Here is a 57,671-nt window from a genome sequence, read left to right on the forward strand (position 1 = left end):
TCGGAATTAATTTAATTTCTCCCATCTGAATACGTTGCCATTCAAGGCCAATTCTGGTTATTCCGGGATCGAATCCGCCTACTATGAGTACCTTTCCTCCAATTCTTGTGAAGGAAACGGCCTCTTTTAAAGTCATTTCCATTGCCGAGCCGCCTGCACATTCAAAGGTTATATCGGCGCCTCTATTATCGGTAAATTCCAATAATTTGCTGTAAGCGTTTTCTTTTTTAGTATTTACCACAACATCGGCACCCAGTTCTTTAGCCAATTCGAGTGAAGAATCTACAATATCGAATATAATAGCATCAGCTCCTGATGCTTTAGCCAGCTGTAATTGTCCCAGTCCAATAGATCCTGAACCAATTATGGCTACTTTATCATTGAGTTTTATGCCGCTTAATTGAATGGCGTGCAGCCCTACAGAAAAAGTATCAAGCAGCGCAGCTTCTTCATACGAAACGTGGTCAGGCAGTTTGTAAAACTTTTTGGCTGGTCCGCTCACATATTGCGCAAATGCTTGCGAAATAGTTTCCATGCGGACTTTATACAAATCAGGACAAAGGTTATATTGCTGGATATTACACCATTCGCAGGTATCATCTCCCAAGACGGTTTCAACAACTACACGGTCTCCTGGTTGGAGATCTTTAACTTCTGGACCTACGCTGACAATTTCTCCGGCAAGTTCATGCCCCATAATTTTACATTCCAGATGCGGATCTTCTTTTTTCCAATGCCGAAGATCGGTGCCACAAATTCCCGCTACTCGCACGCGAGCTATAACCCAGTCTGGTTTTTGCAGTTCTGGAAGCTGCACTTCAGAAAGTGAAAAATCTCCTTTAGGCGTTTTTAAGGCCGCTTTCATTTTATCATCCATAGTTAGTAAAAAATTAGTTAAACGATATTTTATTTTAAAGCTTTTGCAAGCGATTCGGCCATAGCCTGTGCATCTTTGCTTAAGTTTTCCTTGTAATATTGCAGCAGTTCTTCTTTTGTGTTTCCAGAATCTTTTTCGTGTCCTTCCCAAATAGCGCCCAGAGAAGCATAAGGAGGCAGGGTGACACCAACAGTTGAGAAAAAGTTAAAAACATTGCCAGCAATGTGTTCTACGCCATCTGAAGCTCCCGTCGCAAGTACTCCTCCCAGTTTACCCTTGAGTGGTGAATCTTCTCCTGAAGTAATAATATCGAATACTTCATCTAAACGTTCAATACAGCGCTGAAGCTCAGAAGAATGATTATTCCACCAAATAGGTGTGGCAAATAAAATAATATCTGACAGCAATAATTTTTGATAAATATTCGGCCAGTCGTCTTCTACATCTAAATGGGTGAAACTTCCTGGCAGAATATTGTGGTCTACAAGTTTTACGGTTTCAAATTGGATTTGCTGTCTGGTTAAGAATTCTCCAAAAAATTCTACCAGCACTTGAGTGTTAGAAGGACCTTCGCTCTTTAATGTGGCCAATAATATAATTGCTTTCATATAATGTTAATTTAAATAAGATTATTGGATGGAGTTGTTTTAAAAGATTCGTTTTAAGGAGGTTGGAAAGGGTCATCACAAATTTGCAGTACCGATTTAGCTTTATTTTACAGGATTAACTCTTTGATTTACAGAGTTTGCATTTATTGCATTTTTTAACATTCATGATATTTAATGAGCAAATCATCTTGTTGTCTCATTTTCAAATTAGTACCCATGCCTAAATTTTTTAATTGCATCTAATAGTATTTGTAAAGCAGTTGTTTTATAATGTAAGAAATGATATTTGGATGTTGTAATGATTTTCAAAGTGTATGTTGTTTTTTGTGTTGCTAAAGATGTAGATTCTATAAAAGTTAATGAGATATTTATAAATATGAGAGAGAGTTAAAAATCATATTTGTTAATCAAAATTTAGAAATAATGGATAAAGATGATATTGACATTACAGATTGGAACCGTATTTTATTTGGCGAATCGCCTCCCGAAATCTTAATCGAGGTTATCCTGAGAAGTATTATTTTATATGCGGCTTTGCTTTTAGTAGTCCGTTTATTGGGTAAACGAACAAATTCCATTCTGACCATAACAGAAAGAGCTGTTTTTATTACTCTTGGGGCAATTGTAGCAATGCCAATGCATGGACCCTCACATGGCATAGCCATTGGTGTAATTGTACTGCTTACTGTTCTTTTTTTACAGAGAACTTTAACGCGCAGTTTTTTTATCAGCCGAAAATGGGAAGATATCATGCAGGGACGTCTTACCATTTTGGTCAAGAATGGAATTATAGCAGTAAAGGAACTCGAAAAACATTATTTTTCAAGACAGCAGTTGTTTGAGCTGTTGCGCGAAAAGGAAATAAGGCACTTAGGACAAGTCAAAAGGGCGTACATAGAAGCCAGTGGCACTTTAAGTATTTATAAACAGAAAGAAGTTCAGCTGGGATTATCCATACTGCCTGTTAAAGATATAGAAAGTATAATCATTGAAGATGAAAATCACAGCGCCTGTGCTTGGTGTGGTAACGTAACACTTACTGATGAGTTTGCCCGTTGCGCTGTCTGCGGTCATGACCATTGGGTAAAACCTTCTAAAGAATTTGTGAAAGATGAGTAAAGATATTGAGCTAACAGACTGGTACCGCATTTTTTTAGGGGAAGTGCCTCCCGAATTTATTTTTGAAGTAATCGGAAGAATGCTTTTTGTTTATATAATTATGGTTGCTTCGCTACGGCTTTTAGGCAGAAGAATGGAGTCTATGCTCAGCCGTGGTGAAATGGTGACCTTGGTAACACTCGGAGCCTCTGTCGGAGTGGCTATTCATACACCCGAAAGGGGAATACTGCCTTCATTAGCTGTAATAATCGCTATTATCTTGCTGCAAGTGATTCAGGCCCGTGTGACCTCAAGAAATTCAAGGGCAGAGAAATTTATTTTAGATCAAATAGCCGATCTGATAAAAGATGGACGTCTTCTTCTGGATGAAATGAAGAAAAGCCGTATTACACGAGAGCGTCTCTTTGCAGCATTACGGCAAAAAGGGATTGTCAATCTGGGTACTGTGCAGCGGTTGTATTTTGAATCCAAAGGTGTTTTCTCTGTGATTACTTATATTGAGAAAGAAAATAAAATTGGGTTATGCGTTCTGCCCGAAGGCGATACTGATTTTAGGGCAGAATTACTTTATGACGAAAATTATAAAGCCTGCCGAACCTGTGGCACTACAGTTAGTAAAAAAGAACATCATGTAAACTGTACTTACTGCAATACAAATGAATGGGAAACTGCAGTAACACAATAACCGCTCCTCGTGCCCAAAGTTTTAATCATAGCAATCTTATTGATGTTTTGTCCCGTAAATGCTCAATTATCGAGGCAAAATTAGGGACAGTTGTAGTTTAATTCATATTAAATTAATCCGTTGGGTGAAGTAGAATAAAAATAAAATATTTCATTCAAGAAATTAAAATCATTTGATCTGCTAAAATCCTTTTGCTTATAAATTTTTCACGCAGATTCAAACAGATTAAAGGGAGAATAAGGCTGATTTATACAGATTTATGTTTAAGCTTGATTTAATAGAAATGAAAAACGAATTTTAACCAACGGCTTAAATTAATGTAAGTTTTTTACGATTTTATATAAATAAAAAGCAAATGCAAACTGCAATTTTGATTCTGAATTTAATTTTAAATGTTTACTTATGTTAAATCCTGTGACACCTTGGACAGCCACCGTACAGGCTGATATAGTAAATGCAGAGCATTTATATGAAATGACTCTGCTTAATTATCAATTAGATTTTTTTAATGCCGGAGATTCTATCTGGCTCACAGTCCAGTGGCCAAACGCCGGAAAAATAGGCTTTAGACTTGCTTTTGGCATGAACAGTCAATTTGATAAAACAGATATTATCAAAGAGGATGACCAAATCGTAATAAAAGCTTCTACGCGTTTGGCTCGATACACGATCACAGTTTCTTTTCCTGAAACTGATTTTCCTTTACTTCGTTATACAACGGAGTTCACAGCTTTGTTTCCACTATTAATTCCTTTTTGGCCACGTGATATTGTTCCTTTGACTACAGACGGACAAATTGAAAATACTTCAGGTATTATTCACACGCATCAAATAGGAACCCGCAGTGGACATCTGTATTTCAGTATGACCAAACCTAAAGATGGTTCGGTATTTTACTTCCAGAACCTCAGTGCTATGTCTGCTTACTGTGACGCATCCGAAACATCATTGGCAGAAACCGTGGGTGGTAGTTGGCCCGAAATTGGTTTTCAATTTCCAGTCAACCCAGAAAAAGCGATTCCGGCAGACAAAGCTTTTACTATTTCAGATGCTTTTGTAATCCTTGAAGAAAGCACTATAAAGAATGATTTAGATTTGACTTCACAGTTTTTAAATCATTTGGCACTTTTGTACCCGCATATTTCAAAACCCGAAGCATCTTATCAGGATTGGCCTGCCATTACAGAAAGAGTACTAGAACAACTTTACCTCAATAAAGGGTGCTGGACCATGGCAAATGAAGCCCCGTATTTAAATGCCTATGTACAGGATTATAAAACACCTGCCGAAATTATGGTACAGCTGGCTGTTAAGCTTCCACTGCATGAATATTTGGCGTGGTCAGAAACGAGTCATCCGCTTTTTGATGATCTTGACAAAGGACTTGATCAGTTTTATGATGAACGAATCAAAACTATAGTAAGATGGCATCCGGCACTTGTGGATCAGCTGGACAAATCCGAGGAACAGAAAGAAGAAATGGTCATGGACTCCTGGTATCTTCATCATCCGTTATTGAATTTGGCCCGTCTGGCCCAGAGAGGAGACAAAATTGCCCAGAAACTTTTCGAAGATTCGGTAGATTATGCCATTAAAGTGGCGCATCATTTTGATTACAATTGGCCTGTTTTTTATAGAATGACAACATTAGAAGTGCTCAAAGCCGAAACGGCTCCAGGAAAAGGAGGGGAGAAAGACGTTCCAGGTTCTTATGCCCATGTCATGCAGATGGCTTATAAATTAATGGGTGAAAAACGATTTCTTACCGAAGCCCGCCGTGCTTTGAAAAGTCTGGAAGGACTGGGCTTTGATATTTTCTATCAGGCTAACAACACCGCCTTTACGGCTGGAGCCTTAGCAGAATTATACAGAGAAACGGGAGATGAGAAATACCTTAAGCTCAGCTATAGCTGTCTGGCAGGTGTCTTTAAAAATGTGCAGCTCTGGGAGTGCGGTTACGGTTACGGAAAAAACTTCCCAAGCTTTTTTTCGGTTTTTCCGTTAAATGATGCGCCTTATACGGCCGCTTATGAAGAATTTGAAGTATATGCCGCGCTGCATCATTATATGGAAGTAACAGATGGGCTCGATATATTGCCATCTTTAAAAGTGCTTATTCCTGAATTTATTAAATACGCTACAGGCAGACTAGCATTTTATTTTCCGCCGCTGCTCCCTGGCGATATGATAGCTGAAGAAATTAAAACCGGCCAGGTGCAGAAGGAACTCTGGGTGCCTTTAGAAGACATACATGACGGCTGGGAAAAATCTGGCGAAGTCGGGCAGGAGGTTTACGGGTCGGGAATGGCTTTTGGGATAATTCCGCGCCAGTATTTTAAAATTAAAGAACTCAATGCTTTGGGATTTGTTGATTATCCAGCTGTGAATTTCCGTTTTGGAAAGAACAAAATTACTTTCCGTTTAACAGGTGATGTAAGATTTAAAGCAATGATGCGAATTTTGGGAATTTCAAAAGCTGCAGTATCAAAATTGAAAATCGAAGTAAAAGAAGCCACTAAATACCAGCCGATAAAAGCTGTAAACGGCAATGAATTTGGATTTCCAGGAAATGCCAGTATTCGTATAAGCTGGTAAAATGACTACAATCTATATTGATCTTAAAGCTTATGTTCTTTTAAAGAGCAAAAACTAAATTACTTAAATTAAATAAAAGCAACTTATGAAAAACTTATCAGATTACTTTGGGCGTAATATAAATCGTAAACGCATCGTTATAACTGGCGGTACTACAGGAATCGGAAAAGACACTGCCGAACTTTTGGCTTCTCTGGGAGGAAATGTTTTTATTTTCGGAAGAGACAAGGACGATTTTGATCAGGCTATTGCTGACATCAAACAGCAGGCAGAGGGCGATGTATGCGGTATTACAGCCGATATTACACGCAGGGAAGATATCGAACTGATCTGGCAGGAAATAGACCAGACATTAGGCGGTATTGATATTCTTATAAACAATGCGGCGCTTCCTGCGGGAGGAATTAATGATGAAGAATATGAAAATATAAAATACATCATTGACACCAATGTAATAGGTTACATCTCTTTTGCTAAAGAAGCTGTCATCCGAATGAAAGCCCATGGACATGGACATATCGTTAATATAGGTTCTATGAGCGCAGAAGTAAAGGAAGAAACAGGAACTGTATATGTTGCTACTAAATCTGCTATTAGAGGTTTTAGCGCAGCTCTTCGAAAAGAGGTCAATTCAGAAGGTATAAAGGTGTCTCATATCGAACCTGGCAGTGTTATTAGTGATATGCAGCCAGCACCTAAAGAAGAACAGTGGGATAAAATGAAAAAGATGGAAATGCTCAAAGCAGAGGATATTGCCATGAGTGTTTTGTTTTGTCTTTCTCAGCCCCTACGCTGTGATGTAGTAACCATACAGGTAAGACCTCATTTACAGATTATTTAGAGTTGTTTACTTATCGGATTGTTATTTACACTATTTAAAAAATAGAAGTATGAAAAGAAGTAGATTAATACCGAAAGTCCGAAAAGGTGCCAAAGTTTACGGCATCTTTGAGAAATTATGGATGATGCAGTTGCGGGAGCTTTTAAGTTCTGAACGTCAGAGTATGCAGACGCTCCCCAAGATTGTACAAAAGGTGTCGTCTCCAAATCTAAAAGATGTCCTGAAAGGCTATATTGAAATCACACGTCAGCAAATCATTCGTCTTGAGCAGATTTTTGCCCTCAGAGATACTCCTGCAAGGGGCAGAAAGGGAATAGCTTCATCGGGACTTTTAAAGGAAGTTCTCAGCGTGTCGGCCAATACCATTTCGGGCCCCGTGTGGGATGCTGGTACAATTGCTGCCGTTCAAAAAATTATTCATTACCAAATCGCAGCCTATCATACCTTAATGTCTTGGAGTCGCACTCTCAGTGAAGAGCGAATTGCTGAGATGCTCGCTGTAGCATCATGCGAAGAAAAAGAAGCCGATCGTTTACTTACGGAAGCTGCTCACACCACTATTAATTTTGATGCAGCTATTGATGAAAACAAAAAAATAGCAACAGAACATTACAATCCCAAATTATAAAGCATGCTTGTTGTAGAGTCTAAAATTTGTTCATTCTATTCGATAAATTTTTAATGGTCCGAGGAAATAAAATTGGGTTGTCTCAAAAAGTTGGGACAACCCAATTTATTTATAATGCGTATTGTCTTTTTTTGGTAAATTGTGATAATGCAAGTGTTATTTAAAAAATGGAATTATTTTTTAGGAACCTTATATGGATCGGGTGTTCCAGGTTTAATGAGCGGATATTTGGAAGTACTTTTTTCAAATTCTCCAACTATTTTCATCATAGATCCAACCACCCATGCATTTGGAGTTAAACTTGAAGGATATTCTTCTTTAGGGTCCGTATATAAATCAAAAATCTGAGGTACACCGAGTTTGACTGGAGTACTCCACCAATCTCTTTCAGACTGATAAAAAGCCATCTTGAAATTTTTCCATTTAATGGCTTCTAATCGATCAGCTAAAAAAATTGGGAATCCTTCACGATTTGATGTTGTTTTGCCAAGGAAAAAATCAGACTGGTCCAGGCCATCAATTGGACGATCTGTAGGTTTATCAACGCCTGCAATCTTCGCAAATGTTACAAATGTGTCGACTTCGTGTACGATTTCGTTGCTTACCCGACCTGCTGGAATCTTTCCTGGCCATCGAATAATAAAAGGTGTTCGAAGTGAACCTTCCATATGGGTAAAGTAATAGCCGCTCCATGGCCCAGAGAATCCTTGTGAAGGAGCGGTAGGATCGGGACCGTTGTCGCTTGTAAATACAAAGATGGTGTTCTCACGAATTCCAAGTCTATCAACAGTGTCAGTTATTTCACCTACATGGCTGTCCATTTCGGCAAGTGCGTCGGGAAAGTCCCCATTTCCCGTTTTACCGCTAAAGTCTGGATTCGGTAGAGCTGGAAAATGAACTAAGGTAAAAGGTATATAAGCGTAGAATGGTTTCCCAGCCTGTACACTTCGCTGCATAAAATCGATAGTATACTTAGTAATTTCTGCATCAATCGTACGACGTTTGTCCAAATCATAGACCGCAATATCTCTACTATTTTCACCTTTGCGTCCTTGCATAACCTGCATAAAAGGTATTCCTAACGCTTTTGCACCGGGCTGGGAGGGAAACATCGACTCATCTGTTGTTCTGGGAATTCCGTACCACTCATCAAAACCCTGCTTGTTTGGAAGCCGGGATTGATCGCTTCCTAGATGCCATTTGCCAAAATGTGCTGTTGCATAACCGGCATCAGAAAGTAATTCGGCAATTGTTACTTCCCATTGTGTAAGGCCATCAGGTAAACCTGGTAATGGCACAGAGTGGGTTCCTGAACGAATGGCATATCGGCCGGTAAAATAGCCGAACGGCTGGGTGTACATTGCGCTTCAACATTGAAATTTGTTAAACGAGTGCCTTCTGCGGCCAGCTTATCTATTCTCGGTGTAGCAGCTCCTCTTATTTCTCCACCGCCGTAACATCCCACCTCACCATAACCAAGATTATCCATCAGTATAAAAACAATGTTTGGTTTTGCTGAAGATGAGGATGGGTTTTGTTGTGCTGTGAGATTTATTGCTACAAAAAAAGATGATATCAAAGAAATGATAATTTTTTTTAATTTGATTGCTAACATATAAAGTGCTTTTTGGTAATGTCAAAAATAAATTGTGGGCTATTGATTAACCGGGCTTTTTGGCGCAAAGAATTTTACGCACGGGGCTAATGTGATAAAGAAAGAATTTCCCTCTGTACGATTAATTGCTCCGAGTTCAGACAGCCAGCGAACGCCTATACTAGATTTTATGGAGGGTATAAAGATATTGGCCTCAGCACCTAGTGCATAAATTTTATCCTTGTTTTTCAATTCAAATGTGCTGCTATTGATTTGGGGAACAGTCATTTTGTCTTGTCCTGTTTTAAACTGTATATAGTATACCATCCCTGCATTAATAATCATCGGAAGCGGATTATCGTTTACTTTTTTTTCCCAGGTTTTTCCAAGACCGCCTTCAATGCTAAGTAGACTTCCAGGCTTTATTTCGTTATTTCCGGTATTCTTTTTTTTACTGTTCAAGGCATAGGAAAGTAAAGCCGAAATATTCCATTCTTTTTTGGTATCAAAATAATAGGTGCTCCCGGCAGAGAATTCATTGGTAAAAATACCCATTCCAGCATTTTCATTGCCTCCCAATTCATATTTGCCAGTAGGAAGATAAACGGCATAACCAACAGTAAAATCTGCTTTTTTAGAATGCCATCCTAACTGAACAGGCTGTACATATATATCGGTAAAAGCAAGTGAAGATTTAGTAGAAATAACATCACCTTCAATTCTGCTGGAAGCAAAAGCTAATAAAATGGAACCTCCATAATTACCGCCGAGTATTTTTAAATTAGTTACAAAATTCCCCCCAAAACCCAGTAGAAACATATTAATATCAGGAATATTGAGTTTTTCCCCTTCACCGTTGAAAAGCTTTGAAGTCTTATAATTATATAAGGCTAAGGCAGGCATGAAAGACGGAGGAGGCTGAGTACCTGACTGTAGCCCAACATCACCCAAAAGATGAGTGCCTTTTAGCTGTCCATATGTCGAATCGCCAGAGAAAATAAGTATAGAAACCCAAAAGATAGAGATTATCATCGATTTAAAAAAGTAAACATTTTTTATGGTTTGCGCTACAGGATGACCGTTGCTAAATTCAAATTCCTTATTAGGATCATTGGCAAGACTAGATTTCTTGTACGAATTGTTTTCTGTTTTCTTTCGCAAGTAGCAAACAAAAATGTGATGCTTCGAAAGAGCCCAAAGGTAGATTTTCGCTTTCATGATTTTTAGGATTTTGATTTTAATGGGTTATTCTCTATAAAATTAATATTGTATAAGAATAGTTTTATAGAATTGAAAAGAGAATTGGTTGCAAGTTATAATTTGCAACATGTTTTTAAGGTGAGTAATAGTCAATCACTATTATTGATTGGGAAGTGTGGTTATGAAGTAAATTAAAAATCATGATTAGTAAGCAACATAATAAGAAGTCATTAACTAAAGCAAAATTCCAAATAATGGTAATGGCATTAAATTTATTTTAAATTATAGTTGCCTTAAGCAACTATAATCATATATTTGCAGTAAATAATAAAAAACTTATGGAAAATATTGTGTCAGAAGTTAGAGCATTCAATCGATTTTATACCACTGAGCTGGATATTCTAGACAAAAGCTACCTTAACAGCAGTTACTCACTTAGTGAGGTCAGGATATTATATGAAATCAATGTGCGCCAGAATGTAACTGCTCAGCAACTAAGTGAGACTGTAAGATTAGACAAAGGCTACCTAAGTAGGATTCTTAAAGGTTTTTTAAAAGAGGAGCTTATTGTGAAGGTTGCCTCTTCAATGGACAAACGCAGTTCAGATATAAAACTTACCGCTTCAGGTCGTAAACTACTAAATGAGTTAAATAAAAATGCAGATTTACAAATCTCGGAAAAACTGCAAAAGCTTTCTGAGATTGAAAAAATAAGGCTGGTAGATTGCATGAAGGAAATAGAGGGTATACTGCAATGCGGGTCAGTCAGTGAATTATCTCCTTCAGATATTGTTTACCGATCTGATCTAAGACCTGGTGATATAGGGTACATCATATATCTCCATAGCAAAATATATGGCCAGGAATCTGTCTTTTCAAATGAATTTGAAGCGTATGTTGTAAAAACATTCCATAATTTTCTTGCCGAATATTCATCAGAAAAAGACCGTCTCTGGTTTGCTGAATATAAAGGGGAGATTATTGGCTGCATCGCCATTATCCATAGTGCTGGTAATGATGCGCAGCTACGATGGTTTTTGTCAGATCCTGCATTTCGGGGACTTGGAATAGGAAAAAAATTACTTTTAGATGCCTTGGAATTTTGCCGTGAAAAAAAATATAAAAGCGTATTTCTGCTGACAACTAATCTTCAGCAGCAGGCGGTTAAAATGTACAAAAATGCCGGATTCAAATTAACGGAGTCAAATCAGGTAGAGCAGTGGGGTGCAAGCTTTATGGAAGAACGATATGATTTAAAGCTGTGAATTGTTTTGCGAGGCAATGGGTGCAATCTGCATAGCTGTTTGCAATAGTTTGCTTTGTAAAATTCATACTTATTTGATTAGTATGCTTCAGGTGGGGATTCGGGAATATGTGATTTTCCAACTATACATTGGAAAGATGTATAAGCAATATGTTCGTGACACTATTCCCAAATACTGGAAAAAACAGGATTTCCCTGAGTATGAATTTATTATTGAAGAAATGACAAAATTTAATTTAACTCATTAATTGTCGCTCGATTGAGATTAAAATTGACTTAGTTTTTGGTTTTGTACTTGGAAAATTTGTAAATAACGGAAAAATCTCGCATCTTTAATTGCAAAACTCGTTTAGCGCCAGAACGTTAGCAGTACATAATCAACACCATTTTAAATTTAATCATTAAAAAACCATGAAAATTCTTAGCTATTTGATTTTGTTAATTTTCACCGTAAATATAACCATCGCTCAAAATCCGGTATCCTATCCAAAGGACACTGCTATTTCAAAACCGGAATTAAACTTTGAAGTGTTATGGCATACTTTCGAGGACAACTATGCCTTCTTTAAGTTAAGGAATATTGACTGGCATGCCACCTATCAAAAATATAGACCGCTGATAAAGGCCAATACTTCTGATGATTCCTTATATACGGTTTTTTCTCAGATGCTGGCTCCTTTTCATGACAATCATATCAATGTTATCGTTCCGGGAATAAAGCAATTCAAATCCGTAAAACCTTCTCAGTTCGTAAAAGAGTTCCCAACGGATAGTTTACGTAATGAGTTTTGGCAAATGGTAAATTCTTCCTTATCGCAAAAGCATTTTACGGCGTTGCAATACGCAGGTCCTGAATTTAATCATATACCTCTGTTTGCTTATTCGACTTCAAAAAATATTGGATACCTGCGTTTCAACAGATGCTTCGTTGATCAAGATTCCGACAATGTGCCTGATGCAGTAGTTGCAGGTAAACTATTGGATACACTGTTTGCAAGTTTTAAAGATGTGAAATCAATTATCGTAGATGTGAGAGATAATATTGGGGGCAATGATGAATTTGCTTATGAAGTTGCTGGCAGATTTACCACTAGTAAATTAATTGGGATGCATAAAAAAACAAGAATAAGAAAGGGAGGATACGAAGATTTCGGGCAACTTGAAACATGGTACATTGAACCTAAAGGTGTTTTTCAATTTATAAAACCTGTAGTAGTCTTAACCAATGACAAAACAGTAAGCGCCGGAGATTTATTTGCTTCGATAATGAGAGAACTGCCCAATGTAAAAATTGTTGGATCAAACACACGCGGCATTTACTCAAATATGTATGGTTTTACACTTCCGAATGGTTGGCTTATTTCGCTCTCTAATGAGCGGTACTACGACAACAAAATGATTTGTTATGAAGGAATCGGCGCACCTGTTGACATTCATGTTCTAAATACCCAAAATGATTTGCTAAAAGTGAATGACCCTGTATTAGACAGGGCTATCAAAGAACTATTAAAGACCGAGGATTAAATTCACCTTCGCATTTTTTGCAGAAAAGGCATCAAGTGTGGCAACACACAAACAAATAACATTAATTATTCTTAAGCATTTTAAAAACATACTCTTTGTAACTAGCTCCAATCGGAACTTCGATTTGCCCAATTTCGACGTCATAAGCTGTAAATGCAGTAATGTTTTTTAGATTGATGATAAATGAGCGGTGTATGCGCAGGAAATTTTTATCCTGTAGTTCCATTTCAATATCGCTGATTTTATATTTAGCATTCAGTTTTACGCCTTCTTTTTGATGTACTACGATATAATCTTTTACACTTTCGATGTACAAAATAGAGGCGACGCTTATCTTGTTGAATTTTGGTCCGTTTTTGATGTATATAAAGTCTTCCTGAGTTGGTGTAATGATTTTATTATTGACAGGACTGTTGATTCGTAAATAACGATCTGTGGCTTTAAAAAAGCGGTCAAAAGTTATGGGTTTTAAAAGATAATCGACAATCTCAAGCTCATAACTTTCTAGTGCATATTCGCGGTAAGCGGTAGTAAAAATAACAGACGGCGGATTTCGTAAGGTCTTTAAAAAATCAATTCCAGTAATCTGAGGCATCTTAATATCCAAAAACATAAGGTCAACGGCAGTAGTTCTTAAAACCTCAGCCGCTTTTAGCGCATTCGGGCATATGCCAACAACTTCTAGATAATCTAATTTACTAATATGGTTTTGCAGTAAACTGATTGCCAGTGGTTCGTCGTCGACTAATAAACACTTTATTTTCATCTTTAAACTAAATTATATTTTGATGTAAGATTTATTTTTAATACTGCAGTAAAATCATCATCTGTTTTGGTGACATTAAATGTATAATTTTCGGGATAAATTTTATCAAGCTGCTGGATAATATTATTCAGTCCAATTTTACTACTTGAAGCTTCAAGTTCTGTTTTACAGATTGTATTTCGAACCGTAAAATCAAAGTTATTGTTTGTTAATTTTAGGTCAATTTCGATTTTTGGCGCACTTCCAATATCTTCACCAGCTCCATGTTTAAAGGCATTTTCTACCAAAGAAAGTAAAATCAAAGGTGCTATCATTCCATTTTGATCCATTTCATGATTGAAAACTACGCTCAAGCGATCGTCATAACGCAGTTTTTCCAGCGAAATATAATTTTCTAACAATGTTATTTCTTGTGTAAGAGGCACATACATACTGCTGCAACGGTACAAAATACAATCTAAGATTTCGGATAAAACTGCAATGGACTGCGATGTTATAGGCGAATTTGCAACAGAAAGCGAATAAATATTATTAAGTGTATTGAACAGAAAGTGCGGATTTAATTGCGCTTTCAGAATTTTTAATTCCGTTTCGGCTTTTTGCTTTTCTAATAATAAAGATCTTTTTTGAATGATATATTGGTCTTTTATCAGCTTTATAAAAATGAAAAATATGGATAAAGAAAGTATATGCAGCGAATAGGAGACAAACAAAGTAGGCAAATCTGTAAGAATCTCTTGTATAGATTCCTGAGGTATAGGTGGGCGAGTGATAGGTTCGATACCATAAATCATCGTTATTCTTGCAACGACAGAAATAGTATAGGCTCCTAAAAAAAATTCTGCCCAAGCCCAATTGTGTCTTTGTGGTGTCATTAAACGAGGCAGGATTCTATAGGATAAAAAATAAGCCCCAATCATCGAAAAGCTTTCGTAGTATACTGTGTACAATACATCAATATACAGTCCTTCTGATTCTGAGGAAGTATTTTTACTAAAAAACATAATAAAAATAAACACCCAAAAAAGAACATGAGTAGTTATTCTGTGGGCTGTAGCGAAGTTTATAATTTTCTCGAATGGTGTCATGCAGTCAAAATTACGATTTATTTGCAAAGTGAAATTGTTTGTCGACGAACAGGCAAATAAAAGATACAGACAAATTAAAATTGCATACAAACACAACTTAAAGCCGTTTTTTGATTATTTATCGCTCATAATTGCCCGTATATCATGCATGAGAATTTTGATTGGATTTATTAAAGAGTTTTGCTTCAAATTCTAAAATCAATCAAAATGAAACCATTCAAATTACTAATTGCATTATTATTCGGATTCGCTGCTTTTGCACAATCGCCAGAATTTAAAATCAAAGGAAAAGTTGTAGACGCTAAAACAAAACAGCCTTTGCCATATGTCACAATTACTTTGTTGTCATCTTCTCAAAAAGTAAGAGAAACCACTTCTGACGAAAACGGAAACTACATTTTAAAAAGGGTATCTGGAACTTATCAATTAAAAGCAGAATTCCTGTCTTTTAAGACCTTTATTTCGGATAGTTTTGAAATGAATCAGGATTTGGTTCAAAATATTTCTCTGGATGAAGAAGTTCAACAATTAGAAGAAGTAAATGTTGTAGCAGAAAAATCGGCTGTAGAACTTAAATTGGATAAAAAAGTATTCAATGTTGGGAAAGATATTTTGTCTCCAGGCGGTTCTGCCAACGATATTTTAAACAATGTTCCTTCTGTAAATGTAGATGTTGCGGGTGTTGTAAGTCTTAGAGGAAATAATAGTGTTACGGTTTTAATTAACGGGAAACCATCGATTTTAGCGGCCAATAATGGTTTATCTCAGATTTCTGCGGCCAATATTGAAAAAGTAGAAGTAATCACCAATCCGTCTGCAGCTTATGAAGCGCAGGGCGGTGGCGGTATCATTAATATCATTTTGAAAAAGAACAGTTTAAAAGGTTTTAATGGTTCGCTTCAGGCTGGAATCGGAAATCCTGAAAATTACAATATGAATGCCAATGTGAGCTACAAAACAGAAAAAATAAACCTTTTTTCGAATCTGGGTTATCGCGAGCTGAATATTTATGGCTACGACAAGTTATTTCAAAGAAACAGCAATAATGGCGTTACGAGTATTTTAAATCAGTACAATCATAATAGAGGAAATTATAGTACGATAAGTGTTTATATTGGAGGAGATTATTACATCAATGATAAAAATACTTTGACTGGGAGTTACTATCGTTCTAAAAATACCAATAGAGAAAATACCAAATATAATTATAACTATTCTGATGTCAACAATGCAGCTGATAGTATTATCTCAAGATCTCAAAAATATGTAGAGCCGCAGATTTATAATGTTTTAGAGCTGAATTATGCTAAGACATTTGACAAAAAAGACAAAAAATGGACTTCAAGTCTGCAATATGTTTTTTGGAATGATAATGAAAATCAATACATCGACCAGCAAAGAACATTTCCTGATCAATCTCCTGTTTCTAATTTGTATACCAATGACATTGAAAGCAGTAACGATATTTTTATTAAGTCAGATTTTGTGAATCCGATTAGTGAAAACTCTAAAATCGAAATGGGAATCAGAAGTGATATGAGAGCCATAAGCAGTGATTATTATACTATTTTGGATGATATGCTTCAGAAGCAATTCACCAATAAATTGAAATACGGAGAAAACTTATACAGCGCTTATTTCCAATTTGGAAGCAAAATAAAAAGATTTGATTATTTATTGGGCTTGCGTTCTGAATTGTCAGACATCAAAATTTCTGATCGAAAAAATACTTTCAACAACAGTAAAAATTACATCAACTTGTTTCCGACCGTACATTTGGTATACAACTTAACATCAAAAACAGATTTGCAATTAAGCTATAGCAAAAGAATAAACCGACCTAGATTTTGGCAGTTGAATCCGTTTTCTGGGCTTTCGGATTTAAGAAATTTAACTGTTGGAAATCCAGACCTTAATCCGATGTACACCGATTCATTTGAGTTTACCGTTTTAGCAAAACCAGGAAAGTTTAGTATCAATCCGTCAGTTTATTACAAGCATACAACCAATTTTTTTGAATATATAGTAGAACGCACCGATGAAAATTATTTTATAAATACTCCTGTAAATCTGGGAACAGAAAATCGTTATGGTGCCGAAGTCTCTACAACTTGTAACCCAGCAAAATGGCTTCGTTTGTCTTTAGATTTTAATTATTATCACTTTAAGCAAGACGGAGAATATAAAGATGTAAGTTACAATGCCGAAGATCAGACTTGGCTGTCGAGTTTTCGTTCTGTAGTTAAATTTCCTAAGATTATTTCAGGTGATTTTAGTTTCAGATATCGCGGAAAAAATCAAGGAGTGCAGACGCTTACCGAACCACAATATAGTGCGAATATAGGTTTGAGCAAAGATTTTTTTCAAGAAAAGATGTCTGTGACTTTAAATGTAAACAACCTTTTTGATTCTCAAATCAGAAAAAGCGAAACTCAAACTTCGTCATATTATTTGGACTCAGAATTTAAATCACAAGGGAGATATGTAAACGTAACTGTAATTTATCGTTTTAATCGTAACAAAACTGATGCTGACAGATTGCCAAGTTCAATGTAATCCAAAACCTGGATTAACAATTCATAAATTTTATAAAATTCAAAGTAAAATAACGATGAAAATTCACATTTTTAAGTCTTGCCTATTTTGTTCTGCATTGTATAAATAAAAAAATGGCGTCAATTGTCTTCAATTGGCGCCATTTGGCGTTGTGACCCACAAAGGACAGATTACAAGCATTTTATGGGGATTTAAAGAGATTGGCTTAGGGCATTGATTCCGAAGATACGGCAGGGCCAATCATCATGTAAAGCCATGGTTTGTAATTAATTTTTATATTTGATTATTAAATTGATTAAAAATGGGTGAAAAAAACAAACCATACGCCTTGATAACGGGCGCCAGCAAAGGCATTGGAAAATCTATTGCTTATGAATTTGCCAAACATGGTTATCCATTATTGCTTGTTGCAAGAAGCGAGGCCGAATTAAAAGCGCTATCTAAAGATCTTCAAGTAAAATTCGATATCAATGCCGCTGTTTTACCGCTTGATCTTTCTGTAAAAGACGCATCATTAAAAGTAGCCGATTGGATAAAACTCAATAATTATCCCGTTGGCATTTTAGTCAACAATGCCGGTTATGGAGTGTGGGGCGATTTCAGCAACTCTGCTCTAATCGATCAGTTGGGTATGATGCAGCTCAACATGAACGTAGTGGTAGAACTTTCACACCTGCTAGTGCCTATACTGTTACAGGAAAAGCAAGCATACATATTAAATATATGCAGTACAGCAGCCTATCAGGCAGTGCCTACATTAGCGGTTTATTCGGCTACAAAGGCTTTTGTTTTGTCATTTACCCGTGCGCTGCGTTTCGAATTGGCCCAAACTTCAATTTCAGTAACCTGTTTTAGTCCGGGCCCGGTCGATACTGGTTTTGCTTCGAGAGCTGGTTTGGATGCTCTGAGCAAAATGGCTCAAAAGTTTAATATGCAGCCGGATGAAGTCGCAAAAATAGCAGTTAAAGCTATGTTCAAAAAAAAATCAGAAGCTATTCCAGGCTTTGCCAATATCATTTCAGTGTATGCCAATCGCTTACTGCCAAAGGCTTTCATCGAAAAAACAGCAGCCGGGATTTATAAAGTTTAATTTTTTTTTCAAAAAAATAAGAAAATAGTCCTCGTAAATAAAAAAAAATAATATCTTTGCTTTAAATCTCTACCAATTCGATAGAATATGTATAATAAAAGAAACATGTTTAATTTTCCTAAAGGGCAAATGCACGCAATGCGAATGTGCTGTTGCTGCTGTTGCAGCTGTTGCTAAACTTTTAGGTAAAAATTCAAACTTATTTTTCATTTATTAAATATATAATATCATGGTATCTTCATATAAAACATTTACCCTGGCTGATCAATTGACTGATGAGCAGATCAGCTTTTTTAACCAATACGGTTTTATCCACTTCAAAAAATTTATAAACCCGGAAACGGTCGCAGCAATCATTGATGCTTCGAAAGAAGTCGAGCAGCAATGGATTGAAAAGGCTCTTCAGAAAGTAAATGGTGTTCCTATTAAATACGGAAAAGATTTAGATGGATCTCCCATAGTGCAGCGTTTTGCATTTATCAACCAGCACCATCAGGTCTTAAGCGGCCTATTGCTTGATCCTAGATTGGATGGCTTATTGCCATTGGCAGGCGATGGCGCACGATTGGGCACCGAAGAAAAAGACGGAATGGTTTTCAATCATTATATCAACGGGCCAGAAAGCAAGTTTGCTAAAATGGGCTGGCATACAGACGGTTTGAGAGATGTTTTTTATGGCACAAAACTAAATCCGATGCTGAATTTGGGTATTCACTTAAGCACTTTAAAACCGGAGAATGGCGGTCTTAAAATCATTCCCGGCACACACAAGCAAAGTCTTTACCAAATGCTTTTCCGTAAAAAATACTTTTTAGACCATAAGGCAGATCCAGAGGAAGTATCCATCAATCCGGAAGCTGGAGATTTAACCATTCATGACGGCCGTTTATGGCATAGAGTTGCAGAATCGGCTGTACGTGGCGAAGAAAGCAGAAGAAGGGTTATTTATGTTCCGATCATAGCAGGGAAATATGCTCCAAAAAATGAGAACAGCCCAACGGTTTTTTATCAGCGTTTTGCAGGAATTGTTAAATAACATGCTGATCGTTATTGCATTTAGTTATCTGGTCAGATCAGGTAAGCTAAAAAGAACTTCCGTTTTTTTAAAAAAAACGCAAAGAAAGATAAGGTTAAAAATTATAAAATTGGAATTCGGTATACTATAAGGCTTATTTATGTTGGTTATTATGGAAACAGAAAAACAAGTTGAAGGAAATAATGCCATCGTACAAAGAGCATTTTCAGACCGTAAACGAACTAATATTTTAAAAGAAGCAGAACAGTCAGCGATTGTATTTTTACTTCCAAATGTGCCTGGATTCGTTTCGCCAAACCTGCTCACGCTAATAGGAACACTTGGCTCGGGATTCGTTTTCCTGGCTTTTGTTTTAGGCGCTTATGCGGCCGATTGGTATCTCTTATTGGCGATTATAGGGTTGGCCGTAAATTGGTTTGGCGATTCTTTGGACGGAAGACTGGCTTATTATAGAAATATTCCCCGTCGCTGGTATGGTTTTGCTCTCGATATTATTGCCGACTGGATTGGTATTGTATTGATAGGTTTTGGCTACTATATTTATGCTGAAAATAGCACACAGATTATAGCTTTTGCTTTTGTTGCATTGTATGGCTGGTCGATCATTATCAGCCAGCTTCGTTATAAAATTACGAATGAATACAGTATAGATTCCGGTTTTGTAGGTCCTACAGAACTCCGATTCATAATTGCTTTCATTTTAATTGTAGAAGTTTTATTCCGTGGATCAATTGCCTATCTGGCTGGCTTAATCACTCTTGTTTTGCTCATAATTAATATTATAGACAGCGTAAAGCTTTTAAAGCTGGGCGATTTAAAAGATAAAAACCAAAACTGATGTTTACGAAAAAAGCCATTTTGACCTTTCTAAAGGCCCAAGTTGCGGCATTTTTAGGTGGCATTACGGATTATGGCTTAATGATTTTATTGACAGAGGCATTTAAACTGCATTTTGCCTTTTCCATTTTAATCTCTGGGACCGTTGGCGCTATTATTAATTTCAGTATCAATAGATTTTGGGTATTTAAGAATAAATCCGGCTACAGCAGTCACATCAATAGCCAGCTTTTAAAATTTGGACTGGTGGTATTGGGAAGCATTTCCTTAAAATCATTTGGTACGCTTATTTTGCAGAATGCTTTTCAGATTGATTATAGAATTGGAAGAGTCATCACGGATCTTTTTGTTTCGTATGGCTTTAATTATCCACTGATCAAATATTGGGTTTTTAGGATAAACGGAAAACAGCCTGTACTCGAATCAGATTAATATATTGAATTTCGTTATGAACAAATTATTATTTGGATATTATAAAAAGTCACTGATCGTTATAACGATTTTAGCAGGCATAATTTCTGTGGATGTGTCGGCACAGAGCGATAATCCGTCGCCATTGCAATTCCCTACGCCCAAAAATATAGATGATATGGTGTTTTACATACAGCGCGACCCAAATACAAATACTGCAGTTTATGCCATAAACTATCAGGAAAATGGAGAAATAAACAAAAGCAATCCTATAAAAGCTTATTGGATTCGGTATGCTGAGAAAGGAGAAAAAAAAGATTTTACTTATATGCAACGCAAATTTGCTTACGGATTAGAAAGTAAAACAGTAAATAATGATGAATTTGAGCTTCAGTTTGTCTCGTATAAAAAGCTGCCTTTAACCTTGAAAAAGATGGATTTTGATCAAAAATACCATGCTTTTGTAAATGTAAATCAGAAAAAAATACAAATAGAAAAAATATTTGTGCGCATCGAAGGAGGTTCTTTTTGGTTGCCCAACGTAAAGTATGCCGAAGTAACTGGAATTGACGCTTCTTCAAATAAAAGAATTACGGAAAGATTGCTGTTAAAATAATACGCCTCTGCAGCTTGGCTAATCTTTCTTTAAATATTTAGGCTTTGAATTGCCGCTCTGATTTTACGCATCTCAAGATTTAATGTTGCTGGAAACTAGAAATTTTTTTATAAAGAATAGATTCATTGATAACCGACAGACAAGTATTGACGATGCAGAAAACAATACAATTGCGCTCGATAGGATTATTTATTTGGCAGACAATTGTTCTGGCATCTGGCATTTCCATGCTGTATCTGCTGTTCTTATTGTTTAAGTTTTTGCGAAAAGGTGCTAGGTAGTCAAGCGGATATAAGCGGTAAAAACTAGCTTTTATTATATTCAGACGTTGTTTAGACAGGGACGGCGTTCTAATGAATTTTATCTTAATTCATTTTACTAAAAGATAAATTTTATCATTAGTCCCGCTACAGCTGCTATTGCAATGATGACCGGCTCCTGAATTTTCTTGATATACAGTAAAAGAAGAATTGCGCAAAAAGCAATCAAAGCAGTCGGAAAATCTATGATGCTTCTTTTCGCAATTACGATTACCGATCCCACCAGAGCGCCAACAACGGCTGCCGTGATGCCTTCCACAAAGGCCTTTACGCTTTTGTTATGGACTATTCTTTTAAAGAATGGAGCAAGCGCAATGGTGAACAGATAGCAGGGAAGGAAGGTTGCCGTTGCTGCGGCAATAGCACCCGCAATGCCATCTACAAGGTATCCTATAAAACCTACTGTTATCACAACAGGGCCGGGTGTAATCATTGCAACAGCCACCGAATCCAGAAACTGCTGCTCGGTCAGCCATTTGTTTTCAACCACTACTCCCGAGTGCAGAAAGGGAACGATGGCCAGTCCGCTTCCAAATACAAAGGCACCAGCTTTGGCGAAGAAAATAAAAATCTTTAAAAGTGTTCCGCTTTCAAAATCCCATATTCCGGACAAGAATACAATGGAGATGTTGGCTGTTTTTGAAATTTTAGCCAAAGGGCGTGCTTTGATCAGCATATAGATCAGACCGGCAGCAATGAATACCAGAATCTGCTCGCGTTCGGTTATATAGGTAACTGCTAATAAAATGATAAAGAACAGCCAGAGTAGCCATTTTTCCTTCAAGGATTCCAGACTGAATTTTCCAATTGATTTAACGGTAAGCCTGTATGCGCTCAGGGTGATTATTCCGATAACGCCTGCACCTACGCCATAAAAAACCGACTGGATCCAAAGCAGTCCGCCGTAGAGCTGGTAGACAATGCCAAGTGTCAGCACCATCAGAAAAGAAGGCAGCACAAAAGCGAATCCGGCCAGAGTGGCACCAAGAAAGCTGTAGTGAACATAGCCGATATATATGCCCAGCTGCGCAGCCAGAGGACCGGGAGCCAGCTGCGCAAGTGCCAAGCCTTCTCTGTACTCTTCTTCGGAAATCCATTTCCTGTCTTCCACCAGATCTCTATGCATATAGCCGACTAGGGCAACGGGGCCTCCAAAGCCTAATGTGCCTAGTTTTAAAAAGTATTGTGTGATTTCTTTTAATGAGTATTTTGGTTTTTGGTTCATGATCTCAGTATTTAAAAAACGATTCAGGCTTGGAATCAGACAGTAAATGAAGAAGGGTGGTCATTGCCAAAGCGGACGGGCAAGGGCGGTGAAAAAAATAACTGCAGTTTGCACTTTTAAGCACAGTCTTGCTCAGAACGGGGGTAAAACCATATCTTCCCGAAGACTCTAAAGCGGCTCTTCCGGCAAAGATGTATCCTTTTCCCAAGGCTGCCAGAATTCCGGGATGAAACAGCAGATTGGTTACCTTTCTGCTTCCCTGATCGTCTTTAATATTGGGCACAACCTCAAAAGAAAATCCGATTTTTTTACTTTTCCATAAGTTTATTCCCACTGGAAACCCTACTGCATAATAATCCCTGAAATTGACCATTGTTTCGTCCCTATTTATGGTCACGATAGGATGCAGGATCCCGACGTAGGCCGTTATCTTATGGAAGCTGTTTTGTGAAAATGAGGCGGCTGATAATGGCACCATGAAAATGAGATGCAATTTTTTTGACGACATTGGCTTTTGCTTTTAGGTTATAAAAACAAAATTAGCTGTACTGGAGCAGACGCAATAGAACGTATTTTACATTTTGTATATTGCTTACTTTTTTTGGATTTTTTTTCGGTTGGCAGATGGATTTTTGCCTGTGTGGGCCTTGAAAATTCTGGTGAAATGGCTCTGTTCGGAAAATCCGGTCCTGCAGGCGATTTCAGTAAGGGTGTATTCTGTATTCTCAATGAAGCTGATTGCTTTTTAAATCCGCTGCTTTCTGACATATTCGCCAAAATTAAGATCCTCGAAGTATTTGGAGAATTCCTGCGAAATATAGGAAGGACTCAGGTCCAGTTCAGCAGAAATTTTTTTCAGGTCGAAAGTAAACTGCACCTCGATCTGGTCTTGGATTATGTTTTTCAATTCCTTGCCCCAAGCGGATGTTTTAGCCTTTTTGCCGTCTTTTAAAACTTGCTGAATACTTCACTTACAGAACTACAGTACAGCGTGAATTTAGGTTTGAGCAAAGATTTTCTTCAAGAAAAAATGTCTGTGACTTTAAATGTAAACAACCTTTTTGATTCTCAAATCAGAAAAAGCGAAACTCAAACTTCGTCATATTAATTAATTACCAATCAATCCTGAACTATTTTGACAATAGAAGCACAAATGCTTCTGCAGAATCTTTTAATGCAAAAATAAAGGCATTTAGAAGTCAATTCAGGGGAGTAAGAAATATAGACTTCTTCTTGTTCAGATTATCAAATCTTTTTGCGTAATCCCCAACTTTTGCACCTGATCCAATTCAATCGTTTATCGATTTACAAAGACTTATATTTCTATATAGACTTTTGCAGATTCTACTTAATTTTTTCCAACTCCACAACATTTTGTATTGATCCATTTTGTATTGATCCCCTGATCCTCCATAAAGAGTATTAAAACTGTATGAAAAGCATAAAAAAAACGCTAAAACCTAAGTTTTAACGTTTTTTTGGTAGTGACGGGGACAGGACAAATTACAACATCATTTTTGGATGATTTGAAGCAATTGGCTTTCTATATGTAGTGTCTGTCTTCCATTGGCTATGTAAATTTGGTTTAGATGTCCTGTTGGGGATTGATGCAAAAATTATAAAAATAAATTGTCTTATGGCAGTAAACTAATATACAATTCTACAATATTTTATGATTTACCAATCATTGCAGTCAGAAGAAGTGTCCTTGTGTACTTTTTGACAATGCTTCAAACTATTATTCGTGAATTATCATCTCTTGTTCTCAATTAGTCCCCTCGCATAGTCAGAAAATGAATTTGTGCAAGAGCCACTTGCACAAATTACTTCGAATCATCTCATTAGGTTTCTTATGAAAGCATTATTTTAAAGAAAGAAAATTAAAAAAGAATAATTCAAAGTTATCGTAATTTAGTAGGAGTAGTAAAAAAAATGGCGCCAATTGTCTTCAATTGGCGCCATCTGGCTTTGTGAACTCACTGAACAATTTACAAACCATTTTATGAATGATTTAAAGAAAGGGGCTTGTTTTCAAGTGAATTAAATATCAATTTAAGTTTCTATACTCCTTAGGAGTCTTTCCTGTCTTACTTTTAAATAGTTTGCTAAAATACTGAGGGTATTCAAAACCAAGAGAATAGGCAATTTCTGCAACAGAAGAATCTGTATTCATTAAAATGCTTTTGGCTTCTTCCATGAGAAAATAATGAATATGATCTTGGGCATTCATTCCAGTTTCTTTTTTTAGCAAATCCGTTAAGTAATTTGGAGACAAGTGAAGTGCATATGCAAGATCTTTTACTGTTGGAAGACCGTTCTTTTTTAGATCACTTTTAGCAAAATATTCTTTAACAAGGTTTTCCACTTTAGCGACAATATCCCGATTCGAATTTTTTCTGGTAATAAACTGTCGGCCATAGTAACGCGTACAGTAATTTAAAAGCAATTCGATATTGGATACAATTAAAGTTTGGCTATGATTGTCAATGTTTTCCTGAAGTTCGTTTTGAATCTTTACAACACAGTCATGCAATATTTGTTTTTCTTTTTCGGAAAGGTGTAAGGCTTCGGATGTTTCGTAAGAGAAAAACGTGTATTCTTTCATTTTTAATCCCAAGGAAGTATTGCGGATAAGATCTGGATGAAAAAAAAGTCCCCAGCCCATCATGTCGTCTCTTTTTTCAATTTCATTATCCATCGTCATTGTCTGTTTAGGCGCAATGCATATTAGGCTTCCTTCCTGAAAATCATATGTCTGCTTGCCGTATCGGAGTCCGTTTGCACAATAATTTTTAAACATTATCGAATAAAAATCACAGCAGATGCGTGTGCCTTCTTCGACATATTCGTCTACTTTGCTAAAATCGATAACAGCGACCAGCGGATGATTGATATTGCCCTGCTGCACAAACTTATTTATGTCGGAAATGCTTTTTAGATTGATTATCGGTTTCATATTCTCTTGATCAAAAACAAATTATTAATTTACTTTAACTCTTTAGTTTTAAATTTTTGCATTGCTTAATTCTATTGCTATCATTTCGTAATATGCATTGGCTCTCTCCTGCGAAAAATAATCAACCATTAATCCGGCTAAGGCAAAAAGGGCAAGTCCAAGGCCTAATCCGTGAAGAGCTGGACTTTTAGAGAACCAAAAGAGCAGCAGCGTACTAGGAAAAAAAACAGCGGCCACAATCTTTGATATCAAATATTCGATCTGAAAATCCTCAACGCGTTTTTTTTCGGCTTTTACAAAAGCATGATGGTCTTTTTCAAAATCCTGTTTATAGGATGTTAATCGGTTATTGTTTGATACAATCATCGAGAGTCCAATTGCAGCATAAATTATTCCCACCACAATTAAAGGAATAACTAATGCTTTGGCATTTAAGGTAGAACCGAATTTTCCAAATAAAATGCCACCAATGATCGTGATAATGCCAAAGTTAGTGATAAAATAGGCTTCAAATAATTCGCCTGTTATCCAATTTAGGGTATGATTGTAAAAATTCATGATTTGTATCTATGCCAGGTTACTGTTTTTCCTAATAATGATATTCCTAAATAACCTCTTAAGTGAAGTTTTCCGTCTTCCATCCATGCCTTGCAGGTATAGGTGTCACCGCTTGGTGGATCATAAATTTTTCCATTAGTGTACTCTTTACCGTTCCATTCCAAGCCTGTTAAGCTGATAATGCCAAGAATGTTTCTAGTCCTTAATCTTGCATCTGGGTTTTTGCTGTCTTTTTTAGAAGTTATGCCATCTTTTTCAACCACAAGATTTCCCCATAAAAGTTTGGCCGAATAACTAGTTCCATCTTTAAAAAATTCCATTCGCACATCCTTTTTATCAGATTCCCACACGCCGACTATCGATTTCTCATTAACTTGAGCCTGTATTTTAGAGGCCATCAGCAATAAAATCAAAAACAAAATTTTAGCTGTCTTCATCGTTTTTATTTTTATGCATAGGTTTTACATTTGGCTCATTACAATTTTATCAAACAGCTTATCTCCCAGATATGTCCTCATCCAGACCATTGGTTTTGCAAATTTTCCAACCCTGTAACGTGTTTTTGGATTATTGCTGTTTACAATTTTAAGGACAGTATCAGAAATAATGGATGGATTGGAAGAGCCATTTCCTTCTGCCGACTTTTTGGTTCCTTCAACGATTTTTTCCATCAGGTTTTTATAAGCGCTTTTTGGGGAGATTTTTGAGAAGTTGTCCAGCAAAATAGAACCAAATTCAGTTGCAATAAAGCCAGGTTCCAAAACCACAACCTTGATGTTGAATGCTTTCAGTTCTAATCGCAGACAGTCACTTAGCCCTTCAACTGCGTGTTTGGAAGCGTGATACCATGCTCCCATAGGAAAGTACATTTTTCCTCCCATTGAAGAGGTATTGATGATTGTCCCTGAATTTGCTTTACGCATATGCGGCACCACTTTTTGGGTTACTGCCGCAATTCCAAAAACATTTACTTCGAATTGTCTTCTGGCTTCATCCAAGGAAACATCTTCAACTGATCCATACAAACCGAAACCGGCGTTATTCCATAAGACATCAATTTTTCCCTCTTTTTGAATAATTGCATTCACAGCAGTTTCTATTTCAGATTCATTTGTAACATCCATTTGAATTGGATATCCTCCCAATGCTTTTAAATCCTGCATCTGGTTAATCCGTCTTGCGGCTGTGTAAACTGTATGGCCTTGTCTGATAAGTGCTTTCGCAGTTTCTTTACCCATACCTGAACTCGCGCCTGTAATTAAGATTATTTTTTTCATTTCTTATTCCGTTTAAAATTATAAGGCAAAATTAGAATGATAATAGAAGTTAGAATTAATACAATCCATGATAGTTGTAAACTTTTCTAATATAAAAGCTTAAGAATATTCAACATTTGCATTTTGTATTTCTATACTTTGATTTTGGCCTGCAAAATTGTTTTGGGAGGGCTGCTGGTAAAAGATATAGAATTGATGGAATTGAGATAAGGGCGCTATAATTAATTTGGGAATTGCTAGTATTAACAAAATTGAGATAAGCTAAAAAGAGAAAAAAATCCTGCTATAACGGGATTTCGAACCATCGTTCAGCTTCGATTAAATCTCTAATAGCGCCACTTTAAGCCTGTTTATTCCAAACAGGCCAAGAATTTCCTGTGAAAAAATCGAACCGCAAATATTGGGCTGTAAAGGCTTGAAAAATCTACACGTTTGTGTAAAAAAAAGAAGCAAATATTTGCTTAGTTGTCTCCTTAAGTGATCAACGGGACAAATTACAACATCATTTTTGGATGATTTAAAGAAATTGGCTTTCTATATGTAGTGTCTGTCTTTCATGGGCTTTGTAAATTTGATTTAAATGTCCTGTTGGGGATTGACGCAAAAATTATAAAAATTAAATAGGTTTATGGCAGTAAACTAATATACAATTCTACAAATATTATGGGGGATTTAAAAAGATTATTATATTTTAATGTACAGTTGTCTTTCTTTGGCTCTATGAATTGATTTCTGGGGTTTCATATTAATGAGTTTTAGGAGCTTTTCCCGCTATACGTTCTAATCTTTTGTGCCCAACCCCGGCACAAAAGGATTTCCACTGCTATCGGGGCTGAAAAGTTAAAAAGACAATTTTTAATTGTAAAATCGGTCCCGTTTTTATCTAACATTAAAAAGCAAATTGAAAAAAAAATCAGAGTGTTAGAGAGTCAGTTTCTGTCTATTTCTGGTGTTTGAATCCTGTTAAGTTATCAAAGGATAAAGATGGATTTAAAAACAGAAGATTGTGAGGGCAGATTTAGCTTTTTACATTAAAATCATTGGTACATCCTCAAGATTTAATTAAGCTAGCGTAAACGCTTTTGTCTAAAATCGGAGCAACGATTATTAATTTGATATTTTATTCGTAAACAGAGTTATGAAATGTTAAATTATTTAATTTTTTGTTTTGTAAAGCTCAATAAAGGCTGATATTTCTTTCTTTTTTTTTATAATATTTTAAAGAAAAATATTATAAATGCGGAAAGCCGTAAAGATTTAAAAGAGATAATGTTTAAGTTTGTTCTTACATTTTTTCTAAATAATAAAATCTAGAATTTATTTTTTATATGGATTTTGAAAAAAATCACAACTGCGATAGTCCCATTTAGGATACAATTTACAATAGTAAAGACTTGCAGCAATTTGAGTACATATAATCAAATAAAATTATAATTATGAAAAAAGGAAAGAGATTTGCACCAACTTAAGATTTTTTGACAATTGTGCAAACACCAGTAAAAGAAGCTGATTTATCACTGAGGTCCAAGCACTCCCTCTAGAATTATCAGGAAATGCTTTTTTTACATTAATTATTTTTTAACACTATATAATTATGAAAAAAATTAAGCAAAATAAAAAAACTTTAAAACTTGATAAAAAGTTGATTACAAATTTAAGCGCGGATCAAATGGAAATGATTAAGGGTGGTAAACAGCAGGATCAGCCACAGATAACTGTCACGGTTGATTTAACTGATACGGGAGGCAGCCTTTTATGCACAGTTAGTATGTAGACAGAGTAAATCTGCTTATGTGATTTTTTTAGGAACTCAGCGATTTATTCAAAGAGTTCCTTAATTAAAGAAATATTTTAAAAAAAATTTATGAAAAGTGTCTCTCTTATAGGAAACAATATTGACGGCCCTTCAAGTATCAAATTTTCAGGTAATTTTAAACTTGAGAGTGAAAACATTAATGTAGGTCTGGTTGAAGAAGAGGATCTTTCTTTAGCGGAATCTTCTGATCCAGATAATAGGGTTCTAATTAAGAAAAGAGGAATTTCATGTAATTATAGAGATAAATCATTAATACTTAAGTATAACGAGCAGATTAACACACTCAGAGAAAAAGGAGAGACTGCTTTTTCATATATCGGCTCTGAATTTGTAGGGGAGGTTATAGCTGTTGGTAAAAATGTTAAAACGCTTAAGATTGGAGATCGCGTTGTAGCAAATGCAGCATATCCATCTTATACCAAGGGGTATATTGGCGGGCTGCCAACGAACCATGCATCAAGAAAAATTGATGACTTTAGCGAAAATAAGCTTATTAAAATTCCTGATGCCTTAACAGATGATATTGCTTCGGCTTTTGTGATAGCGGCGTTCACCACGTACTCTATGATTCGAAAAGTAGTTATCCCAAATATAAAAGTTTTAGTTACAGCGGCTAAATCAAATACATCTTTGGCTATCATTAATGCTTTAAGAAATTTTCCTGTAGAAGTATATGCGATGACATCAAATTTTAGGAATAATGAAATACTTTATGATTATGGCGTAAAAAGAGTTTTTGTAGTAGATCATGATGCTGATAGTTATCTTGAGGGTGATGAAATTTCTGACTTTGTCAGTAAGAATGGACTTTTTGATGCAGTTATTGATCCTTTGTTCGATATTCACCTTGGCAGAGTTATGAAATTAATTAATTATGACGGCAAGTATGTCACTTGTGGTTTTTATAATCAGTTTCCAGAATTTTTGGATAGTAATTTTTTTACGAGGGATTCTTTAGAGGATATAATGAAATTAGCTATGGTTAGAAATATCTCTATTATTGGGAACTGTTTAGGAATCAAAGAAGATTTTGACTTAGCTCTCGAACATTTCCTTGCAGGTAAATTTTCAATCCTAATTGACAAAGTTTTTTTTGAAGGCGAAGAAAAGGAGTTTTTTGATTTGAGTTATAATTTTAATGATAGATTGGGCAAAGTTGTCTATTTATATGATAAAAGACCGTAAGATTTTATCTTGAAACCAGTAATAAAAAAAAAATATTTTCTATCTCAAACTCATGAAAAAGAATAAGTATCATTTACTTGATAAATTTGTTTTGAGGACACCTCTTCTAAGGTATAATTCAGTTTTTTTTGCAGCATTAAAAGAAGAAGATTTAGTGTCGCTTCTTGAGGATGAAATAATTAAGGAATCGATTTATTTTGCTTCCAGTGATCTGTTAAATGAAGCAAATAAACAAATTGAATTGAACCGAAAACTAAGTAAAGAAAGCCTGTTTGCTATTTTAAAATATTTTTCACGCATGAGTACAAGATGTACTCCATTTGGACTATTTGCTGGAACATCTGTTGGAAATTTTGGGAGTGAAGAAAGTACCCCAAAGCTTGGAAAACTTAAAAATTATAAAAAGCATGTCCAATTGGATATGAATGTAATTTTTTCCATTTTCCAGCTAATCAATCAGAATAAAAAGATCAGAAAATATTTTACCTATTATACAAATACCACTATTAATTCAGGCGCATATCAAGATGGATTAACTTATATAGAATATATATACAGAAAGGGCAGGAGAAACCATATGCTGAATTCGGTAACAAATAGTTTTTTTCTGGATCTAATTTTTACAAAAAATGAGGGAGGTTTGAAATTTAATGAATTGGTGAAGTTGCTTGTATCGCAAGATATAGAAAAGAAGGAAGCTTGCAAATACATTAATGATCTTATTGATTCACAACTCCTAGTGAGTGAATTGGAGCCTTATACAACTGGAAACGAACCGCTCAAATTTATATTGGAGAAGATCAATGGCATCATCGAATTAAAAGATCTGTATCAAAGTTTAAGCGAAATAAACAGCATATTAGAGGATTTAAACAGTACATTTTCAGATAAATTTTGTAATGTTAAACATTATCTAAGAGTACAAGAGATTTTGAACGGCCTGCATATAGCATTTGATAAAAAAAATCTATTTCAAGCTAACCTTAATACAATTTTAGAGCAAAGAGCGCTGTGTTCTAAAGCTCAGAAGGAAGTTTTTAAAGGAATAGAAGTATTGAACAGATTAACAGTAAAACAGTCAAATGCAAACTTACAAACTTTCAAAAAGGAATTCTATGACCGGTATCAGGATCAAGAAGTGGTCTTGTCTGAAGTTTTGGACATAGATAAAGGTATTGGCTACTGTAATACTTCGACAAAGACTGATTCTCCTCTGCTGGAAGGTCTTTATTTTCCTGTGATATCCCAGAAAAGGCCGGTTAAATCACAATACGTGCATGATTTTTTTTTGAATAAATTATCTGAGGCGTCTTATTGTAATTATAAAGTAATTAATTTATCGGATAAGGACTTGGAGAATTTCGAATTGAACTGGGAAGATCTTCCGCCAACCATGTCTTCTTTAGTAGAGATTTATGCAAAAGATGATTCTCAAAACATATATGCTATCACAAATTGCGGAGGAAGTTCCGCAGCCAATTTATTGGCCCGATTTTGCAACTCAAATAATGAAATATCAAATTTTGTATCAGATGAGATTATTAAAGCTGAAAACAAATTAATTGATGGAAATTTTATACTTGCGGAAATTAGCCATTTACCCGAATCTCGAGTTGGCAATATTTTACTGCGGCCGCAATTAAGAAAATACGAAATCCCATATCTGGCCAAATCAAATCTGCCGGTTGAAAACCAGATATTTATAAAAGATATTTGGGTTTCCCTTAGAAACGATACTATTTATTTATATTCAAAAAAACTAAAGAAGTATATTATTCCAATATTGACATCTGCACATAATTATAATAATCCTTCTATGGTTTCAGCTTACCGATTTTTATGTGATATTCAAAATCAAAGCGGAAGAACTTCCATGGGGTTTTCTTGGGGGCCAGTTTCTGAAAATTTTATTTTTCTGCCGCGTGTGCAGTATAAAAATATTATTATATCGAAAGCATTTTGGAACTTCAAAAAATGCCATATAGCGCATCTTTATAATTTGGAGAATGAAACGTTGATATCTGAAATTCATAAATGGAGAGCCAGGTACCATATTAATGAAGAAGTAATCATCAAAGAGTTGGATAATAAATTGTACATAAATTTTAATAATATATTATATATTGAATTGTTTCTTAAGGTATTAAAAAACAGAGATAGTTTTATAATCGAAGAGTTTTTATATAATGAATTCAAGTCTATAGTTAAATCAGATACAGGCATGCATACCAATGAATTTATATTCTCACTTTTTAAAATCGACTAATGGAAATTCAGAGAAAGTTTTTTTTAGGGGACCAATGGATTTATTATAAAATTTATCTGGGTGAATTTACGTCTGATTTTATTCTAGTAGATTTAATTAAAGGGTTGGCTGAGAAACTGCTGGAATCTGGAATTGTTGATAAGTTTTTTTTTATTCGTTATAATGAGAACGGATACCATTTAAGAGTGAGATTTCATCTGACCGACAAAGAAAAAATTATTCATTTGATCATGCTTTTTAACGATACTTTTAAAGAAAGTATGGAAAAAAACTTCGTTTCAAAGATTCAGGTTGATACATATGATCGCGAACTTGAACGTTATTTTGATGAATGCATTATTTTTTCAGAAAACATATTTTACCGTGACAGCATTGCTATTTTAGATTTTCTAGCTCTTATGCAAAAGCAGAATTTTGAAGAGAATTACAGGTGGCTTTATGGAATCTATATGATTGATTGTTTAATAAAAGATTTTGGATTCAACATTAATGAAAAGCTTAAAATCGTTGAGTCACTTAATGAATCATTCAGTAGAGAGTTTCATTTAGATAAGAGGCTAAAAGATCAGTTAGATGCTAGATTCCGAGCGGAAAGAGAAAAAATTGAAAGAATATTACGTGGTGAAAATAAAGATTTTCAATCTCACATGAGATTGAAATCACTTCATATTTCGCCGGATATTTTGAATTTAAAATTAAGACTTGGCAGGGATGAATTAATTAAAATCCTTGTCAGTTATATTCATATGTCCTGCAACAGATTATTTAGGAGCAGTCAGCGAAAACACGAATTTGTTTTATATCATTTTTTATGGAAACATTACAGATCTGAAGTTGGAAGAACAAAGCATCAAATCAATCTCTGAAATCAAAATGAAAGCCGTCTTAGATTTTATAAAAGATAGAATTGTATGATTTAATGATTATTAAAAGGACGTGGGAAAAATCTTTATATTACGCTGACATAATTTAATTTTTAATTTAAGAAAAATACTATATTTGATTTTTACAACTAATACAAGAATTTTATAACCCAAATCGTAAATGAAAAAAAAAATATTAATGCTGCTGAGCTTTATAACTTTTGCAGCCAGTGCTCAGCAGATCAACGGAAGCTGGGCAGGAACCCTTAAAGTGCAGTCTGCTTCACTGAGGCTGGTATTTCATATCTCAAAGACAGAAACAGGATATACTGCAGTTATGGACAGCCCCGACCAGGGAGCTTACGGGCTGCCTGCTGGAAATGTTACATTTACTAATCCCTCGCTTTTAATTGAAGCCCCTGCGATGGGAATTAGCTACAAGGGAGAACTTAAAAATGATCATATCACAGGAGAGTTCAAGCAGGGAGGTCAGAAATTTAACGTAGATCTGTACCGTACTCAGGCGCAGAAGCCTGAGGAAAGAAAAAGACCGCAGGAGCCTTCAGAGCCCTATCCTTATTATACGGAAGAAGTTGTTTTTAAAAATGTAAAAGAAGGCATCGAGCTGTCGGGTACGCTCTCTCTTCCAAAAAAAGAAGGTATGTTTCCTGTTGCAATTCTTATAAGCGGAAGCGGGCCTCAGAACAGAGATGAAGAACTTATGGGACACAAACCTTTTCTGGTGCTTTCTGACTATCTGGTTAGAAGAGGGATAGGCGTACTTCGTTATGATGACCGCGGAACTGCTAAATCAGGCGGAGTATTCAAAACAGCGGTTACTGCTGATTTTGCACAAGATGCCTTGTCAGCAGTTGAGTATCTGAAAACCAGAAAAGAAGTCAATAAAAACAAGATAGGGCTTATAGGACACAGCGAAGGAGGTCTTATTGCGCCGATAGTGGCAAACAAATCAAAAAAAACAGCATTTATTGTACTAATGGCTGGTCCTGCAATATCTGGAGATCAGCTCCTTTTGACCCAGCAGGTGTATATAGGGAAGGCTTTAGGAAAAAGTGAGGCGGAGATTCAGAAATCAAAGTCAGAGAATGAAAAGGCTTTTGAGATTGTAAAAAAATATAGTGATCCTGCAGAATTAAAAGCTAATATGATCCGATACATAACCGAAATTTCCCAAAATGATCCTGCTAAACCTGAAGGAATTTCCCAGAAGGATTATGTTGAAGGTCAGGTTGCAAGAATTCTGAACCCTTGGATGACCAGTTTTATAAGATATAATCCTGAGCCTGCACTAGAGAAGGTAAACTGCCCCGTGCTGGCTTTAAACGGAGAAAAGGATCTGCAGGTTGTGCCAAAAGAGAATCTTGCTGCCATCAATAAAGCGCTGAGTAAAGGAGGAAATAAAAATAGTACTGTTAAGGAGCTGCCAGGTTTAAACCATATGTTTCAGGAATGCTCAACAGGACTGCCGAGCGAATATTCTCAGATTGAACAGACAATTTCTCCTTTAGCTCTTAGAACAGTCTCTGAATGGATTATTCTGAAAGTTAATTAAGAAAAATACTAATTAAATTGTTTTTTTTATAAGTTTTTATTTATTTTTTTATTTTTTTTATTTGAATATTATTATATATTCGCAGGATAATTCCTATTACAAATAATAACCTAAAAACATTATTAAAATGAAAAAAATCAGAAAATTTTCCAGCAGTCCGCTGGCTATTATCCTAGTGGCACTGAATTTATTATTTGCCAGCTGTTCCAGTGACACGGTTTCATCTGTGAACGACCAGACATCAGCCAAGCTCAGCGGTGAAGAGCTTTTTAAGTCCTTAATATTTGCTGACGGAGAATTATCAGAGGCTGTTCCGGCACTGAAAAGTGCATTTGACATGAATGATCTTACTGCAGAGCAGAAAGCAAATTACAAGAAAGCGGAGCAGGAAGCTATTGCCTACCTTAAAGGAAAAGATGCCGCATATTTTGAAAAATTCCAGAAGGAGATTTATTCAAAGGATCCTGAAATTATTCTTGCAAGCATAAAAAAGGTCGCTGGGGATATAAAACCGCTTATTGATAGTAAATTAGCTGTTTATAACCTGTCAGTTGAAAAAATCAGTAAAGAGTATTACCAGAAAAATGCAAAAAATGCCCCATTATCTGCAAAGGTACAGGTAGAGGCTTGCGGTGTATGGGCTCTGGCTATAGGTGTAGTAGTGGTTGCAGTGGCTGTTTTCTATGTAGCGGCAATCTCTGAGGTTACTTTTGGACTTTCGGAGCCACTGCCTCCAATTACAGAGGAAACTATTGCCTTGCAGGTAGCTGAAGGAATTGATGGACTTGAGAGACCTATCGGACTGGAATGAAAAGAAGCTTTTTAAAAATAGCCTATTTCTATTTTCTGGCGGCAGTATGCTTCTGCATAATCTTATATCTTACGGTTTTGAGTGTAAAGCCCAATCCGATAACACTGCGTTACGATCTGCCGTTTAAAAATACGTTAAATGCCCTTGCCCCTCAAGGCTGGGCATTTTTCACCAAAGACGTTAAAAAGGATTATTTTAATCTTTATTCACAGAACAGAGAGGAGTTTCAGCTAAAAGCTTCTGGTACTGAACAGTTATTTGGGTTTAAGCGTGACAACAGAATCATCAATCATAAAATTGGAAGTGTACTCAATAATGTGAATGCCAAATACTGGTATTCTTTCAAGGGCGACCCCCGCAAAGTGCCTCAGGACTCCCTTACCAAACTCTCTATAAAGATAAGTCCTCCCATGGTTTACGGAGTGTTTTTAGTTGAGAAAGGCAAGCCTCTTCCATATGAGTGGCACATTTCAAAGTTGAATGTCCGCCAGACCATGGATTATGTATTGCTTGAAATAAAAAAATAAACGCATGATTTTAAAACAACTCAGCGCAGCTGAATCATTTGTAAATAAAAACTGGTGGTCAAACTGGATAGGACTTAGCAGGACCATTATGGCATTATCACTGATGCTGACACTGCTGTCCAACAGCAGGTATACGCTTTTTTTTACGGGCTATCAGAATGAGACTTTCCATAAGTTCACCCATTATGAATTTAATTTTTTTTCTTTCTTCAGTGATTTTCAGACCGGAATTGCCTTCGCCGTAGCGGGTCTCCTGCTGGTGGCTTCGGGAATTTATCCGCGTTTCACATGTGTGCTGCATTGGTTTATTGCCTATAGCTTCAGCATTACATCAACCTGCATGGATGGAGGGGATCAGGTATCTGCAATATTGACCCTGCTTTTAATACCGATCTGCGTGCTGGATAAAAGGAAATGGCACTGGTCAGAGGATAGCTCTAAGCATTCTTTTTTTGCCAAAGCAACGGCTGCAGCCGCCTTTTATCTTATGTCTTTTCAGATATTTGTGATCTACTTTTTCGCTTCGGTTGGAAAATTCAAAATAGAAGAGTGGAAAAATGGAACTGCCCTTTATTATTGGTTTACCCAGCCATTGTTTGGGGTAACTGATTTTTTCAAGCCTTTTATTGAAGTCCTTCTCAGCAGTCCGGTAATTATAACGCTGCTTAACTGGTCGGTACTCGTCATTGAATTATTGATTGCTTTTAGTATCTTTACAATGGATGCCGGAAGAAAGAAAAAGATGGTTTTCATAGGTATTCTTTTTCACTTTTTCATCGCACTTTTTATGGGCATAATCAGCTTTTCATTTGTAATGTGTTCTGCCTTATTATTATTAATTTCTAATACCGTTAATTATGAGTTCAGAAATATTAATCTCCCTACTCTTGCTTTTGATTTCAGTGGTTTATTATTTCTTTCAGCCAAAAAAAATAAATAGGTTTTACGGCTATAGAAGCAGTAAATCCATGAAGAATCTTTCCAACTGGCAGTATTCTAACAGACTTGCTGCCATAGTTTTATTTAGGATGTCATTATTCAATGGCATACTTTTTTTCATCGTTTCACTTGTATATGGAAGCCTTAACAAAAATATCTTCGGGATTTTTTTAATCGCCCAATTTGTTGTTATGTTTTTTTACATAGAAAAAAAGATTGGAGAGTATGAAAAGAAATTGTAGATTACTTTGTTAAGAATTGTAAACCTTATAAAGCCTTTTAAGTCGTGTGATTTTTAAGGTTTTTTTGTGGTTTGTTATATCAGTGGATAAATCTATCTATGAATCTATAGCCTTTACAGAACGACAATTATTTAATATCAGATAAGAGAATAGTGGAACAAACCATTTTTTGTTTCAGTGGAACAACAATCATATTGGAAAACGGGAAATTTAAATAATTTGAAATATAAACCATTTAAGAATGAGAATTCATTTTCTGAAATTGAAAAGTAATTAGAAAAAATAGAAATTATAAGTCATAATTTTTCTTTATTCAGGTGGTTCGAATCCTGTTAAGTTATCGAATGATAAATTAACTATCTGTGCTGTTTTTTATAGAAATATATACACTGAAGCAATTTAGCTATTATTACAAAGAAAGAAAATAAAAGGAAAAATCTTCAAAAGTCAGCTTGTTTAGTGGCATAACTAAAATGGCGCCAATTGTCTTCAATTGGCGCCATCTGGCTGAGTGACCTCGACAGGATTCAAACCTGTAACCTTCTGAGCCGTAATCAGATGCGCTATTCAGTTGCGCCACGAGGCCTATTTTTCTCAATTCGGCTATTTTTAGTAGCTTTGTTGATTGCTGTTTGCGGGTGCAAAGATAGGCATAAATGTGAGATATACAAGGAAAAAATAACAGAAAATTAAAAAAAAATGAAGATAGAAAATTATATACGTGATATTCAGGGGTTTCCAAAAGAAGGAATTTTGTTTAAAGATATTACGCCTCTATTAAATAATCCTCAGGCTAGAACAGAGTGCCTAAAAATTTTGGTTGATTCCTTAAATGGACAACAAATTGATAAGGTGGTAGGAGCAGAATCAAGGGGCTTTTTTTTCGGAATGTTGTTAGCAAATGAACTTAACGCCGGATTTATTCCTGTTCGAAAGCCTAAAAAACTTCCATACGAAACAATTTCTGCTTCATACGAATTAGAATACGGGATTGATACTTTAGAAATGCATAAAGATGCCATACAAAAAGGAGATCGTATACTAATTCATGATGATGTTTTGGCTACTGGTGGTACAGCAAAAGCGGTTTGTGATTTGGTTACCGAATTGGGTGGCGAAATTGTTCAGTGTAATTTTTTAATGGAGCTTTCTTTTCTAAACGGAAGAGAAAAAATAAAGGATAATCCTATATTTGCTGCTATAACTTATTAGCCTTTCGCAAATGAAATTACTTTATGCTCTAACAGTACTTGTTTTATTTTCTTCTTGTAACAAAAAAGAAGAAGCTAAAAAAATACCGCTTAAAACTCCGTCAAAAGAAAAAATTACTGAAAATAGTATTGGTAAATTTTCAAATACTACATTCAAAAGTATTTTACGACCAAATCAAGATCTAGAGTTAAATAAAGTGTATACTGATACAGTTCAATTTATTGAATATAATACTGATTTTGATTACTATTTTATTGATGTAAAAAAAGTAAATGAAATCGTAGGTCTAAATACCAACAGTGACGATATAGACTTTAATCGAGGTGATGTACTAGAAGTAAAATGGAAAATTGACAGCATATTTATTGCAGGAGATGGCGAAAGGCTGGATTTTTCTGAGTGGCTTGTAGATGTAAAGAAAATTAAAGATGGAAATCTAAGTCTATTTAAAAAGAAATATAAGAAACCAATAAAATTTTATACCACTCAAGAGGATATGTCTGATGGGTACAAAGATTTTTTGTACAGAACAGTTGAATATTATTTGGCAAATTCTAAAAAAGAACTTGTGAAACTGCACATTCAAAACCAATTACCAGACGAGCAACTGAGTTATTCTATAGAAGATCGAGAACTCGGCGGAAGATCTTATGCTGTATTAGGATTGGCTAACGAATTTGAACATAGAACCAGCATAATCCAATGGTTATATGTTGATAAGGAAAGTAAAAAGCTTTATGAATACGATTTGGGAAATGATAAGTTAGTAGAGTTTCCATAAAAATCTTTTTTGTTTGCTATACACAAACAATTTTATGCTTTATGGCATATAAAACCAATCCGATACGCGTTTTTATTTCGAGTTTATCAAAAAGTGATTCTCTGTAACCGTCAATTGTTTTTGGGCTTAGACACATTTCAGAGGCAATTTCTTTATAAGTCATTTCAGTACAGGCGTGTTTGATGAAGACAATTTCTTTCTCTTTCAGACTGATTTTTTTATTATCGCTGTTGACTTTGTTGATAAGCATTCCAGAAACGAGTTCAGTAAAATAAAAACCTTTCTCAATCACGCATTCAATCGCTTCTCTAAAAATTTCTGGAGAGGTGTCTTTCAGCAGGTATCCTTTTGCTCCATTGGTAATCATTTTGATTATGATATCTTCATCATCATTTACCGATAATGCAATAACCTTTAATTCTGGTCGGTTGTCCTTAAGCCATTTCATGGTGCTCAAGCCATCGAGAACCGGCATATTTACATCAAGCAAAATAAGGTCTATGAGCTCTGAATCATGGTTTTCTAGGTAATCAATAAACACTTTCCCGTTTTCGAAACGCTCTATAACTTCGTAATCGCCAAAGCTTTTAATCAGCAGTTCAAGAGACTGAGAAAAAAGCAGATGGTCGTCTACGATTATGATTTTGTTTTTTGAATTAGTTTTCATCACATTGTATTAAAGGATATTCTAATGTTACGCTAGTTCCGGTCTGGTCAGATGCCAAAACAAGTTTGGCTCCAATCAACTTTGCCCTTAGTTTCATATTATTGAGTCCTAAACCTGAAGTTGAGTTTTCGAGGTCATAACCGATTCCGAAATCTTTTAAGATTAATCTAAAAACTTTTGATGTCGTTTCAATAAAAACATCAAATGAATCGCTTCTTGAATGTTTTAGGCTATTATGAAGCGCTTCCTGAAAAATACGATAAATAATAAGCTCGTGTTCTTCGCTTATGCAAGGTATTTCTCCGATCTGATTAAAATTGTACTTTATTTTTTTAAGCTTTTTAATTCGTTCCAAATCCTGCTGAATGGCTTCAAGAAAATTGTTCTGCAGCAAATTGTCTTTATTTATTATTCGCGAAAGGATCCGTAATTCGTCCAGAGATTTTGCTAAAACTGCCTTTAAGTCCTTAAGTTCGTTTATTTCTACATTTTCGCTGCTGATAGAAATATTGAGCTGCATAATGGCAACAGAAATAATCTGGCCAATATTATCATGCAGTTCCTTACTGATTTCAGAAAGAGTCTGGTCTTTAATCTCAATCCGTGTTTTGATCAATTCAGATTGAAAATAGAGTTCAGATTCCATCTTATCTACCAAATAACTATTCTTTTTCTTCAAAAAATAAAAGAAAATAATGAGCAGAATAACCAGTAATGTAAAAAAAACAATGCCTAACGAAATAACTAATAATTGTATTTCTTTTCGCTCCATGCAAATCCAATTATAAAACAGCCGTGCATCAAAAAGTTTAAAATAAACAACACCAGACTGAATATCGATTCATCTTGTTTGATCAAAAACCAGTTAATTGCAAGCATAAAGGGAAGAAATGGAACATGAAAAACCAAAATTCCCAAGATGTACCAAAAAAAGACTGATTTTTTAAAATTTAAAATTTTGTCCGAATTAAAAATTTCTACCAAATATAAGCAGGATAAAATCATTACAAGCAAAACTCCGATAGCAAAACTGTAAGTAAACGATTGATTTATTTCTTCCTTAAAATATAAAAGGTTTAAAACAAACGAAACCATAAACAGGATTAAAAAAAGTACGGCAGCAATTCTGTTGTTGATCTTAGTGAGTAGAGATCTTATGAGTAGTATGTAAGCAGTAAAACTTGCAAACATATAAAAATTGTAAACATAATAATTGAGTAACCCAGTCCAGTAGGTAAAATAGTACCCCACTATTTCTATGAGCACTGCAAACCAGATTAGAACTACTAAAAATTTAGCTTTATTGCCAGGGAGTTTCGGTAACGAAAGTACTCCGATTACCCCTGACAATAAAGCCATATAAATAATGTAAGATCTTAAAAATTCGAACATAAATTTTATTAATATAATAAGCTTGGCGGTCTGCCGATATTTCCGTAGTTCATTGGTTCAAGGCTTTGTATGTCTTCAGATGTTTCCTCAACTTCTACAAAATTTTGAATCTTTGCTGTTTCATTCTTTGCAACTTTTTTACCGGTCGGAACCAAAAATAAGGTCGTCATTCCGGCTTTTTCTCCAAGTTTTTCATCTTCAGGATAAACACCAAAGTAAAATCGGATTCCGTCAACCGCATATCCCTCTTCTGCTCCTTGGGTTTTTACATAGTGTATGTATTTCTCCAATTCTTCTATAGAATACCAAATTGCGTTGGCATCTTCTTTTTGCTTTTTGTTTGCAGCTAGAGAGGCTCTTTTACTGTTGTAATTTACATTTAGCTGTTTTGCAAATTCTTTTGTGATTAATTGACTTGGTTTTGAGGGAGGATTTTTCATGGTTTATTAATTTGTTTATGGGTTAATTTAATTGGTTGACTGTTCCTTTTTAGATTGATTGTGGCGACAAAACTATTGGAAACATAAAATAACAACAAGGGGAAAAATACCCTTTTTTGGCTTGGGTAAATGTATTTAAAAAATTCATTTAAAATATGATTTTTTGATATTTTGTAATAATTTACTTTTACATTGTTGTTTTCGTACAAGAAAAGTATTTCAATTTGTTTTCTATCGAAAATTTAAATGATACAAGATGATTTCGCCTTCGTTGATTCTGGTGGTACAGGCGAATATAGACGTTTAGAAAAGGCGAAAAAGCTGTCTCAGGACAAAAAAGTTGTCGATGCGGCAAGTAGCGGAGTTTCTTGGGGATTGTTTCAGCTAATGGGATTTAATGCAGTTTCTCTCGGATACAGAAGCATTGATGAATTTGTCAAAAAATGAGTGAAAATGAGGGCGCACATTTAAAAGCGTTTGGACTTTTTCTGGAAAAGTATAATTTGATTGCTCTTTTGAGGGAAAAGAATTGGGCTTAGTTTGCACGTAAATACAACACACCCGCCTACAAAACCAATAAATTATGAGGAGAAACTAGAACGGACTTATGTGAAATATTCAAAACAAACAAAACAAAAAACCTGACAGAATCCAAAAAATGGTTGTCAGGTTTGGTTTTTATTTCTTTAAAGCTTTATCTCAAACTTGCTCCAAGCTCAGTTTCAAAAGTCTGTTGCAATTTAGACATGATTTTATCAATCTGAGAGTCAGTCAGCGTTTTGGTGTTGTCCTGAATCGTAAAGCTTAAGGCATATGATTTTTTTCCTTCCGGAAGATTGTCGCCTTGGTAAACATCAAATAAATTGATATCTTTTAAAAGCGTCTTTTCAGTCTGTTTGGCAAGATTAAAGATTTTCTCGTATGTAGTGCTTTCATCAATAAGCAATGCCAAATCTCTTCGTACTTCAGGATACTTCGGTATTTCGGAATATTTGATTTTTCCAGTAATGATTTTTAGAATCAAATCCCAATTGAAATCGGCAAAATAAACATCTTGTTTGATTCCGAAATGTTTTAAAATAGGTTTTTTCACAACACCCATTTCAACCAAAATATCATTATTGTAAGTAATAGCTGTTCCTTCGGAATAAACATCAGACTGAACAGGCGCATTTGAAACTTTCTCGATTCCTAAACGATTTAAAACCGCTCTAACATAGCCTTTCAGCAAAAAGAAATCGGTTCCTTTTTGAGGAGTTGTCCAGCTTTCTTTGTTTCTATTTCCTGAAATAGACAAGGTCAGATGTTTGTGTTCTTCGTAACCGTTTAAATATTTGTGATACGATTTTCCGAATTCAAATAGTTTTAGATCCGAATTTTTTCTGTTGATGTTGTATGAAATAGCTTCCAGAGCAGAGAACAACAAAGACTGACGCATAACAGCCAAATCACTGCTCAACGGATTAAGCATAGTTACATTGTGCTCTTCTTTTAAAACAGTCGATAATTTGGCGTAAGTTCCGGTAGTCAAGGAATTGGCCATCATTTCATGAAATCCTTGAGAGTTCAACTGAGAAGCGATTACGTTTTGTACTTTATAATCTTCTGTTCTAGGAGAATTGGATACAGTTGCATTGAATTTTTTAGAAAACTCAATATTGTTATAACCGTAAACCCTTAGAATCTCTTCAATAACGTCAATTTCACGCTGTACATCTACACGATAAGCTGGAATTGTTAATCCTAAGCCGGTATCTGAAACGCTGTTTACTTTAATGTCTAGAGAAACCAATATTTTCTTAATGGTATCTTTCGGAATCTCCTGCCCAATGATTTTGTAAACATGACTGAAATTCAATAATACAGAGAAGTCTTCTACCTTTTTAGGATAGACTTCAACCACATCAGAAGTTACTTTTCCTCCAGCAACTTCTTGGATCAAAAGTGCTGCACGTTTTAAAGCATATTCTGTAATAGTAGGGTCGATTCCTCTTTCAAATCTAAAAGAAGCATCTGTATTTAATTGATGTCTTTTTGCTGTTTTACGAACGCTTACGGCGTCAAAATAAGCACTTTCTAAGAAAATAGAAGTAGTTCCTTCAGAAACTCCTGATTTTTTCCCTCCAAAGACACCGGCTATGCAAAGCGGCCCTTTTTCGTCACAAATCATTAAATCTTCAGCATGTAATGTTCTTTCAACATCATCAAGAGTAACAAATTTTGTTCCTGCAGGTAATGTTTTTACAATCACTTTTCCGTTGATTTTCGCAGCGTCAAAAGCATGAAGCGGTTGTCCTAATTCATGTAAAACATAATTAGTAACGTCAACAATATTATTTTTTGGGGTTAATCCAATAGCTTTTAAGCGGTCTTGCAGCCAAGACGGAGAATCCTGCACAGTAATTCCAGAAATGGTAACACCACAATATCTTGGTGCCAATGCAGGTTCTTCAACATTTACATCAATTTTGAGTGTACGCATGTCAACTCTGAAATTGCTCACAGAAGGGGTGATCAATTCTACGTTTACCCCACGTTGCAGCATTCCGGCTCTTAAATCGCGAGCAGTACCGTAATGGCTCATTGCATCGGCACGGTTTGGTGTCAATCCGATTTCAAAAACTTCGTCATTTACGATTTTAAAAACTTCTGCAGCGGGAGTTCCTGGAATAAGATCTTCAGCGAGAACCATAATTCCGTCATGACTGTTTCCAAGACCTAATTCGTCTTCGGCGCAAATCATTCCATGACTTTCCTGTCCTCGAATCTTTCCTTTTTTTATAGTAAACTCCGCACCTTCTTTATCATATAAAACGGTTCCGATTGTTGCAACAGGAACTTTCTGCCCCGCAGCCACATTCGCAGCTCCGCATACGATTTGCACTGGTGCTTCTAAACCGATATTTACGGTTGTAACTTTTAATCTGTCGGCATCAGGATGTTTTTCGCAGGTAAGTACGTGTCCGACAACAACTCCTTCCAGGCCGCCTTTAATTGATTGATATTTTTCAACAACTTCTACTTCAAGTCCCAGATCAGTAAGCAATTCTGAAGTCTGTTCAGAAGTCCAATCTGTTTTAATGAATTGCTTTAACCAGTTGTAAGATATTTTCATTTGATTTTTATTCTTTTTATGAGGATACAAATATAAGGATTGCGCTGCTGAGTAAGAAAAAATTAATTATTTTTTTGAGAACATACACATACAGGCTGTTTATAAAATTAATACTAAAGTCTTTAGATCAGTTCCTCTATATGTTTTTTGATGTTTTCGGATATTTTTTTTGTAGGCAAATCGTTTTCATCATCTCCAAAAGGATCTTCGATTTCTTCTGCAATCAACTCAAGACTCGCCAATACATAGAATATAAAAACAACGACTGGCGCTACAAAATAGCCTAAACTTACTGCATAGCCAAAAGGCAAGGTCATGGTATAAAAGAAAATGAATTTTTTTATAAAAGCGCTGTAAGAGTAGGGAATAGGCGTGTTTTTTATTCGTTCGCAAGCACCACAGATGTCGGTAAAAGCAACCAGCTCATCATTTAAAGTAATGAGCTGTTCGCCAGTAATTTTATTTGCATCATAAAGATCATTAATCTTCTGATACATAATTCTTTTTAGTTGGTTTGGCTTATGCTTATGATGGTCAATTTCTAAATCAACATCCTCAAAAAGCTGTTTGCTGGTGTCTTCATCTTTTAAATGAATCTGAAGAATGTGAGCATACATCGGAATGTATTTTCTAAAAAACTTGCGGTCATTTTCATCTTTTAAGATAGCCGAAAGTTTTATAGCCAGATTGCGACTGTTGTTCACTAGGCTTCCCCATAGTTTGCGTCCTTCCCACCAGCGATCATAAGCGGTATTGGTTCTAAAAACAAGCAATAGAGAGATTACAAACCCAAGCATTCCGTGCATGATCGGAATATTATGAATGTAATCCTTATTGGTAACTTTAAAATAATGAACTTCTAGATAACCGACCGTTGCGGCATAAATCCCGATGGCTGCCATAATTGGAAGCAATTTTCTAACTGTATCAGATTTGTGAAAATGAAATATAAAAGTAAACCAGTCTTTGGTGTTGTACGAAATCATTTAAGTTTGTTTTGAAACAAATTTAAATCAAAAATTAATATTTCCAGCTAATTCTTTTAAGGCAATTTCTGATAATTTTGCTTCGTATTGCGCATTGCTGTAACGAACTTTTGCATTGACATAATTAAGTTGCGCTGTTCTGAAATCGATAGTAGTAATGGTACCGATTTTAAATTTGTCAAGCGTTATGTCTAAATTCTGTTTTGCAATTGCTTCGTTGTCTTCCTCTAAGTCAATTAATTCTAAATTAGTTAGATAAGTTTGAAAAGCCGTGCTCAATTGGGTATCCAAAATTAGATTCTGCTGTTCTATAGCAATCTGAGTATTCTCTATCTGTAGTTTGGCAACTTTCTCATTACGATGCTGATTGAAGCCGTCAAAAATATTCATGGAAGCATTAAAACCGTAATTTAGACCTCGTGATGAAGTTTCGCTGGTAAAACCCAAACTAGATTGGCTTTCAGAGAAATTGTATCCTGTGGTTAATCGCAATATAGGATAGCGATCTGCCTTAACTTGTTTCAATTGCAATTCGGCAATTCGCTTGTTGATTATTTGTGCTTCCAGTGTTGGATTCTGTTTTTTTGCCAATTCCATTAAATCTACCAAAACCAATTTATTGTCAACAGTTACTTCATCGGTAACCTTAAAGTCAATTTTTGGATCTCGTGCTAGATGTTGGTTTAGCAATATTTTGGCATTGGCATACGATTCTTTTTGTCTTAGCAGCGCCACTTGATCAGAATTTAAATCTACTTGAGCATTTAAAACCTCTAATTTTGAAGCTTTTCCGATACTAAAACGATTTTGCGCCAAAGTAAGTCTCTGATTTGAAATAACAATTGTAGTGTCTAAGGCAGCCAACTGCTGCTGCTGCTGTACCAAATCGTAATATGCAGAATTTACCTGACCAATTTTTAACAAAATGGTTCTTTTAAGTTCAGCATCTCCCAATTTTTGGAGTTCCTTCAGTTGATCAAGTCTTGCAAACATTTTCATTCCGTCAAAAACAGTCCATCCTAAACTCACACCATAGGTTAAGCTATTGTTTTTGGCATTGTCTAGAGATGTTGTAGTTCCGTCTTGACGAGTCTGAGACGAATTCATAATACTGTTGTTGTCCAGCACATTTGCAGTTGCTGTTGGCAACATTCCAGCATTTCCAATCGTTACGTTGGTCTCGCTGATTTTAGTATTGTTTTTCGCAATCTTAATTTCAAAATTGTTTTCCAAAGCTATTTTCATAGCCTCTTCAATAGTAAGAACTTCCTGTGCAGCAAGATTAGCTGAACAAAACAAGCTTACAATCAAACTAAAGAATAAAACCTTAATATTCATATGTTTTTTGTTTGCCTCAAATGTTGTATTTCAGTTAAATAGAAAGACAAAATTAAGGTTTATAATTATTTACTTTCTCTTTCGTATTCGTCGATTTTGTCAAATTCTGGATAATGCTTTCTGGCTTTTGACCACATAAAATAAATTGCTGGAATGACAAAAAGTGTCAATGCTAATGAAAAGATAGTTCCACCAACGATTACGACTCCCATACCGATTCGGCTGGTTGATGCTGCTCCAAGTGACATTGCAATAGGAAGCGCTCCCAATGCGATTGCTAAACTTGTCATTAAAATCGGACGCAGACGTGCCTCAGAGGCTTCTAAAATAGCTTCCATTTTTGGTTTGCCTTGTTCGCGGAGCTGGTTCGCAAATTCGACAATCAAAATACCATTTTTGGTTACCAAACCAATGAGCATTACAGTACCAATCTGGCTAAAGATATTCCATGTCTGATTAAAGAGCCATAACGAAAACAAAGCTCCTGCAACTGCCATCGGCACGGTAAGAATGATAATAAACGGATCAATAAAACTCTCAAATTGTGCAGCCAGAATCAAGAAAATTAATAATAATGCCAAGCCAAAAGCAAACGACGTATTAGAAGAACTCTCAACGAAATCTCTTGATTCTCCACTTAAATCGGTTGTAAAGCTTTCATCAAGGACTTTTGCTTTTATTCTGTCCATTTCTGCAATACCGTCACTGATGCTTTTTCCTGGAGCTAAACCAGCAGAAACAGTAGCCGACATATAACGGTTGTTGTGATACAATTGAGGAGGATTACTTTGTTCTTCGACATTTACCACATTGTCCATCTGAATCAGCTGTCCCTTGTTATTTTTTACAAATATCGAAGTCAGGTCTAAGGGTTTAGAACGATCTTTTTGATCAAACTGACCTATCACTTGGTATTGTTTTCCGTTTTTAATGAAATATCCAAATCTTTGTCCGCTTAACGAAAGCTGTAAAGTCTGTGCGATGTCAAGGATCGAAATGCCTAAACTTTCCGCTTTTTCACGATTTATACTGACATTGATTTCGGGTTTGTTAAATTTCAGGTTTACATCAGAAATCGAGAAAACATCACTTTTTCCAACTTCATCCATAAAAACAGGGATCTTCTCTCTCAGTTTTTCAAAATTCGGAGCCTGAATAATATACTGAATCGGTAGTCCGCCTCGTCTGTTAACTGCAATTGTAGGTTGTTGAATAACAGAGGTTTTTGCGTCAGGATATTGTTTGGTCCATTTAGTAAGTTTATCTGCGATGTCTTTCTGAGATCGAGTACGTTCGTCAGGCTGTTTTAATGATAATCTGATAAACCCGGTATTAGTTGCCGAAGCTCCAAATCCAGGTGCGGTAATAACAAGACTTACCTTTTTTTCTGGAATCGAATCGTCTACCAATTGCGAGATTTCTTGCATGAAACGATCGGTATATTCATATGACGAACCTTCTGGCGTAGTCATACGCATTGTTACAGAACTTCTGTCGTCATAAGGAGCAGTTTCTTTTGGCAATATTGTAAAGAACAGGTAAATCAGTCCAAAACAGGCAATTAGTATTGGAAAACTGAGCCATTTTCTATCCATAAATTTTGAAAGCGCTTCAGCATAACTGCTGTTCATTTTTTCAAAAAATGGTTCAGTTTTGATATAGAATTTCGACTTCTTCTGTTCGCCGCCTTTCATCAGATAAGCATTAAGCATCGGAGTCAATGTCAATGATACGAAAGCAGAAATTAAAACCGCAGCACCAATGACCACACCAAATTCCCTAAAAAGCCTTCCAACGAATCCTTCGAGGAAAATTACGGGCAAGAATACAGCAGCCAAAGTAACCGAAATGGAGATTACTGCATAGAAGATTTCATTTGAGCCTTTGATGGCCGCTTCGATAGGCGACATTCCTTCTTCTACCTTTTTAAATATATTTTCAGTGACCACGATTCCGTCATCCACAACAAGACCAGTTGCTAATACAATCGCTAAAAGGGTTAATACATTGATTGAAAACCCAAAAAGCCACATTATGAAAAAGGTTGCAATTAGCGAAACAGGAATATCAATTAAAGGTCTGAAAGCGATTGCCCAGTCTCTAAAGAACAAATAAATGATCAAAACCACCAAAACGATTGAGATTCCTAAAGTCTCAGCAACTTCTAAGACAGATTTTTTTACGAATACGGTGTTGTCAAGTGCGATGTTCAGCTTTATATCTTTCGGAAGGTCTTTTTTTAGCGCCTCGTATTTTTTATAAAATTCGGCAGAAATATCTAGATAGTTTGCACCTGGCATCGGTACGATTGCAAGACCAATCATCGGAAGTCCGGACTGGCTTAATTTGGTTTCAATATTTTCAGGACCCAATTCGGCGCCTCCAATATCGCTCAAACGTACAATTTTGTCGCCGTCAGTGCGGATGATAATATTATTGAATTCTTCCGGTTTAGAAAGATTTCCAATCGTTTTTACGGTCAGTTCGGTATTGTTTCCCGTCAATTTTCCCGACGGAAGTTCCACATTCTGTGCATTCAATGCCGTTCGCACATCAGCTACCGTACATTTATATGCTGTAAGTTTTGCAGGATCAATCCATAAACGCATGGCGTAGCGCTTCTGACCCCAGATTTGTACACCGCTTACTCCCGGAATTGTTTCCAAGCGTTGCGAAATTACATTTTCTGCGTAATCGCTTAATTCCAAAGAACTTCTAGTGTCACTTTGAACTGTCATCGAGATAATTGCATCACTATCAGCGTCGGCTTTAGAAACAACTGGAGGAGCATCAATATCCTGAGGTAAATTCCTAATCGCCTGCGACACTTTATCACGAACATCATTGGCGGCTTCTTCCAAATCTTTATCAAGATTAAACTCAATAGTGATGTTGCTGCTTCCTTGATTACTCGAAGAGGTTATATTTCGGATACCGTCAATGGCGTTTACAGCTTTTTCTAAAGGCTCTGTAATCTGCGATTCAATAATATCTGAATTGGCTCCTGTATAGTTGGTCCTGATCGATACCTGTGCCGGATCAATAGAAGGAAATTCTCGAACACCTAAAAATGTGTAACCAATGAAACCGAATAAGATAATCAAAAGATTCAGTACAATGGTTAAAACAGGTCTTCTAATACTTGTAGTTGATAAACTCATATTGTGATTTTAGATTTTAGATAGTTGATTTTAGATTTCTGATGTTTCATCTGAAGCCTATTCCCAATAAGGGACTAAAATCTCTAATTATTTAACTTTAACTATAATTGGTGCTTCATTTTTTAAAGACATAACACCACTGGTAATTAGCGTATCCCCAGCCTTTAATCCTGATAAAACCAAAATTGATGCGTCTGTTCTTGTTGTTGCTTCTACCATTACCTCTTTGGCTTTTCCGTTATCAGCAATATAGACTTTTTTACCGCTCTGTACCGGTATGATAGCTTGAGTTGGCACCACAATAGCATCTTTAATAATGCTTAATGGCAGTTTTACATCAGCAAATGTTCCAGGAAAAAGCTTGCCGTCAACATTGTCTGCAATAGCACGAATTTGCAGTGTTCTGGTTTCAACAGCAACTTCTGGTTCGATAGCGTAAATTTTGGCATTATAAACTTTTTCAGAACCAGAAACGGTAAAATCTATAACCGACCCGTTTTTAACCTGCGAAGCATATTTTTCTGGAATAGAAAATGTAATTTTTAGTTTTGCTGTATTTACCAATTTGGCAACCAAAACTGTTGGAGTAATATAGGTTCCTGGCGAAATAGAACGCAGACCTATTTTTCCTGAGAATGGAGCTTTTACAGATGTTTTTGCAATCTGCGCTCTTATTAATTGACTTTGCGCTTGCGCAGAAGCGTGATCAGCTCTTGCCACATCATATTCTTCCTGACTTATGGCTTCTTTTTGAAGCAATAATTTTGCTCGTCTTTCATTTTCAGAAGTCAGGCTTTGTTTTGTTGCAGCCTGCTGCAGTTGCGCTTTTAATTCGATATCATTAACTTTAAAAAGTACTTGTCCTTTATTTACATAACTTCCTTCATTGAAGAAAATCCCTTCTACGATTCCAGATACTTCACTATGAATTTCTACTTGCTCATTTGCCTCAATAGAACCAGAAAGCGAGAGATTGTTATCAAACGTAGAAGTTTTTACGACCATACCCGTTACGGTTGTCGGCTTGTCTTTGTCGTTGAATTTTTTAGAATCATCATTCTTACTTTTGTTTGAAACTATTCTGTAAGTAATAAATCCTCCTATCACAATGACTAGCAGGGCGTAAATGAGATGTTTTAATTTCATAAGAAATAAGGTAATTAGGGATTTTAGGTTTTGTTTTAGTAAGCTTGCAAATTTAGCTTTTTGGGGCGAAATCGAAAGTTCTTACCCTTTATTTAACATTTGCATTTATAAAGGTTTTCATTAGACTAGAAAAGGCGCAAAAGGTTTAATTAATTTTTTATTTTTTTTGCTTTTTTTAGACTTTATAGGGTTTGTCTGACTTTGCAGGAGGCTGTTGTTTGTCTAGTTTTAGCACTCTCTTATTTTTTCATTTAGTGCCGTTATACCATGGGATTCATGAGTCTGATATTTACTGTAAATGATGTTTACTGTATATTTTTGTTTTTTTTATCCGATTATTTTGAGCTTTACAAATATAATTTGTAACATTGGCAATGTTAAACAAAATACAAAATTACAATTCTTAAAGTTTGTCTCTAAAAATAAAATATTGTTAAATAATCTATTGATTTATAGTGTTTTATGGTTTTTAGTAAATTATAGAACTAAAAGTATTAACATTTGTTTATATATTTAAAGAAGTGAAATGTAATTTTTTCTGAGGACAATCCAAAAAGTAATTTACATACTTCATTGCATCTCCCGAAATATTCGAAATTTAAATTTGACCCCCAACAAATCTAAAATCAAAACTATAACCTAGTTGAATATTTTCACTTAATCTTATTTAAGCGAGATGTGATGGAGTTTTTTTTGTTTGTTTTAAGTTTGAGGTTTCGAGTTTCAAGTTTCAAGTTTCAGGTTTCAGGTTTGAGGTTTCAAGTTTCAGGTTTTGCAGTTTAATATTCAATGTGTAATTGACTCCTTAACTTAATGGCATAGAACCTTAGCAACTCAGTACCTTAGCAGCTTAGTAGCTTAGAACCTTAGCACCTCATTCCCCCATCACCTTAACTAATATAATTCCAAATATTTTTCTTTTTAGTAAGCTCCAGAAAAATAGATTTTAAGATAGTATGTTCTGGTTTTTGAAGTGCTGAATCTTCTTTTAAAACTTTCATGGCATAGTTTCTGGCCAACGACAAAATATCACGGTCTCGAACTATATCTGCAATCTGAAGATTCAGAACACCGCTTTGTTGTGTTCCCATTAAATCGCCAGGGCCTCGTAGTTTAAGGTCGACTTCGGCAATTTCAAATCCGTCATTGGTTTTAACCATGGTCTCCATTCTGATTTTACTGTCGGAACTTAATTTATGGCCAGTCATCAGAATGCAATAACTTTGTTCTGCGCCACGGCCTACGCGTCCGCGAAGCTGGTGAAGTTGTGATAAGCCAAAACGTTCTGCGCTTTCTATGATCATTACACTGGCATTTGGCACATTTACTCCAACTTCAATTACTGTTGTAGCAATCATAATGTTGGTCTTTCCTTCCGAAAAGCGTTTCATTTCAGCGTCTTTGTCGGCGGGTTTCATTTTTCCGTGAAGAATAGAAATAGAATAGTGGGGCAACGGAAAATCGCGTGATATGCTTTCGTAACCGTCCATCAAGTCTTTGTAGTCCATTTTTTCAGATTCCTGAATGAGCGGATATACAATATAAATCTGTCTCCCTTTTGCTATTTCGTCTCGAAGAAATTTCCACACTTTTAGGCGATTGCTGTCAAAACGATGAACAGTCTGGATAGGTTTTCTGCCCGGTGGCAATTCATCGATAATCGAAATATCCAAATCGCCATATAGGCTCATGGCAAGAGTTCTCGGAATAGGAGTAGCGGTCATGACCAGAATGTGTGGCGGAATTTCATTTTTCTTCCATAATTTGGAACGTTGTTCTACGCCAAAGCGATGCTGTTCGTCAATAACAGCAAGACCCAAATTTTTAAATTTTACTTTATCTTCTAATAAAGCATGCGTACCAATCAAAATCTGCAGACTTCCATTTTCAAGTTCTTCATGAATGATTTTTCTCGCTGCAGTTTTGGTTGAGCCGGTTAAGATTTTTATGTTTAAGTTTAAAGTCTGTGCTAGTTCTGAAAGTCCTAAAAAGTGCTGATTGGCCAAGATTTCTGTTGGTGCCATAAGACAAGCTTGAAAACCGTTGTCTAACGCCAGAAGCATGCTCATAAAAGCGACAATCGTTTTTCCGGAACCTACATCACCTTGAAGCAAGCGGTTCATTTGAGCGTTGCTGCCCATATCGGTTCTGATTTCTTTTATTACTCTTTTCTGCGCATTGGTTAGGCTGAAAGGCAGATGATTCTGATAGAATTCATTAAATAATTCTCCAACTTTCGTAAAAGGATGGCCTTTGATTTTATGTTTCCGAATCAAATTTTTGGTTATAAGCTGCAACTGAATAAAAAACAATTCTTCAAATTTTAAGCGGAATTGCGCTTTCGCTAAAATCTCAGCACTTTTTGGGAAATGTATATTAAATAATGCAGCTCTTTTGGGAATCAGTTTTAATTCTTCAATCAAATAAGGAGGAAATGTTTCTGTAAACAAAGCCTGTGTTTCAATAAAAAGCTGCTCCATCAGTTTATTGATGGTCCGATTCGAAATGCCTTTGTTGGTAAGGGCTTCTGTCGAAGGATAAACAGGTTGCATGGCCGAACGAAGGCTTTTTTCGTGTTCGCTCAGCAGTTCTATTTCCGGATGCGCCATACTGAACTGACTTCCGTACAAAGAACATTTTCCAAAGATTACACAAGGTTCGTTCAGCTTTAAGCTTTCTCTGATCCATTTGTGTCCTTGAAACCAATTTAATTCAATCTGCCCTGTATCGTCTACGAAAGAAGCTACAAGGCGTTTTTTATTTTTAGCAAACTCAACTGTTTTGATGTTGATTATTTTCCCGATAATCTGAACCTCTGAACCTGTATTCTGTAATTCATTAATCTTATAGTAACGGGTTCTGTCTATATATCGATTCGGAAAAAAATTGACCAAATCTCCATATTTGTGAATTCCCAATTCCTTACGAAGCAACTGACCTCGACTGGGACCAACACCTTTTAAGTATTCGATAGGGGTTTCTAGGAGATTATTAGACATTTAATAGCGTTTGTTGTATTATTGTTGGAATTTAGAATTTAGAATTTAGTATTTTGGGATTTGTTTTTGGAGTTTCTAAAAAGCGAAGATAAATTTTAATTGGGAAAATTGAAAATACAATATGCTTAACCCCTTGGGTGAAATTATTTTTTTTCGATTCTATAAAATTAGCTTAGATGTAAATCTGCTTTAACCTGTTTGAATCTGCATGAAAAATTTATAAGCAAAAGGATTTTCACCCAACGAGTTATGCTTAAGAATTTCTATGTTAATTTTACATAAAAATGATTTTACAAGACGCAACTATTTTGAGAAAACAGAATCTTATTAGTAATTAACCTTAAACTTTTGAAAATGAAAAAAATTGGAATTTTAATTGTAATGTTTGTCTCGTTTGTGTCCTGTTCTACTGATGAAGCTAAAAAAGATGAGAAAGTAATCATTACTGATTATTACGGAAAATGGGTGCAATACGCAGACAGTAGATTTGCAGATGATGCGATATCAAGACAGTTTTCTTATATATTTAATAAAGACAACACTTTTACAAAGACAAGAATTTACAATAATGTAACGAGCAATTTATCTGGTACATTTGAGATTATTAAAAACGAAAAAGGTGTTTTCTTTGTTTTGACTTACCCAGAATACAATAGTTTGATATCAAATTGTACCAGCGGTTTAAAAGAAAGTTTTACGCTCACTGATTCAGGACGTTTAAGTGATGATGCCCGTGCATGCGATCGTTCTTATGAATATGTAAAAGTAGATTAAAATGATATTTTTATTTGTGTAAAACTCCGTTGATGACGGAGTTTTTTTATTTTATCGTAGCTATTGTTGTAATAAAAAGATAATCACTAGTTTTGTTAAAAAACACATATATAAGCCTAAGTTAGAAATGAAAGAAGAAAAAGTCCCTTTTGAAAGCATGCAATTTGGCGGAGTTCAATTTAAAGTAATCAACAGACACAAAGCTCATGAAATTATCGGTAGTCTTGCCGATTTTAATAATCAGAAAATCTATAATGTTTTTGAAGACACTTGGCGTTTTCCTGATTATGAAGAGAATCCTGTTTTCTTGCTTGCAGAAGATGATGTGCAGATGGATGTGCTTGAAATGGAATTTAGTACAGACGAAAATCCAGATGTTTTTATTCTCGGTTTCATTTTTAAGAAAGACTTGATCGTCAATAAATTGATAAGTTCTTACGATACAGATAACTCGCCAGCGTTAATTGTCTTAGGAAAAACGACAACAATCAACATTACATTGTTTGGCAGTGTACATTATCTGGGCGGCGGTTTGCAATGCGATACGCTTTTGGGAGAGTACAATCATGGTGAACTTTATGTAAAAGGCGAGGTTTCGGCATGGCTTATTTACACCGATGATATGAATATGCATTTTGAAGGTTTTAACAACGTACAAGCCGTTATCAATGCAGGCCGTCCGGATATTTTGATCTGCAGCAGGCTTACCGACACCGACGGCTCCATAATATATGTCGAAAACTACTTTCCGTCTACTCATAAATTATCAGATGTTGTTGCCGATTCTTTCCTTGAACATGACGAAGTGTACGATAGAGAAACATTCATAGACGATTATTACAATACTGTTTTCAAGAAAGGAGACTCGTTTATTGATCATAACAAAGAAGATCGTTATTTGTATACTGGTTTCAGGGATAATTTTATTGATATGATCCAAACATTGTCTGATAAACTCGAAACGAAAAACGAGGAGAGTTTGTTTTATGATGATGGATCTACAAATTACAGTTTTGTGCATTTTGAATACGATGACAAAAAGTACAGTCAGATTGCTGCAACGATTTTAAATGGCTTTAACATTCGAATGCGTGGTTTGTGGTGTACAGATACGCAAGAAATTCTGTTGTTATTGGAATATCTCGATGAAGCTGAAAACACAAAATACCAATGGATGAATGATGAAACAGCTGAAGGGATTGAATTTTATTCCATAAAACATGCTGTTGTTTCGGCTTTTGAAGCTTTAAACAAAGATTATGAGGAAGACGATGATGATAAAGATTATGAAGACGATGATGAACTTTCGCTAGAGGAATTTTCAACCCAGTTCGGTGCACGCAAAATGCCGGATTATTTGGCGAAATTATTTGATTTTCAATCCCATTATGGAGAAGAAACTTTTTCGGAATGTTTTTATCTTCATACAATCGACAAAACAGGCCTAAAAACTTGGTCTGAAGATGAAGCCTTTTACGACAGCTTTATTGAGTTTGCTCGAGCTAATGGTTCGGGAAGTTCTTATGCCTATTGGCTAATTGATAATGATCTAAATAAATGTCCGATTGTGGTTTTTGGAGATGAAGGTGGTATTCACGTAGTGGCTGAAAACACTCAAAAACTGATTTCGCTTCTCACTTATGATACCGAAATTTCAGTCGATTTTGACAAGGCTTATTTTTATAAAGATGAAGATTATTATCAGGAAAGCGAAAATTTAAATGAATTTATTGATTGGGTCAAAAACGGTCTTGGTCTGCCAGTGGT

The 57,671-nt window shown here is 35.5% G+C and carries 49 protein-coding genes, 1 tRNA gene and 2 pseudogenes (2 of these 52 cut by a window edge); 30 read left to right on the top strand and 22 right to left on the bottom strand.

The window, feature by feature from the left end; all coding sequences use genetic code 11:
- Both E0W73_RS17705 and E0W73_RS17710 read right to left on the bottom strand, forming a co-directional pair.
- Positions 1–877, bottom strand: partial view of a zinc-dependent alcohol dehydrogenase gene (locus E0W73_RS17705; RefSeq protein ID WP_135223371.1) — the 5' portion only. It extends 191 nt beyond the left edge of the window; only the first 877 of its 1,068 coding nucleotides appear in the window; the start codon lies at positions 875–877; the stop codon falls past the left edge of the window.
- Between the two features lie 29 nt (positions 878–906).
- Positions 907–1,485: a flavodoxin family protein gene (locus E0W73_RS17710; RefSeq protein WP_135223372.1), complete on the bottom strand. Its 579-nt coding sequence runs from the start codon at positions 1,483–1,485 to the stop codon at positions 907–909.
- A 423-nt stretch (positions 1,486–1,908) separates the two neighbouring features.
- On the opposite strand from E0W73_RS17710, the gene E0W73_RS17715 reads away from it, so the two are divergent.
- The 5 genes from E0W73_RS17715 (at position 1,909) to E0W73_RS17735 (ending at position 7,353) form a co-directional block, all read left to right on the top strand.
- Complete coding sequence (locus tag E0W73_RS17715; protein WP_135223373.1) at positions 1,909–2,604, top strand: DUF421 domain-containing protein; 696 nt, start codon at positions 1,909–1,911, stop codon at positions 2,602–2,604.
- Positions 2,597–3,289 (top strand): DUF421 domain-containing protein, encoded by a 693-nt coding sequence (locus tag E0W73_RS17720; RefSeq protein WP_135223374.1) that lies wholly within the window; start codon positions 2,597–2,599, stop codon positions 3,287–3,289. Before E0W73_RS17715 ends, E0W73_RS17720 begins: the two co-directional genes overlap by 8 nt.
- Before the next feature lie 402 nt (positions 3,290–3,691).
- A complete protein-coding gene (locus E0W73_RS17725; RefSeq protein ID WP_135223375.1) occupies positions 3,692–5,884 on the top strand; it encodes a glycoside hydrolase family protein in 2,193 nt (730 codons plus the stop codon).
- 85 nt (positions 5,885–5,969) lie between these two features.
- Positions 5,970–6,725, top strand: a complete 756-nt coding sequence (locus tag E0W73_RS17730; RefSeq protein WP_135223376.1) for an SDR family oxidoreductase — start codon at positions 5,970–5,972, stop codon at positions 6,723–6,725.
- A 49-nt stretch (positions 6,726–6,774) separates the two neighbouring features.
- The gene (locus E0W73_RS17735; RefSeq protein WP_135223377.1) at positions 6,775–7,353 is read left to right on the top strand and encodes a YciE/YciF ferroxidase family protein; all 579 of its coding nucleotides are present in this window, start codon (positions 6,775–6,777) and stop codon (positions 7,351–7,353) included.
- Positions 7,354–7,526: 173 nt separating this feature from the next.
- Here E0W73_RS17735 and E0W73_RS17740 read toward each other — a convergent pair.
- Both E0W73_RS17740 and E0W73_RS17745 read right to left on the bottom strand, forming a co-directional pair.
- Positions 7,527–8,968: pseudogene (locus E0W73_RS17740) on the bottom strand (arylsulfatase).
- A gap of 39 nt (positions 8,969–9,007) precedes the next feature.
- Positions 9,008–10,165 (bottom strand): SphA family protein, encoded by a 1,158-nt coding sequence (locus E0W73_RS17745; RefSeq protein WP_135223378.1) that lies wholly within the window; start codon positions 10,163–10,165, stop codon positions 9,008–9,010.
- Positions 10,166–10,485: 320 nt separating this feature from the next.
- On the opposite strand from E0W73_RS17745, the gene E0W73_RS17750 reads away from it, so the two are divergent.
- Entirely contained in the window at positions 10,486–11,412 is a 927-nt protein-coding gene (locus tag E0W73_RS17750) for a bifunctional helix-turn-helix transcriptional regulator/GNAT family N-acetyltransferase (RefSeq protein ID WP_135223379.1), read from the top strand.
- 410 nt (positions 11,413–11,822) lie between these two features.
- Entirely contained in the window at positions 11,823–12,935 is a 1,113-nt protein-coding gene (locus E0W73_RS17755; RefSeq protein ID WP_135223380.1) for a S41 family peptidase, read from the top strand.
- Between the two features lie 61 nt (positions 12,936–12,996).
- On the opposite strand, the gene E0W73_RS17760 is transcribed toward E0W73_RS17755, so the two are convergent.
- Both E0W73_RS17760 and E0W73_RS17765 read right to left on the bottom strand, forming a co-directional pair.
- Positions 12,997–13,701, bottom strand: a complete 705-nt coding sequence (locus E0W73_RS17760; protein ID WP_135223381.1) for a LytR/AlgR family response regulator transcription factor — start codon at positions 13,699–13,701, stop codon at positions 12,997–12,999.
- 2 nt (positions 13,702–13,703) lie between these two features.
- Positions 13,704–14,705, bottom strand: coding sequence for a sensor histidine kinase (locus E0W73_RS17765; RefSeq protein ID WP_162847725.1), 1,002 nt, complete (start codon positions 14,703–14,705; stop codon positions 13,704–13,706).
- 291 nt (positions 14,706–14,996) lie between these two features.
- On the opposite strand from E0W73_RS17765, the gene E0W73_RS17770 reads away from it, so the two are divergent.
- The 6 genes from E0W73_RS17770 (at position 14,997) to E0W73_RS17795 (ending at position 21,335) form a co-directional block, all read left to right on the top strand.
- Positions 14,997–17,345: an outer membrane beta-barrel family protein gene (locus E0W73_RS17770; RefSeq protein WP_135223383.1), complete on the top strand. Its 2,349-nt coding sequence runs from the start codon at positions 14,997–14,999 to the stop codon at positions 17,343–17,345.
- A 301-nt stretch (positions 17,346–17,646) separates the two neighbouring features.
- Positions 17,647–18,435 (top strand): SDR family NAD(P)-dependent oxidoreductase, encoded by a 789-nt coding sequence (locus E0W73_RS17775; RefSeq protein ID WP_135223384.1) that lies wholly within the window; start codon positions 17,647–17,649, stop codon positions 18,433–18,435.
- 229 nt (positions 18,436–18,664) lie between these two features.
- On the top strand, positions 18,665–19,471 hold the full coding sequence (locus E0W73_RS17780) for a phytanoyl-CoA dioxygenase family protein (protein ID WP_135223385.1): 807 nt from the start codon (positions 18,665–18,667) through the stop codon (positions 19,469–19,471).
- Between the two features lie 151 nt (positions 19,472–19,622).
- Positions 19,623–20,309, top strand: coding sequence for a CDP-alcohol phosphatidyltransferase family protein (locus E0W73_RS17785; RefSeq protein ID WP_135223386.1), 687 nt, complete (start codon positions 19,623–19,625; stop codon positions 20,307–20,309).
- The gene (locus E0W73_RS17790; RefSeq protein ID WP_135223387.1) at positions 20,309–20,740 is read left to right on the top strand and encodes a GtrA family protein; all 432 of its coding nucleotides are present in this window, start codon (positions 20,309–20,311) and stop codon (positions 20,738–20,740) included. Before E0W73_RS17785 ends, E0W73_RS17790 begins: the two co-directional genes overlap by 1 nt.
- 16 nt (positions 20,741–20,756) lie before the next feature.
- Complete coding sequence (locus tag E0W73_RS17795; RefSeq protein ID WP_135223388.1) at positions 20,757–21,335, top strand: DUF4833 domain-containing protein; 579 nt, start codon at positions 20,757–20,759, stop codon at positions 21,333–21,335.
- A gap of 378 nt (positions 21,336–21,713) precedes the next feature.
- Here E0W73_RS17795 and E0W73_RS17800 read toward each other — a convergent pair whose 3' ends face one another.
- On the bottom strand, positions 21,714–22,880 hold the full coding sequence (locus E0W73_RS17800; protein WP_135223389.1) for a chromate transporter: 1,167 nt from the start codon (positions 22,878–22,880) through the stop codon (positions 21,714–21,716).
- 4 nt (positions 22,881–22,884) lie between these two features.
- Positions 22,885–23,358, bottom strand: a complete 474-nt coding sequence (locus tag E0W73_RS17805; protein ID WP_244248507.1) for a hypothetical protein — start codon at positions 23,356–23,358, stop codon at positions 22,885–22,887.
- A gap of 36 nt (positions 23,359–23,394) precedes the next feature.
- Between E0W73_RS17805 and E0W73_RS21770 the strand changes: the two genes are divergently transcribed.
- From E0W73_RS21770 to E0W73_RS17820, 3 genes and pseudogenes are all read left to right on the top strand, one after another.
- The gene (locus E0W73_RS21770; protein ID WP_244248508.1) at positions 23,395–23,832 is read left to right on the top strand and encodes a hypothetical protein; all 438 of its coding nucleotides are present in this window, start codon (positions 23,395–23,397) and stop codon (positions 23,830–23,832) included.
- A gap of 3 nt (positions 23,833–23,835) precedes the next feature.
- Complete coding sequence (locus E0W73_RS17815; RefSeq protein WP_135223390.1) at positions 23,836–23,988, top strand: outer membrane beta-barrel protein; 153 nt, start codon at positions 23,836–23,838, stop codon at positions 23,986–23,988.
- 11 nt (positions 23,989–23,999) lie between these two features.
- Positions 24,000–24,143 (top strand): annotated as a pseudogene (locus E0W73_RS17820) (transposase); the annotation flags it as partial.
- Between the two features lie 784 nt (positions 24,144–24,927).
- On the opposite strand, the gene E0W73_RS17825 reads toward E0W73_RS17820, so the two are convergent.
- Genes E0W73_RS17825 through E0W73_RS17840 form a run of 4 tightly spaced genes read right to left on the bottom strand, consistent with a single transcriptional unit; the run spans position 24,928 to position 27,671 of the window.
- Positions 24,928–25,836 carry a helix-turn-helix domain-containing protein gene (locus E0W73_RS17825; protein ID WP_135223391.1) on the bottom strand — a complete coding sequence of 303 codons (909 nt, stop codon included), beginning with the start codon at positions 25,834–25,836 and terminating at the stop codon, positions 24,928–24,930.
- A 48-nt stretch (positions 25,837–25,884) separates the two neighbouring features.
- Positions 25,885–26,394 (bottom strand): hypothetical protein, encoded by a 510-nt coding sequence (locus E0W73_RS17830; protein ID WP_135223392.1) that lies wholly within the window; start codon positions 26,392–26,394, stop codon positions 25,885–25,887.
- Positions 26,391–26,831: a DUF2147 domain-containing protein gene (locus tag E0W73_RS17835; RefSeq protein ID WP_135223393.1), complete on the bottom strand. Its 441-nt coding sequence runs from the start codon at positions 26,829–26,831 to the stop codon at positions 26,391–26,393. The genes E0W73_RS17830 and E0W73_RS17835 overlap by 4 nt, the downstream gene beginning before the upstream one ends.
- A gap of 24 nt (positions 26,832–26,855) precedes the next feature.
- A complete protein-coding gene (locus E0W73_RS17840; protein ID WP_135223394.1) occupies positions 26,856–27,671 on the bottom strand; it encodes an oxidoreductase in 816 nt (271 codons plus the stop codon).
- 1,594 nt (positions 27,672–29,265) lie between these two features.
- Between E0W73_RS17840 and E0W73_RS17845 the strand changes: the two genes are divergently transcribed.
- From E0W73_RS17845 to E0W73_RS21740, 9 genes are all read left to right on the top strand, one after another.
- Complete coding sequence (locus tag E0W73_RS17845; RefSeq protein ID WP_135223395.1) at positions 29,266–29,445, top strand: class I lanthipeptide; 180 nt, start codon at positions 29,266–29,268, stop codon at positions 29,443–29,445.
- 90 nt (positions 29,446–29,535) lie between these two features.
- Positions 29,536–30,672: a quinone oxidoreductase family protein gene (locus tag E0W73_RS17850; protein WP_135223396.1), complete on the top strand. Its 1,137-nt coding sequence runs from the start codon at positions 29,536–29,538 to the stop codon at positions 30,670–30,672.
- A 52-nt stretch (positions 30,673–30,724) separates the two neighbouring features.
- Complete coding sequence (locus E0W73_RS17855; RefSeq protein ID WP_135223397.1) at positions 30,725–32,938, top strand: lantibiotic dehydratase family protein; 2,214 nt, start codon at positions 30,725–30,727, stop codon at positions 32,936–32,938.
- The gene (locus E0W73_RS17860) at positions 32,938–33,804 is read left to right on the top strand and encodes a thiopeptide-type bacteriocin biosynthesis protein (RefSeq protein WP_135223398.1); all 867 of its coding nucleotides are present in this window, start codon (positions 32,938–32,940) and stop codon (positions 33,802–33,804) included. Before E0W73_RS17855 ends, E0W73_RS17860 begins: the two co-directional genes overlap by 1 nt.
- A gap of 196 nt (positions 33,805–34,000) precedes the next feature.
- A complete protein-coding gene (locus tag E0W73_RS17865; RefSeq protein WP_244248509.1) occupies positions 34,001–35,374 on the top strand; it encodes an alpha/beta hydrolase family protein in 1,374 nt (457 codons plus the stop codon).
- Between the two features lie 127 nt (positions 35,375–35,501).
- The gene (locus tag E0W73_RS17870; protein WP_135223400.1) at positions 35,502–36,185 is read left to right on the top strand and encodes a hypothetical protein; all 684 of its coding nucleotides are present in this window, start codon (positions 35,502–35,504) and stop codon (positions 36,183–36,185) included.
- Positions 36,182–36,712, top strand: coding sequence for an SdpA family antimicrobial peptide system protein (locus tag E0W73_RS17875; protein ID WP_135223401.1), 531 nt, complete (start codon positions 36,182–36,184; stop codon positions 36,710–36,712). The genes E0W73_RS17870 and E0W73_RS17875 overlap by 4 nt, the downstream gene beginning before the upstream one ends.
- Before the next feature lie 4 nt (positions 36,713–36,716).
- A complete protein-coding gene (locus E0W73_RS17880; RefSeq protein WP_135223402.1) occupies positions 36,717–37,652 on the top strand; it encodes a sporulation-delaying protein SdpB family protein in 936 nt (311 codons plus the stop codon).
- Between the two features lie 28 nt (positions 37,653–37,680).
- Positions 37,681–37,893, top strand: a complete 213-nt coding sequence (locus E0W73_RS21740) for a hypothetical protein (RefSeq protein WP_162847726.1) — start codon at positions 37,681–37,683, stop codon at positions 37,891–37,893.
- A 512-nt stretch (positions 37,894–38,405) separates the two neighbouring features.
- Here the strand turns inward: E0W73_RS21740 and E0W73_RS17890 are convergent.
- Positions 38,406–38,479: transfer RNA gene (locus E0W73_RS17890), tRNA-Arg, on the bottom strand.
- A gap of 113 nt (positions 38,480–38,592) precedes the next feature.
- Between E0W73_RS17890 and E0W73_RS17895 the strand changes: the two genes are divergently transcribed.
- Both E0W73_RS17895 and E0W73_RS17900 read left to right on the top strand, forming a co-directional pair.
- The gene (locus E0W73_RS17895; protein WP_135223404.1) at positions 38,593–39,105 is read left to right on the top strand and encodes an adenine phosphoribosyltransferase; all 513 of its coding nucleotides are present in this window, start codon (positions 38,593–38,595) and stop codon (positions 39,103–39,105) included.
- Between the two features lie 10 nt (positions 39,106–39,115).
- The gene (locus tag E0W73_RS17900) at positions 39,116–39,886 is read left to right on the top strand and encodes a hypothetical protein (protein WP_135223405.1); all 771 of its coding nucleotides are present in this window, start codon (positions 39,116–39,118) and stop codon (positions 39,884–39,886) included.
- Positions 39,887–39,902: 16 nt separating this feature from the next.
- On the opposite strand, the gene E0W73_RS17905 is transcribed toward E0W73_RS17900, so the two are convergent.
- From E0W73_RS17905 to E0W73_RS17920, 3 genes are all read right to left on the bottom strand, one after another.
- Positions 39,903–40,553, bottom strand: a complete 651-nt coding sequence (locus E0W73_RS17905; RefSeq protein ID WP_135223406.1) for a response regulator transcription factor — start codon at positions 40,551–40,553, stop codon at positions 39,903–39,905.
- The gene (locus E0W73_RS17910; RefSeq protein ID WP_135223407.1) at positions 40,543–41,325 is read right to left on the bottom strand and encodes a sensor histidine kinase; all 783 of its coding nucleotides are present in this window, start codon (positions 41,323–41,325) and stop codon (positions 40,543–40,545) included. The genes E0W73_RS17905 and E0W73_RS17910 overlap by 11 nt, the downstream gene beginning before the upstream one ends.
- Before the next feature lie 628 nt (positions 41,326–41,953).
- Positions 41,954–42,385 carry a hypothetical protein gene (locus tag E0W73_RS17920; protein WP_135223409.1) on the bottom strand — a complete coding sequence of 144 codons (432 nt, stop codon included), beginning with the start codon at positions 42,383–42,385 and terminating at the stop codon, positions 41,954–41,956.
- Positions 42,386–42,631: 246 nt separating this feature from the next.
- Here E0W73_RS17920 and E0W73_RS21610 point away from each other — a divergent pair, with 246 nt between their 5' ends.
- A complete protein-coding gene (locus tag E0W73_RS21610) occupies positions 42,632–42,832 on the top strand; it encodes an N-acetylmuramidase domain-containing protein (RefSeq protein ID WP_244248510.1) in 201 nt (66 codons plus the stop codon).
- A 247-nt stretch (positions 42,833–43,079) separates the two neighbouring features.
- On the opposite strand, the gene pheT is transcribed toward E0W73_RS21610, so the two are convergent.
- The 6 genes from pheT to recG all read right to left on the bottom strand — a co-directional run bounded on the left by pheT (position 43,080) and on the right by recG (position 55,130).
- Positions 43,080–45,500: a phenylalanine--tRNA ligase subunit beta gene (gene pheT, locus E0W73_RS17930; protein WP_135223410.1), complete on the bottom strand. Its 2,421-nt coding sequence runs from the start codon at positions 45,498–45,500 to the stop codon at positions 43,080–43,082.
- A gap of 122 nt (positions 45,501–45,622) precedes the next feature.
- Positions 45,623–46,486, bottom strand: a complete 864-nt coding sequence (locus E0W73_RS17935; protein WP_135223411.1) for a bestrophin family protein — start codon at positions 46,484–46,486, stop codon at positions 45,623–45,625.
- 27 nt (positions 46,487–46,513) lie between these two features.
- Complete coding sequence (locus E0W73_RS17940; RefSeq protein ID WP_135223412.1) at positions 46,514–47,824, bottom strand: TolC family protein; 1,311 nt, start codon at positions 47,822–47,824, stop codon at positions 46,514–46,516.
- Between the two features lie 65 nt (positions 47,825–47,889).
- Positions 47,890–50,985 (bottom strand): efflux RND transporter permease subunit, encoded by a 3,096-nt coding sequence (locus E0W73_RS17945; RefSeq protein ID WP_135223413.1) that lies wholly within the window; start codon positions 50,983–50,985, stop codon positions 47,890–47,892.
- An 87-nt stretch (positions 50,986–51,072) separates the two neighbouring features.
- Positions 51,073–52,131 carry an efflux RND transporter periplasmic adaptor subunit gene (locus E0W73_RS17950; protein WP_135223414.1) on the bottom strand — a complete coding sequence of 353 codons (1,059 nt, stop codon included), beginning with the start codon at positions 52,129–52,131 and terminating at the stop codon, positions 51,073–51,075.
- Between the two features lie 890 nt (positions 52,132–53,021).
- Complete coding sequence (recG, locus tag E0W73_RS17955; RefSeq protein WP_135223415.1) at positions 53,022–55,130, bottom strand: ATP-dependent DNA helicase RecG; 2,109 nt, start codon at positions 55,128–55,130, stop codon at positions 53,022–53,024.
- Positions 55,131–55,484: 354 nt separating this feature from the next.
- Here recG and E0W73_RS17960 point away from each other — a divergent pair, with 354 nt between their 5' ends.
- Complete coding sequence (locus E0W73_RS17960; protein WP_135223416.1) at positions 55,485–55,904, top strand: hypothetical protein; 420 nt, start codon at positions 55,485–55,487, stop codon at positions 55,902–55,904.
- A gap of 127 nt (positions 55,905–56,031) precedes the next feature.
- Positions 56,032–57,671 carry the 5' portion of a hypothetical protein gene (locus E0W73_RS17965; protein WP_135223417.1) on the top strand. It continues 118 nt past the right edge of the window, so only the first 1,640 of its 1,758 coding nucleotides appear in the window; its start codon is at positions 56,032–56,034; the stop codon falls past the right edge of the window.

Origin of the sequence: Flavobacterium foetidum, from assembly GCF_004634245.1 — a bacterium.
Lineage (GTDB): Bacteria > Bacteroidota > Bacteroidia > Flavobacteriales > Flavobacteriaceae > Flavobacterium > Flavobacterium foetidum.

Bases quoted from the DNA above. Each gene is read 5' to 3' on its own strand.
- E0W73_RS17960 (WP_135223416.1), top strand. From the start codon at position 55,485: ATGAAAAAAATTGGAATTTTAATTGTAATGTTTGTCTCGTTTGTGTCC.
- E0W73_RS17775 (WP_135223384.1), top strand. From the start codon at position 17,647: ATGGGTGAAAAAAACAAACCATACGCCTTGATAACGGGCGCCAGCAAA.
- E0W73_RS17760 (WP_135223381.1), bottom strand. From the start codon at position 13,701: ATGAAAATAAAGTGTTTATTAGTCGACGACGAACCACTGGCAATCAGT.
- E0W73_RS21610 (WP_244248510.1), top strand. From the start codon at position 42,632: ATGATACAAGATGATTTCGCCTTCGTTGATTCTGGTGGTACAGGCGAA.
- E0W73_RS17830 (WP_135223392.1), bottom strand. From the start codon at position 26,394: ATGAATTTTTACAATCATACCCTAAATTGGATAACAGGCGAATTATTT.
- E0W73_RS17895 (WP_135223404.1), top strand. From the start codon at position 38,593: ATGAAGATAGAAAATTATATACGTGATATTCAGGGGTTTCCAAAAGAA.
- E0W73_RS17720 (WP_135223374.1), top strand. From the start codon at position 2,597: ATGAGTAAAGATATTGAGCTAACAGACTGGTACCGCATTTTTTTAGGG.
- E0W73_RS17745 (WP_135223378.1), bottom strand. From the start codon at position 10,165: ATGAAAGCGAAAATCTACCTTTGGGCTCTTTCGAAGCATCACATTTTT.
- E0W73_RS17780 (WP_135223385.1), top strand. From the start codon at position 18,665: ATGGTATCTTCATATAAAACATTTACCCTGGCTGATCAATTGACTGAT.
- E0W73_RS17725 (WP_135223375.1), top strand. From the start codon at position 3,692: ATGTTAAATCCTGTGACACCTTGGACAGCCACCGTACAGGCTGATATA.
- E0W73_RS17840 (WP_135223394.1), bottom strand. From the start codon at position 27,671: ATGAAAAAAATAATCTTAATTACAGGCGCGAGTTCAGGTATGGGTAAA.
- E0W73_RS17785 (WP_135223386.1), top strand. From the start codon at position 19,623: ATGGAAACAGAAAAACAAGTTGAAGGAAATAATGCCATCGTACAAAGA.
- E0W73_RS17835 (WP_135223393.1), bottom strand. From the start codon at position 26,831: ATGAAGACAGCTAAAATTTTGTTTTTGATTTTATTGCTGATGGCCTCT.
- E0W73_RS17850 (WP_135223396.1), top strand. From the start codon at position 29,536: ATGAAAAGTGTCTCTCTTATAGGAAACAATATTGACGGCCCTTCAAGT.
- E0W73_RS17770 (WP_135223383.1), top strand. From the start codon at position 14,997: ATGAAACCATTCAAATTACTAATTGCATTATTATTCGGATTCGCTGCT.
- E0W73_RS17710 (WP_135223372.1), bottom strand. From the start codon at position 1,485: ATGAAAGCAATTATATTATTGGCCACATTAAAGAGCGAAGGTCCTTCT.
- E0W73_RS17900 (WP_135223405.1), top strand. From the start codon at position 39,116: ATGAAATTACTTTATGCTCTAACAGTACTTGTTTTATTTTCTTCTTGT.
- E0W73_RS17790 (WP_135223387.1), top strand. From the start codon at position 20,309: ATGTTTACGAAAAAAGCCATTTTGACCTTTCTAAAGGCCCAAGTTGCG.
- E0W73_RS17855 (WP_135223397.1), top strand. From the start codon at position 30,725: ATGAAAAAGAATAAGTATCATTTACTTGATAAATTTGTTTTGAGGACA.
- E0W73_RS17880 (WP_135223402.1), top strand. From the start codon at position 36,717: ATGATTTTAAAACAACTCAGCGCAGCTGAATCATTTGTAAATAAAAAC.
- recG (WP_135223415.1), bottom strand. From the start codon at position 55,130: ATGTCTAATAATCTCCTAGAAACCCCTATCGAATACTTAAAAGGTGTT.
- E0W73_RS17910 (WP_135223407.1), bottom strand. From the start codon at position 41,325: ATGGAGCGAAAAGAAATACAATTATTAGTTATTTCGTTAGGCATTGTT.
- E0W73_RS17860 (WP_135223398.1), top strand. From the start codon at position 32,938: ATGGAAATTCAGAGAAAGTTTTTTTTAGGGGACCAATGGATTTATTAT.
- E0W73_RS17800 (WP_135223389.1), bottom strand. From the start codon at position 22,880: ATGAACCAAAAACCAAAATACTCATTAAAAGAAATCACACAATACTTT.
- E0W73_RS17805 (WP_244248507.1), bottom strand. From the start codon at position 23,358: ATGGTGCCATTATCAGCCGCCTCATTTTCACAAAACAGCTTCCATAAG.
- E0W73_RS17950 (WP_135223414.1), bottom strand. From the start codon at position 52,131: ATGAAATTAAAACATCTCATTTACGCCCTGCTAGTCATTGTGATAGGA.
- E0W73_RS17905 (WP_135223406.1), bottom strand. From the start codon at position 40,553: ATGAAAACTAATTCAAAAAACAAAATCATAATCGTAGACGACCATCTG.
- E0W73_RS17940 (WP_135223412.1), bottom strand. From the start codon at position 47,824: ATGAATATTAAGGTTTTATTCTTTAGTTTGATTGTAAGCTTGTTTTGT.
- E0W73_RS17920 (WP_135223409.1), bottom strand. From the start codon at position 42,385: ATGAAAAATCCTCCCTCAAAACCAAGTCAATTAATCACAAAAGAATTT.
- E0W73_RS17870 (WP_135223400.1), top strand. From the start codon at position 35,502: ATGAAAAAAATCAGAAAATTTTCCAGCAGTCCGCTGGCTATTATCCTA.
- E0W73_RS21740 (WP_162847726.1), top strand. From the start codon at position 37,681: ATGAAGAATCTTTCCAACTGGCAGTATTCTAACAGACTTGCTGCCATA.
- E0W73_RS17795 (WP_135223388.1), top strand. From the start codon at position 20,757: ATGAACAAATTATTATTTGGATATTATAAAAAGTCACTGATCGTTATA.
- E0W73_RS17825 (WP_135223391.1), bottom strand. From the start codon at position 25,836: ATGAAACCGATAATCAATCTAAAAAGCATTTCCGACATAAATAAGTTT.
- E0W73_RS17755 (WP_135223380.1), top strand. From the start codon at position 11,823: ATGAAAATTCTTAGCTATTTGATTTTGTTAATTTTCACCGTAAATATA.
- E0W73_RS17765 (WP_162847725.1), bottom strand. From the start codon at position 14,705: ATGTTTTTTAGTAAAAATACTTCCTCAGAATCAGAAGGACTGTATATT.
- pheT (WP_135223410.1), bottom strand. From the start codon at position 45,500: ATGAAAATATCTTACAACTGGTTAAAGCAATTCATTAAAACAGATTGG.
- E0W73_RS17735 (WP_135223377.1), top strand. From the start codon at position 6,775: ATGAAAAGAAGTAGATTAATACCGAAAGTCCGAAAAGGTGCCAAAGTT.
- E0W73_RS17715 (WP_135223373.1), top strand. From the start codon at position 1,909: ATGGATAAAGATGATATTGACATTACAGATTGGAACCGTATTTTATTT.
- E0W73_RS17875 (WP_135223401.1), top strand. From the start codon at position 36,182: ATGAAAAGAAGCTTTTTAAAAATAGCCTATTTCTATTTTCTGGCGGCA.
- E0W73_RS17945 (WP_135223413.1), bottom strand. From the start codon at position 50,985: ATGAGTTTATCAACTACAAGTATTAGAAGACCTGTTTTAACCATTGTA.
- E0W73_RS17845 (WP_135223395.1), top strand. From the start codon at position 29,266: ATGAAAAAAATTAAGCAAAATAAAAAAACTTTAAAACTTGATAAAAAG.
- E0W73_RS17730 (WP_135223376.1), top strand. From the start codon at position 5,970: ATGAAAAACTTATCAGATTACTTTGGGCGTAATATAAATCGTAAACGC.
- E0W73_RS17750 (WP_135223379.1), top strand. From the start codon at position 10,486: ATGGAAAATATTGTGTCAGAAGTTAGAGCATTCAATCGATTTTATACC.
- E0W73_RS17935 (WP_135223411.1), bottom strand. From the start codon at position 46,486: ATGATTTCGTACAACACCAAAGACTGGTTTACTTTTATATTTCATTTT.
- E0W73_RS17865 (WP_244248509.1), top strand. From the start codon at position 34,001: ATGCTGCTGAGCTTTATAACTTTTGCAGCCAGTGCTCAGCAGATCAAC.